Annotated in this window: 30 protein-coding genes (2 of these 30 cut by a window edge); 10 read left to right on the forward strand and 20 right to left on the reverse strand. The window is 38.3% G+C overall.

Annotated features, from left to right (window positions below; all coding sequences use genetic code 11):
- The 6 genes from GVN22_RS15230 to GVN22_RS15255 all read left to right on the forward strand — a co-directional run.
- Positions 1-1,220, forward strand: partial view of a two-component regulator propeller domain-containing protein gene (locus GVN22_RS15230; protein ID WP_166551865.1) — the final stretch only. It extends 2,908 nt beyond the left edge of the window; only the last 1,220 of its 4,128 coding nucleotides appear in the window; its start codon lies beyond the left edge, outside the window; its stop codon occupies positions 1,218-1,220.
- A gap of 184 nt (positions 1,221-1,404) precedes the next feature.
- Positions 1,405-4,539 carry a TonB-dependent receptor gene (locus tag GVN22_RS15235; RefSeq protein WP_205690914.1) on the forward strand — a complete coding sequence of 1,045 codons (3,135 nt, stop codon included), beginning with the start codon at positions 1,405-1,407 and terminating at the stop codon, positions 4,537-4,539.
- A gap of 18 nt (positions 4,540-4,557) precedes the next feature.
- Positions 4,558-6,243, forward strand: a complete 1,686-nt coding sequence (locus GVN22_RS15240; RefSeq protein ID WP_166551866.1) for a RagB/SusD family nutrient uptake outer membrane protein — start codon at positions 4,558-4,560, stop codon at positions 6,241-6,243.
- Between the two features lie 347 nt (positions 6,244-6,590).
- A complete protein-coding gene (locus tag GVN22_RS15245; RefSeq protein ID WP_166551867.1) occupies positions 6,591-7,619 on the forward strand; it encodes a cellulase family glycosylhydrolase in 1,029 nt (342 codons plus the stop codon).
- Positions 7,620-7,767: 148 nt separating this feature from the next.
- On the forward strand, positions 7,768-9,312 hold the full coding sequence (locus GVN22_RS15250; RefSeq protein WP_166551868.1) for a glycoside hydrolase: 1,545 nt from the start codon (positions 7,768-7,770) through the stop codon (positions 9,310-9,312).
- A 279-nt stretch (positions 9,313-9,591) separates the two neighbouring features.
- A complete protein-coding gene (locus GVN22_RS15255; protein WP_166551869.1) occupies positions 9,592-12,933 on the forward strand; it encodes a VCBS repeat-containing protein in 3,342 nt (1,113 codons plus the stop codon).
- A 60-nt stretch (positions 12,934-12,993) separates the two neighbouring features.
- Here the strand turns inward: GVN22_RS15255 and GVN22_RS15260 are convergent, their stop codons facing one another.
- The gene (locus GVN22_RS15260) at positions 12,994-16,101 is read right to left on the reverse strand and encodes a glycoside hydrolase family 2 TIM barrel-domain containing protein (protein ID WP_166551870.1); all 3,108 of its coding nucleotides are present in this window, start codon (positions 16,099-16,101) and stop codon (positions 12,994-12,996) included.
- 319 nt (positions 16,102-16,420) lie between these two features.
- Between GVN22_RS15260 and GVN22_RS15265 the strand changes: the two genes are divergently transcribed.
- Positions 16,421-16,765: a zinc ribbon domain-containing protein YjdM gene (locus tag GVN22_RS15265; protein ID WP_166551871.1), complete on the forward strand. Its 345-nt coding sequence runs from the start codon at positions 16,421-16,423 to the stop codon at positions 16,763-16,765.
- 464 nt (positions 16,766-17,229) lie between these two features.
- Complete coding sequence (locus GVN22_RS15270) at positions 17,230-18,138, forward strand: DUF1080 domain-containing protein (RefSeq protein ID WP_166551872.1); 909 nt, start codon at positions 17,230-17,232, stop codon at positions 18,136-18,138.
- Between the two features lie 193 nt (positions 18,139-18,331).
- Here the strand turns inward: GVN22_RS15270 and GVN22_RS15275 are convergent, their stop codons facing one another.
- The 7 genes from GVN22_RS15275 to GVN22_RS15305 form a co-directional block, all read right to left on the reverse strand.
- Entirely contained in the window at positions 18,332-19,771 is a 1,440-nt protein-coding gene (locus tag GVN22_RS15275; RefSeq protein WP_166551873.1) for an arylsulfatase, read from the reverse strand.
- Between the two features lie 48 nt (positions 19,772-19,819).
- The gene (locus GVN22_RS15280) at positions 19,820-22,549 is read right to left on the reverse strand and encodes a glycosyl hydrolase (protein ID WP_166551874.1); all 2,730 of its coding nucleotides are present in this window, start codon (positions 22,547-22,549) and stop codon (positions 19,820-19,822) included.
- 126 nt (positions 22,550-22,675) lie between these two features.
- Positions 22,676-24,157, reverse strand: a complete 1,482-nt coding sequence (locus GVN22_RS15285) for a RagB/SusD family nutrient uptake outer membrane protein (RefSeq protein ID WP_166551875.1) — start codon at positions 24,155-24,157, stop codon at positions 22,676-22,678.
- A gap of 49 nt (positions 24,158-24,206) precedes the next feature.
- Positions 24,207-27,479 (reverse strand): TonB-dependent receptor, encoded by a 3,273-nt coding sequence (locus GVN22_RS15290; protein WP_166551876.1) that lies wholly within the window; start codon positions 27,477-27,479, stop codon positions 24,207-24,209.
- A 447-nt stretch (positions 27,480-27,926) separates the two neighbouring features.
- On the reverse strand, positions 27,927-28,856 hold the full coding sequence (locus GVN22_RS15295) for a carbon-nitrogen hydrolase family protein (RefSeq protein WP_166551877.1): 930 nt from the start codon (positions 28,854-28,856) through the stop codon (positions 27,927-27,929).
- A gap of 217 nt (positions 28,857-29,073) precedes the next feature.
- The gene (locus GVN22_RS15300; RefSeq protein ID WP_166551878.1) at positions 29,074-29,703 is read right to left on the reverse strand and encodes a response regulator transcription factor; all 630 of its coding nucleotides are present in this window, start codon (positions 29,701-29,703) and stop codon (positions 29,074-29,076) included.
- A 3-nt stretch (positions 29,704-29,706) separates the two neighbouring features.
- Positions 29,707-31,422, reverse strand: a complete 1,716-nt coding sequence (locus GVN22_RS15305; protein ID WP_166551879.1) for an ATP-binding protein — start codon at positions 31,420-31,422, stop codon at positions 29,707-29,709.
- Positions 31,423-32,084: 662 nt separating this feature from the next.
- Between GVN22_RS15305 and GVN22_RS15310 the strand changes: the two genes are divergently transcribed.
- On the forward strand, positions 32,085-32,861 hold the full coding sequence (locus tag GVN22_RS15310) for a response regulator transcription factor (protein WP_166551880.1): 777 nt from the start codon (positions 32,085-32,087) through the stop codon (positions 32,859-32,861).
- Between the two features lie 100 nt (positions 32,862-32,961).
- Here the strand turns inward: GVN22_RS15310 and GVN22_RS15315 are convergent, their stop codons facing one another.
- From GVN22_RS15315 to GVN22_RS15330, 4 genes are all read right to left on the reverse strand, one after another.
- Positions 32,962-34,887, reverse strand: coding sequence for a sialate O-acetylesterase (locus GVN22_RS15315; protein ID WP_166551881.1), 1,926 nt, complete (start codon positions 34,885-34,887; stop codon positions 32,962-32,964).
- A 44-nt stretch (positions 34,888-34,931) separates the two neighbouring features.
- Positions 34,932-35,951, reverse strand: a complete 1,020-nt coding sequence (locus GVN22_RS15320) for a glycoside hydrolase family 43 protein (RefSeq protein ID WP_166551882.1) — start codon at positions 35,949-35,951, stop codon at positions 34,932-34,934.
- 156 nt (positions 35,952-36,107) lie between these two features.
- Positions 36,108-37,574: an MFS transporter gene (locus GVN22_RS15325; RefSeq protein ID WP_166551883.1), complete on the reverse strand. Its 1,467-nt coding sequence runs from the start codon at positions 37,572-37,574 to the stop codon at positions 36,108-36,110.
- A gap of 285 nt (positions 37,575-37,859) precedes the next feature.
- Complete coding sequence (locus GVN22_RS15330) at positions 37,860-40,346, reverse strand: glycosyl hydrolase 115 family protein (protein WP_166551884.1); 2,487 nt, start codon at positions 40,344-40,346, stop codon at positions 37,860-37,862.
- A 649-nt stretch (positions 40,347-40,995) separates the two neighbouring features.
- Here GVN22_RS15330 and GVN22_RS15335 point away from each other — a divergent pair.
- On the forward strand, positions 40,996-42,033 hold the full coding sequence (locus GVN22_RS15335; RefSeq protein ID WP_166551885.1) for a LacI family DNA-binding transcriptional regulator: 1,038 nt from the start codon (positions 40,996-40,998) through the stop codon (positions 42,031-42,033).
- A gap of 150 nt (positions 42,034-42,183) precedes the next feature.
- Here the strand turns inward: GVN22_RS15335 and GVN22_RS15340 are convergent, their stop codons facing one another.
- From GVN22_RS15340 to GVN22_RS15375, 8 genes are all read right to left on the reverse strand, one after another.
- Positions 42,184-45,000, reverse strand: coding sequence for a pitrilysin family protein (locus GVN22_RS15340; RefSeq protein WP_166551886.1), 2,817 nt, complete (start codon positions 44,998-45,000; stop codon positions 42,184-42,186).
- A gap of 10 nt (positions 45,001-45,010) precedes the next feature.
- Positions 45,011-47,053 (reverse strand): protein-disulfide reductase DsbD, encoded by a 2,043-nt coding sequence (locus GVN22_RS15345; RefSeq protein WP_166551887.1) that lies wholly within the window; start codon positions 47,051-47,053, stop codon positions 45,011-45,013.
- A gap of 55 nt (positions 47,054-47,108) precedes the next feature.
- Positions 47,109-48,179, reverse strand: a complete 1,071-nt coding sequence (locus GVN22_RS15350) for a PLP-dependent cysteine synthase family protein (RefSeq protein WP_166551888.1) — start codon at positions 48,177-48,179, stop codon at positions 47,109-47,111.
- A gap of 545 nt (positions 48,180-48,724) precedes the next feature.
- The gene (locus tag GVN22_RS15355; RefSeq protein ID WP_166551889.1) at positions 48,725-49,849 is read right to left on the reverse strand and encodes a TlpA disulfide reductase family protein; all 1,125 of its coding nucleotides are present in this window, start codon (positions 49,847-49,849) and stop codon (positions 48,725-48,727) included.
- Between the two features lie 195 nt (positions 49,850-50,044).
- Complete coding sequence (locus tag GVN22_RS15360) at positions 50,045-51,154, reverse strand: redoxin domain-containing protein (RefSeq protein ID WP_166551890.1); 1,110 nt, start codon at positions 51,152-51,154, stop codon at positions 50,045-50,047.
- Positions 51,155-51,405: 251 nt separating this feature from the next.
- The gene (locus tag GVN22_RS15365; RefSeq protein ID WP_166551891.1) at positions 51,406-52,779 is read right to left on the reverse strand and encodes a RagB/SusD family nutrient uptake outer membrane protein; all 1,374 of its coding nucleotides are present in this window, start codon (positions 52,777-52,779) and stop codon (positions 51,406-51,408) included.
- A gap of 11 nt (positions 52,780-52,790) precedes the next feature.
- The gene (locus GVN22_RS15370; RefSeq protein ID WP_166551892.1) at positions 52,791-56,159 is read right to left on the reverse strand and encodes a TonB-dependent receptor; all 3,369 of its coding nucleotides are present in this window, start codon (positions 56,157-56,159) and stop codon (positions 52,791-52,793) included.
- Between the two features lie 798 nt (positions 56,160-56,957).
- A protein-coding gene (locus GVN22_RS15375) for a FecR family protein (protein ID WP_166551893.1) crosses the window boundary here: on the reverse strand, positions 56,958-57,671 show its 3' portion. 303 nt of this gene lie beyond the right edge of the window; only the last 714 of its 1,017 coding nucleotides appear in the window; its start codon lies off the right edge, out of view — the gene reads right to left on this strand; its stop codon occupies positions 56,958-56,960.

Genomic DNA, 57,671 nt, shown 5'->3' on the forward strand with positions numbered 1-57,671 from the left:
CGCCAATGGACGGTGCTGTTTCTGTCAGCATAGAAGATACGCCTCGATATGTCAATTTTTATATCAAAGATAGCGGCAAAGGTATTGATGCAAGTGTTGGCGAAAAGCTTTTTGAGATGTTTTATCAAACCAAAAATACCCGTGCGGCGGGTTTTGGGATTGGTTTATTTTTGACAAAAACCTTTATCAAATATCATAAAGGAGACATTTCGTATTCAAGTAAGGAAGGTACAGGAACGACCTTCAAAATCAGTTTGCCAAAAGGATATGATCATTTGGATATAGACAGTATTGTCCTAGAATCAAAACCAGAATCAGCCTTACTGGATGAGTTAAAGGAGGAGAAAATTGAATCTAAACCACTTGTAAAACTCAATAATCAGGTCATCGTAGAGGAGCTTGTAGGTGAACAAAACACGATGGTCGTGATTGATGACAATGAACAAATCAGGGCATATCTCAAACAAATTTTTCAACCACAATTCAAAATCTATGATGCCGAAAATGGGCAACAAGGACTAGACTTAGTCAATGAAGTTTTGCCAGATATTGTGATTTGCGATATTATGATGCAAGGGCTTAATGGCATTGAAGTGTGTACCGAAATCAAGCAAAATAAACAACTCAATCATATCCCCGTAATATTGCTGACCGCCAGTACATCCTCTGAAGTAAAGCTCAAAGGCATTGAAGTCGGAGCTGATGATTATATCAGCAAACCTTTTGAAAAGGACATCTTGATTGCTCGAATTAATAGTATCCTGAAGAGTCGGATGGACTTGCAACAGTACTTTTTTAACGAAGTAACTTTACAAGCGCATAACCTAAAAATCTCTCCAGAATACAAACAGTTTTTGGATCAATGTATCACCATCGTTGAACGAAACCTGATGGATTCTGATTTTAATGTAAGTGTACTAGCTACCGAAATTGGGATGAGTTCGTCGAGTCTTTACAACCGTATCAAATCCATTTGTGCACAGTCGCCCAACAACTTTATTCGTTTTATCAGACTCCGTAAAGCAGCCGAAATATTAATTTCGACAGACTATACTGTTTCCGAAACAGCATATCAAGTGGGCATCAATGACAGCAAGTATTTTAGGGAGCAATTCAACAAACAATTTGGGATGAATCCTTCCGCTTATATCAAAAAATATCGTAAGCCTTTTCATAATCAGCATACATTTAACAAAGACGTTTTTCCGAAAAAAAGCTAAACTTACCCTCCATTTTTTCATAAAAAAGCCCTAAAATTTACCATTTTAGGGCTTTTTGTTTGATTACCCCCTACCATATAAGGATTTCCCCCCTCTCAAAATAACTCCATAATCCTAGTTTTGCTTCAAATATTTCAATGTCAAAAAGCACAAATTTTCCAATCAAACAATTTTCATTTAAAAGATGAGACAACCTTTATTCTCCCATTTCGAAAAGGACTTAGGAAAAACAGGCATCAAAAACCTGTTAAGTCCGAGTACCAAATTCTTATTATGCCTTATGATGATGCTTTCTACCTTTGCGACTTTGGCGCAAGACAGAAAGATAACAGGAACAATCCTTGATGAACAAGGAGCAGCACTTCCGGGTGCGAACATACAAGTAAAAGGCACTAGCAAAGGTGTATCAGCAGATGCGAATGGTAAATATTCTATCTCTGTTCCAGCCAATGCTTCTACCTTAGTATTTACTTTCATTGGTTATACTACACAAGAAGTAGAAATCAAAAATCAATCAGTTATTGACCTAAAATTGGTATCAGATACCAAGTCACTACAAGAGGTAGTAGTAGTAGGTTACGGTACTCAGAAAAAAGTAACCTTGACAGGTTCGGTATCGGATGTAAAAGGTAGTGAAATCGTGAAAAGCCCTCAGCCAAACTTATCAAACTCATTGGCAGGTCGTTTCTCTGGTTTTATTGCGAACAACCGTGGTGGTGAACCTGGTTATGACGGTTCGAGCTATACCATTCGTGGTTTGGCATCGACAGGAAACAACGACGTGCTTATCGTTGTGGATGGTATTCCAGGACAAATTGGCGGTTTGGAACGCCTAGACCCAAATGACATTGAAAGTATTTCGGTATTGAAAGATGCTTCGGCAGCTGTTTATGGTAGCCGTGCAGCCAATGGTGTAATCTTGGTAACAACTAAAAGAGGTACAACAGGCAAGCCGACTATCTCTTACAGCTTCAACCAAGGATTTAGTACGCCAACTCGCTTGCCAAAATTAGCAGATGCTCCTACGTATGCAACAATTTTGAATGAGATTGACTACTACAACAACCCAGCAGGTGGCATGAATCAGCACTATTCAGCAGCTGAAATCACGAAGTTTGCGAATGGTTCTGATCCATTGAATTACCCAAATACTAACTGGCAGAAAGAGGCTTTGCAAAGTGTTGCATTACAAAACCAACACAGTTTGACTGTAAACGGTGGTAACGAAAATACACGTTATTTCATGTCAATTGGTATGATCAATCAAGATGGTTTGTTGAAAAACGGTGCTACCAAATACAACCAATACAACTTCCGTTCGAATATTGACGCCAACATTACAAAGGATTTCAAAGTAAGTTTGTCTCTCTCGGGTCGTCAAGAAGACCGTCAGTATCCAATCAGTAGTGCAGGTAACACGTTCCGTTCGATTTATAGAGCTTATCCGACAGTAGTTGCAACTTATCCAAATGGATTGCCTTCGACAGGTGTTGAAAATAATAACCCTGTAGTATTAGGTACATCGTTAGGTGGTCTTAACAAAAACCCTACTACAGTATTTAACGGAATTTTGAGAGGTAGCTACAACTTACCTGTAAAAGGCTTAAGCGTAGACGGATTTTTGTCAATCGACAAATCGTATAACTTTTCGAAATCATTTAGCATCCCATACATCTTGTATTCGTACAACCGCAATACCAATGCGTATGACCAAGTGGTAACAGGTGGTTCGGCTGGTGCAGCAACTTTATCTGAAGCACAAACTAACTCGTCTTTACAAATCCAAAACATTAAGTTGAACTACAACTTAGCAACGGGTCGCCACAATGTAAACGCTTTTGTTGCATTTGAACAAAGTCAAAACCGTTCGGAGACTTTTGGTGCATCAAGATTGAATTACCCTACGCCATCAACGCCTGAACTTTCTCAAGGTGGTGCTGCGGCTACAGACAAAAACAACTACGGTAGTAGCTACAACTTTACAAGAAGAAGTTATATCTCAAGAGTTGCTTACAATTATAGCGAGAAATATTTGGCAGAATTGCAAATGCGTGTAGATGGTTCATCAACGTTCCCAGATGGTAAGCAATATGGTTTCTTCCCATCGTTCTCGGCAGGTTGGAGAATTTCAGAAGAGCCTTGGTTCAAAAACAAAGTTACAAGTGTTGATGACTTAAAATTACGTGCCTCTTACGGTACTTTGGGTAATGACAACGTAGGTCAGTTCCAGTATTACAACAACTACTCGTTCAATAACTCTTATGTAATCGGTGCTGATGTTATTCACTCTGGTATTGACTTGACAAAATTGGCTAATCCAAATATCACTTGGGAAGTTGCTAAGAAATTAGACATCGGTTTGAATGCGACTATCTTCAAGAAATTATCTGCTGAAGTTACTTATTTCCAACAAAATCGTTCAGACATTCTTGCAGCTCGTAATGCTTCTATCCCTGGAGTTTCAGGTATTGTAAACCCTTATGGTTCGGGTGCTTTAGTGCCAGATCAAAACATCGGTAAAGTGAGCAACGCTGGTATTGAAACTAGTGTAACGTACAACCACTCTGGAGCGTTCAGATATATGATTTCTGGAAACTTTACGTATGCAAAAAGTAAAATCGAATTTATCGATGAAGCTTCTGGCTTACCAGATTACCAACGTCAAACAGGTCGTCCTTTAAATACTTATTTGTTATACAGATCTCTTGGTATTTTCAGAAGTCAAGCAGATTTGGACAAATATCCACACTTGACAGGTGCTCGTTTGGGTGATTTGATTTTGGAAGATTATAACAAAGACGGCAAAATCACAGCAGATGACCAAGTTCGTTCTGACTACGGAAACATTCCACAAATGACTTTTGGTTTGGTATTCAATGCAGGTTACAAAAACTTTGACTTCTCATTAGTATTTGCAGGACAAGCGCAAGTTAGCCAATATGTATTACCAGAATCTGGTTCAATCGGTAACTTCTACAGTAGCTGGGCAGACAATCGTTGGAGTCCAACTAATCCAAATGGAACGTATCCACGTGTAGACACTCGTTCTTCTTCTTCAGTAAACGGTGGCTTATACCCAAGTACTTTCTGGTTGAACAACGCTTCATTTGTTCGTTTGAAAAACCTTGAATTCGGCTATACACTTCCAAACAAATTATTGAGCAAATTAAATATCAAACAATTAAGAGTTTATACTAACGCTTTCAACTTGTTGACATTTACAGGTGTGAAAGATTATGACCCAGAAGGAAACAGTTCAAGTGGACAATTCTACCCACAACAACGCATTATGAACCTTGGTGTCAATGTTAAGTTTTAATCTTTAATGTTTATTACAATGAAATCTAGAAAATCTATTGCTATATCTTCTTGTCTGTTTGCTGTGTTATTATCAACTGCTTCGTGTAATACGGATTTGCTTGATGTAGTACCAACAGACCGCGTTTCGGATAGTTCCATCCTTACCGATTCAACCCTTTTCGAATCTTACGTAATCAACCGTTACATGGGTGTACGCTTGACAGACAAAGAAGCAGAAGGTACTCCTCCAGGCTTTGGTCGTGGTTTTGAATATGCGATGTGGTCGTCTGTAACCGATGAGTCTATTTACAACAATGACGATAATACTTGGTTAATTCAAAGAGGTCAATTAGCTCCAGAAAACACAGGTATTGCTGGTACTATTTGGGGAAGAAGCTACCGTAGTATCCGTGAAATCAATTACGCTTTAGCGAATGTTCAGAAGGTAAACATGAGTGCAGGTATGAAAACTCGCTTGTCAGCTGAATTGCGTTTCTTGAGAGCATTCCGTTATCAGGACTTACTTCGTAACTACGGAGAGGTTGTATTGATGGGTGACAAAGTATATGAATTAGGAGAAGATTTCAGTAATTCTGCAATCTATACTCGTTCTTCTATCAAAGATGTTACAGCTTATATCTTAGCTGAACTTGATGCGGCAAGCAAAGACTTACCTACGGCAAATAACAACACAAATTGGAAATTAGGTCGTGCTACTAAAGGAGCAGCCTTAGCGCTTAAAGCTCGTATAGCATTGTATGCAGCAAGTCCATTGTACAATGCAGGTACTTGGCAAGCAGCAGCTAGCGCAGCCAAAGATATCATGAATATGGGTATGTATTCACTATACACTGGCGGTTATGATAAATTATTCTTAACTGCTGAAAACAACCCAGAAATCATCTTCGAACGTTTGTACACTCGTGGAGCTCGCCACGTGTGTTTAGAAATCTCAAACGCACCAAATGGTTTTGGTGGTTGGGGTGGTAACGTACCTTTGCAAAACTTTGTAGATGCGTACCAAATGAACAATGGTAAGTCTATCGATGATGCTTCTTCTGGTTACAACCCACAAGATCCATACAAAAACCGTGACCCTCGTTTTTACATGACGGTTTTGACTAACGATGCAGCTTACAGAGGCAATACTGTTCAAAGCTTTGTACCTGGCGGAAAAGATAGTAAAGATGGTCCATCTAACTGGAATACTTCAAAAACTGGCTATTACTTGAAAAAATACATGAACGATGCTTTGCCAATCGATAACCCTTGGGATATTGCTGGTACGCAACCATGGATTTACTTCAGATATGCTGAGATTTTGTTGAGTTACGCTGAAGCACAAAATGAGGCTGCTGGTCCAGACCAAAGCGTTTACGATGCCGTTAATGCTATCCGTAAAAGAACAGGCGTAAGTATGCCTGCACTTCCTACGGGCTTGTCACAAGCACAAATGCGTGATGCTATCCGTAAAGAACGTCAGGTTGAATTAGCTTTCGAAGAGCACCGTTATTATGATGTTCGTCGTTGGAAAATTGCCAATGTAACAGAAAATGTTCCTGCTTATGGTATGGATGTTACCAAAAACGGTTCTACCTATACTTACACACGTAAAGAAGCGTTGTCGGGCAGACATTTTGAAGATAAGCACTATTTCCTACCTATCCCACGTGCTGAAATCCTTGCTTCTGGTGGCAAATTGACACAGAATGCTGGATATTAATTTGAATTGAAAATGTGAGGATTTGAAGATTTGAAAATGATTTAATATCATCGATAATTTTCAAATCCTCTATTTTTATGTCTTGTAGAGTGCTTTAGGCCGTAAGCGATATGGCAACCTATTTTAAGCAAGGACAATGGTGTACAAAGGATTATAAAACCGTTTATTTCAGATATCGGATATTGGATTTCGGAGGTGTATGCCTCTATATTTTGTAAAAAATAAAGGTATTTTTCTATGTATCCGAAATCAGAAATCCCAAATCTGCAATTGGTTGAAATCCTTCGAACAGTACTAACTCACAATTCACAACTCATCACTCACAATTCCTGATATCTTCTAGTCCTATGAAAAATTTACTTTCCCTTATTCTTACCTCTGCCCTACTTTACTCTTGCTCTAAAGATTCAGTTGACACGCCAGTAATTCCGACAGACCCAGTGGTAAAAAATACAACGCCTGTGGGAGTAGATAGCATTGCAGGCGTCAATTGGGCTGATGCTCGTGATAACTTTGTCGATGGTTGGGTAATTCCCTCTGGACTTGAAGCAGGTGACGAATATGCAACTGTTTTTGCCAAATCAGAAGGCATTTTAACAGGTTTCCACAACCATATCAAAGGTCTCAATACGATTCGTTTGCCAATTAACCCTCCTTCTGTAAATGACATTTGGTGGTCACGCTACAAAGGTGCAATAGACAAGGCTATCAGTAAAAAAATACGTGTAGTCCTTTGCTGTTGGGAATCAGCTTCTGCCAAAAATGGTGTGATTGATAATAGTGCCGACTTTTGGCAAATGTGGACCGAGGTAGTACAGGACTATGGCAACAATCCTTATGTATATTTTGAAGTAATCAATGAACCGTATGGCTATTCTCTGCAAACCTTGAGCGATGTATATGCCGAGTTTCTCCAAAGATTTCCTACACTTTCTCGCAAACGCATTATTTTGTCAGGAACAGGCTATTCGGAGGACGTAACTGGAATCGGAGCCGATAGCAGATTTTCTGAATGTTTGTTGGCATTACATAATTATGCTTTCTGGACGAACCGCACCCTGACAGAGTGGGAGTCTGACTGGAGACGTAGAATGGGTTCTTATGCGAAAAGAACCATCGTATCAGAATTTGGAGTAGCCATGAGCACAGGCAAGGACTATATTGGTGGTACGCAATCCGATAATGAAATTGCCTATATGATTGCGTCTTCTAATGTTTTCAGAAACGATAAAGTCGCTAGTATCTATTGGCCAGGCTTGCGTGATGGTGATAGCTACAGTCTATTTTCAAGAGAAGGAACAGGCACCTCTATTACTCTAAAAATCATTAATCAATCAGGTATCAGTCGCCTCCGCTATGGTTGGGGGATTGAATAGTTATAATTGAGTGAGTTGGTGATTGAGTGAATGAGTGTTTTTTTTCTTTAAAACATTCAATGTAATCATCTGTAAAAAAACGCAACAATCGCTAATTCACCCCATTTCTAAAATACAATATCTGCTTAGTTACAAATATTTCAGCATTATGTCATCTAAAAATACTTTTCAAAATTCGTTCAAAAAATGGTTAGTAACTGGGGCTCTGGGTTTGGGGTTTTCCTCTTTTGCTCAAGTACAGCAACAGCCAATTCTAGTAAAATTAAATCCTCAAAAAACCTTTCAGACCATTGAACATTTCGGTGGTTCGGACGCTTGGGCAGCTCAGTTTGTCGGAAATTGGCCTGATGCCAAAAGGAAAGCAATTGCCAAACTTCTATTTAGCCAAAACTTTGACAAAAACGGTCAGCCAGAGGGAATTGGTATGTCTATTTGGCGTTTCAATGTCGGGGCTGGCAGTACCGAGCAAGGTAAAGAAAGTGGTATCAAAGACGAATGGCGCAGAGCTGAATCTTTTCTCAACAACGATGGTTCGTATAACTGGGAAAAACAGGCTGCTCAAATTTGGTTTTTGCAAGAAGCCAAAAAATATCATGTCGATAAATTTTTAGCATTCACTAACTCCCCTCCTGTTCAGTTTACCACCAATAGAAAAGCCTTTGCTACGGCTGGGAAACCCAATTTAGCTCCTGACCAATACGACAATTTTGCACAATTCTTAACGGAGGTTATTAAAGGAGTTAAACAAAAAACAGGCATTACATTCGATTACGTGAGCGCTACCAACGAACCTCAATGGGATTGGAGCGATGGTGGTCAGGAAGGAACACCTTTTGAAAATGAGCATATCGCAGGTATAAACAAAGCCCTCAGTAAAAAGCTTTTGGCAGCCAAATTACCTACCGAAATTTCTATTGCCGAAGCTGGCCAGCTCAATTATCTATATAGTCCATTCAACAAACCTGCACGTGGCTCTCAGGTGGAAGAATTTTTCCAGAAATCAGGAAAATATTACTTAGGAGATTTGTCTAATATAAACAAATCTATCGGCGGACATAGTTATTTTACCACCTCGCCTTACAAAGATGCTAGTCAGATGAGAAAACAGCTTGCCTCAACGGTATCTAAAGTTGAAGGTCTTCATTATTGGATGACTGAGTACTGTATTTTGGGTGATAATGCTGGCGAAATCGAAGGCAATGGCAAAGATGTAGGAATGAACTCGGCGTTATATGTTGCCAAAGTGATCCACAATGACCTTGTCAACGGTAATGCCTCCGCTTGGCACTGGTGGACTTCTATTTCTGCTTATAATTACAAAGATGGTTTGGTGTATATCGACAAAAACAAAACCGATGGCCAATATGAAGACAGTAAAATATTATGGGCATTTGGTAATTTTAGCCGCTTTGTAAGACCTGGCGCACAGCGTATTGAAGCAGATTTGGCACAAGAAGCCTCTGATAAACTATTGGTTTCGGCGTATAAAGATTTGAAAAGAAAGCAGTCTATTGTAGTGCTCGTCAACCACTCAAACGAAGCTCTTGCTATCAATTTGGATGGAATCAAGACAAAAATGATAGTAGCGTATCAAACGACTGAAAATGCGAATTTACAGCCTGTCAAAGTCAATAAATTGTCTAATATTAGTATCCCAGCTCGTTCGGTGGTAACATTACTTACTTCGATCTAAGCACTTCAAATTGGGTATTGGTGGCGAAATACGTTTTGCTATCAATACCTTTTTTTTTAAAAGAGAATTTCAATCTTTTGTTTTTAATTTATAAGTCTTAAAAATGAAAAGATTTGTATTTATTTTCATGAAATCCTGCTGTTTGAGCCGAAGGCGAGTTTAGGATTTCTTGACTTTCTTTTGTTACTTTTCTTGTGTCAAGACAAGAAAAGTAAGGTGTGGCTATGAGAAATTTTGTTTTTTCAACAAATGCCAAATAAAATTTTCAAACATACTCTTATGAAAAAACTTTTACCACTTCTTTTTCTTCCTTTTCTTTTTTCCTGTAAAAATTCTTCCAACAGTCCTCTTTTTCGATTAGTCAGCGCCGAAGAATCTGGGGTAAATTTCAACAATCTTGTTGAGGAAAACGAAGAGCTAAACTTGCTCAAATACCAATATATGTACAACGGAGGAGGCGTTGCCGTCGGCGATGTCAATGGCGATGGACTGGCTGATGTATATTTTTCGGGAAATATGGTTGAAAATAAATTGTATCTTAACAAAGGCAAACAAGGAAATAGTCCTTTTTCTTTTGAAGATATTACTGAAAAAGCAGGCGTAAAAGGTAGAAAAAAATGGAAAACTGGCGTGTCTATGATTGACATCAACGCCGACGGGAAACTAGATATTTATGTTTGTTATTCGGGACCAGGAACCGATGAAGAACGTAAAAATGAGCTATATATCAATAATGGACTCGTCAATGGCGTGCCTACTTTTACCGAATCAGCCGAAAAATACGGGTTAGAAGCCTCTGGAACTTACACCACTCAGGTCGCTTTCTTTGATATGGACAAAGATGGCGACCTTGACTGTTTTATGGCCAACCATGCAGATATGTTTTACAACGCCTTTTTCAATACTGAAAGATTAAGGAATACTCGTCACCCTAAATTTGGTAATCGATTATACCGAAATGATGAGGGGTATTTTCATGAAATAAGCGTCGAGGCAGGTGTTCATGGAAGCGGTTTAAACTTTGGGTTAAGCGTCTCAGTTGGTGACCTCAACCAAGACAATTGGCCAGATTTGTATGTTGCTAACGACTACAATGAGCAAGATTTTCTGTATATCAATCAACAAAATGGCACCTTCAAGGAAGTTCTCAAACAGAGTATGGGACATATCTCCAAAAACTCGATGGGTACGGGCATTGTGGATTTCAACAACGATGAACTAGCCGATATTGTAAGTTTGGATATGCTTCCCGAATCTAATTATCGTCAAAAGCTATTAAAAGGTCCTGACGAATATGATACCTATCAATTGCTGGTAGATAGTGGTTTTTACCACCAAAATACCCGCAATATGCTTCAAATCAATCAGGGATTATCCAACAAAGGTGTTCCTATTTTTAGTGAAGTGGGACAGATGGCAGGAATTTCCAACACCGACTGGTCGTGGAGTCCGCTAGCAGGTGATTTTGACAATGATGGTAGAAAAGATTTGCTCGTGACTAACGGCTTTTTACGAGATTTTACCAATATGGATTTTCTGAAATATACTTACCAAGAAGAAATCAATAAAGCGCAAAACTCAGGTCAGCAACTCAATACTTGGCAATTAATTCAACAAATGCCAAGTACCAAAACGAGTAATTACGTGTTCAGAAATATCAGTCAAAATCAGTTTGCTCAGTTTGAAGATGCCACAAAATCATGGGGCTTAGAAGAACCAACCGTTAGTACAGGAGCAGCGTATGCCGATTTAGACAATGATGGAGATTTGGATTTGATTATCAATAACACGAATCAGGTGGCACAAATTTATGAAAACCAACATTCTCCTGAACAATCGCATTTTCTCAAAATTCAATTAAAAGGCAACGTGCCTAATACCACAGGCATTGGCGCAAAGGTTGTTGTTAAAACCAAAGACCAAACCCAAATGCAAGAGCTCTATCCCGCTCAAGGATTCCAAAGTAGTGTGGAACCTATCTTACATTTTGGACTAGGGCAAAATACAAAAATTGAGTCAGTAGAGATATATTGGAGTTCTGGGAAAAAGAGTATTTTATCAAATCAGCAAGCTAATCAAACTTTGCAGGTAGCCGAAGCCACGGCACAAGAAGGTGTGTATCAATACCCTCAAACCGCTGCGCTTTTTGAAGATGTCACCCAACAATCTCAGTTTTCTTTTGAACATAAAGCCATCCCGTATGTCGATTTCAAACATCAGGCTCTTCTCCCTTATCAACTTTCAAAAGTGGGTCCATTTACCGCTACTGCCGATGTTAATGGTGACGGTTTAGAAGATGTTTTTGTCGGAGGTAATAGTCAACAAGGAGGTGTTTTGTTGATACAACAAGTCAATGGTACATTCAAACCTGCGTCTTCTCAGCCATGGCAACAACAAACCGTTTATCAGGATATGGGAATAACTTTTTTTGATGCTGACGGAGACCATGACCTCGATTTGTTTATTGCCCGAGGCAGTGCGGCATTTGGTGCAGTCCCAGAGGCTTCACAAGATGTCTTATTTATCAATGACGGAAAAGGGATATTTAGCCTGAGTATGAATGCACTTCCCAATATGCAAAGCAACGGAAGTTGCGTTTCGGCAGGTGATTTTGACAAAGATGGAGATATAGACTTATTCGTGGGTGGACGCTCTATTCCGAATCGGTACCCAGAAGCTGACCAAAGCTATTTACTCAAAAATGAGAGCAGAGGGAGTATCGTCAAATTTACACCTGTTCAGACAGAGTCTTTGGCATCATTAGGTATTGTAACCACCTCCGTATGGCATGACATCAATCAAGATGGCTGGATTGACCTAATCGTGGCTGGCGAGTTGATGCCTATTACTATTCTAGAAAATCAAAAAGGTAAACTCGTTGATAAAACCGAAGCCTATCACTTAGAAAAAAGTCATGGAATGTGGAGCAAAATTCAGTTGGAAGATATGGATAATGATGGTGATATGGATTTGATTGCTGGAAATGCTGGGCTAAATTCTCAGCTAAAAGCCAATGAACAAGAGCCTCTGACGATTACTTATGCAGATTTTGACCAAAACGAAACCATTGACCCTATGATTTGCTATTTCATTCAAGGCAAAAGCTATCCGATGGCATCGCTCGACGAAACGGCTACACAAATGCCATGGATAAGGAAGAAATTCTTAAAATATCATGATTATGCTCAAGCAGGTCTTTCAGATTTGTTTACCTCAGAACAACTTGATAAAGCTAAAACAAAGTCCGTTTATACCCTAGCGACAACCTATTTTGAAAATACAGGAAAAGGTATTTTCAAAGCTCAATCATTGCCGTCTTTTGCTCAAACTTCTTGGGTTTCGGGTATTAGTTCTGGTGATTTTAATAAAGATGGGAAAAAGGATATTTTGTTGACAGGTAACTTCCATCCTTGGCGAGTGCAGCTTGGCAAAATGGACGCCTCACATGGCGTATTACTGCTAGGAAATGGGAAAGGTAATTTTCAAGCTAGTAAGCCACAACAAACGGGGTTACTTTTTACAGGTGATATTCGAGATATGAAAGCTATTTTAATTCGGAATAAACCTAGTTTTATTTTTACTCGAAATCAAGATAAGGCAGGAATTGTTCAGTTGAAATAAGCACAAAAAATAGAGGCTAGGAACATCATTCCTAGCCTCTTTCTGTGTTACTCCAAATTACTAAAACAAACTAAGGATATAGCTATAGGTAAATTTCTTGTCTGTTAATCGGTATTCTTTATGCGGTAAAGCACCCCAACTATCATCTCCTCCAACACCTCTTTGCTTTAAGTCAATCTGCAAAGTATTCTCGTCACGAATCTTGATATCTGTCGGATGTTGTTGTTTTTTACTCAAACCTGGATCTAAATCTTCCGTTTTGAAAGGCAACAAACTAAAACTAATCGGTTGAACTCCTTCAATCATTAACCCTTTGCCTTGCTCATTGGCAATTTTAATCCAACGTGTATCTGTACGGTAGCCATGTTCTTGTGGACGAATATAATTCGATTCAACAGCTTTAACCACTGTATCAGCATACACACCTAAGAATGAAGCTAAATTTCTATCCTGATAGTTTTCCCAAGGTCCACGACCATAGTAGTTCAACAATTTATAATCTTGCTTCAAGTTCATGCGCATACCAAAACGAGGCATTTCAGGAAGGTTTCTGTCACCCAAATCTAAGCTTGCTGTAACTTTCACCGCTCCATCATTTAAAATTTGGTAAACAACGGTATAATTGGCATTAATACCAGTCAGCTGGTAATCCACTTGAATACTTAAGCCCTCTGCATTTTGCTCATCTACGGTTACTTTTGAGACCGATTTGTTAGCATGAGCATTTCTCCAAATTCCTAAACGATAAGGCATTTCGTTACCAAAATCATTATCTGTTGGAGCACGCCAGAAAAATGGCTCAGGTAAACCATTAATTGAAGTCGAACCATCTAATGCGCTGTATTTCTCCCAGTTACCCCATTGTGTATTGAAAGTACCTGTTACATTTTCGGTCTTGAATGTTAGACGATTATTTGTTTTTGAAATTTCCAAAGTCCCTGTTCTCGGACGATTTACTTGGAAATAATAGCTATTGTCAAAGCGTAATTGTTCACGCGCAATCTCGTGTCCCGCTGGCACTAATTCTGTAGCAGATTTTGTGTAGGCATATAATTCCAAAGCATATTCACCTCTATCCTTTTTCGCTGGCAAGTCAATTTTTATATCTTGGCTTTGTTTAGGCGCTAAGCTTACGTCAAAACTTCCTTCTGCTACAGATTTGCCGTCTTTAGTCAATACCCATTTGAAAGCGTAGTTATTAAGATTAGTAAAATCAAAAAGGTTTTCAACTTTGATTTCGCCAGTTTCAAGATTCTTTGCTGAGAAAATAATGCTTTGATACGATTTTTTCACTTCAAATAACCCTGGGTGTGGAGTGCGGTCTGAAGCAATCACACCGTTGGCACAGAAGTTTTCATCGTTTTGCAAATAATAGCCACCCAAGTCACCACCATAGGCATAGAACGGACGACCATCTGCTGTTTTAGTCAACATTCCTTGGTCAACCCAATCCCAAATAAACCCACCTTGCATGTGTTTTGAACTACGGATAATATCCCAATAACGTTGGAAATTACCACTACTATTTCCCATAGCATGCGCATACTCACACATGATATATGGACGAGTTTTGGTGTTATCATTCGCATATTTCAACATGTCCTCGATACGAGGATACATCGGACAAACAATATCTGTATTGGCGTTTTCACCTGCTTGCTCTGACTGTACAAAACGAGTATTATCTTTTGATTTTAACCATTTGTACGTTTCATAAAACACAGGGCCATTGCCACATTCGTTTCCAAGTGACCAAATAATCACAGAAGCATGATTTTTGTCTCGTTCGAACATTCGCTCGGTACGATCTTTGTGTGCATTTGCCCACAATGGAAGGTATGCAGGGTGTTTTGTCTTATCCCAGCTACCTTGCCACTCAGCACCCATACCATGCGTTTCGAGGTTTACTTCGTCTACAACATACAAACCATATTGGTCACATAATTCATACCAATAAGGGTCATTTGGATAGTGACTTGCACGAACAGCATTGATATTAAATTGCTTCATCAATTGAATATCTCTCAACATCAATTCACGGTTTGGTACGTGTCCTTCAACAGGATCATGCTCATGACGATTTACTCCATGTACATAAGTCGGAACCCCGTTGATTAATAACTGTGCATTTTTAATTTCTACTTTTCTGAAACCAACTTTATAGCTTGTTGTTCCCAATGATTTTCCTTGGGCATCGTTTACAGAAATAACACAAGTATAAAGGTTAGGATATTCAGCACTCCATTTCAATGGATTTTTAATCGTCGTTTTAAATGATACATTTTGTAAAGTATCCGTCGATTTTGCTACTTTCTGAAGTTGTGACCATACTGTCTTACCAGTTTTATCCAACAACTCTACATTGACAGAACCTGCTTCGATATTACTTCCTTTAAACTTTCTTAAAGACACCTCTGCACTCAACAAGCCGTCGGTGTATTTGGCATCCAAATCGCCCTTGATAAAGAAATCCCAAAGCGAGGTTTTAGGTAAAGCAGTTAAGAAAACATCGCGTTCGATACCTGAAATTCTAAAGAAATCTTGATCTTCTAAGTAGCTTCCATCGTGCCAGCGATACACTTGAACAGCAAGGGTGTTTTTCCCTTTTTGTAAAAACTGACTAATATTAAATTCCGCAGGAGATTTTGAGACTTTGGTCATGCCCACAAACTTGCCGTTGACATATATACGAGCATAACCCGTAATAGACCCAAAATGCAATAGGATTTCTCTTTCCGACCAGTTTTCAGGAACAGTAAATGATTTACGATATGTTCCTACAGGATTATCGCCACCGATGAAAGGGGGATTTTTAGGAAAAGGATAAACAATATTGGTATAAATAGCCGTACCAAATCCTTTACGTTCCCAGTTGGAAGGCACAGGAAGATTGCTCCACTGGCTATCGTCTAGATTTGGTTCGAAGTAATTGGTTGGTGCATCCGCAATTCGGTCGGCATACACAAACTTCCATGTACCATTTAAAGATTGATAAAAGGGGCTTGATTGTGGCTTTTTGGTCAAAGCAGTAGATTTATCTGCATAAAGGATAAAATCAGCATGTGCTTTTTCTTTACCAATATCAATCAATGCGGGGTTCTCCCAAGGGTTTTGTGCCAGCAAGCTTCCTTGGAGTAATGTTAGTAAAAGGATTAACTTTTTTCTCATATTGTTTAGACTTGAAAACAGGGACTATTTTTGGATAAATAGCAATATAAAATGAGTAATAATCTATACTGCAAAAGTACAATCCTCTAATTTAGGCAAAAGGGGGTAATTTGGTAATATATAAGGGGTAAAAAGGTATTTAAAAGTCTCATTCCAATAAGACAATAGCTGGGAGTATCTCTAGTTTTAGTTTAGGAAAATACATTTTATCCAATTCCCAATCGAAATTCGTACCTTTGCGCCCTATTAAGATGCAGGTATCTTCCACTACGATACCATCTTTGACAAATCAATTAATTTATAACTTAAAAACATTATCATGTCAGAATTTTCACCATGTCCAAAATGTAAATGTGAATACACATATCCTAGCGATAATCTGTTAGTTTGCCCAGAGTGCTTTTACGAATGGAATCCAGAAGAAGTAGAGACCGATGAGGTAAGTACAACTACCAAAGTTTTAGATTCAAATGGCAACGAGTTACAAGATGGCGATACTGTGGTTGTCATTAAAGACCTTCCAGTGAAAGGTGCTCCAAAACCAATTAAAGCAGGAACAAAAGTAAAAAATATTCGTCTAACCGACGGTGATCATAATATTGACTGTAAAATCGATGGCTTTGGTGCAATGGGACTTAAGTCGGAATTTGTGAGAAAAGCTTAATAAGGCACAAAGTAGCAGAGGTACATAGTAGCAAAGTGATTTAAAAACTCCACTCAGTATGTTGCTAGTTCAAGACTTTGTGTTGGACTTCTTTTTTTAACAGTTTTAAAACTGAAGTAATAACTAGTAAGAGACTTTGTCTGCTACTAGTTATTTTTTTCCCATGTCATAATTTATCATCTACTCAAAACTACGAAGTTGACTAGTTTAGGAATCTGCGAATATTAAAGCCTAGAGCTAAAATCAGGTAAAATTAACTTAATCAATTTTATAACATAGATATGCCTGTTTAGTAGGATTTTTTAGAAAACAGAGAAACTTCAAATAACAAATATACAATTAGCCAAAAACGTCTTCTAGCTTATTTTATCTATTTAGATTTAACACAAAGAGTATATTTGGAGATGAATCGACTTAATTCTCTGTATAAAGAGAATTACTTTTACCTACTAAACATCCCCCAAATGAAAAGACAACTCTATTTTACCGCTTCTCTCCTACTTATTACCTTTGGTATTTTTGCTCAAAAGAAAATCAATACAAAAGCTAATCAACAAGATTGGATTCGCCTTTTTAATGGAAAAAACCTAGATGGTTGGGACATCAAAATCGCAGGAGAAAACCTGAATGCTAATTACAAAAACACCTTTAGAGTCGAGGATGGGATGATGAGGGTGATGTATGATCAGTATGAGTCTTTCAATGATAAATTTGGTCATATTTATTACAAAAAACCTTACTCTTATTATGTGATTCGTTTTGAATATCGTTTTCAAGGCGACCAACTCAAAGGCGGGGCGTCGTGGAATGTGCGCAATAGTGGCATCATGTTACATTCTCAATCCGCCAAAAGTTTAACCCAAAATCAAAGTTTCCCAGTTTCTTTAGAGCTACAACTATTAGGAGGATTGGGCGGAAATACCACTCGTCATACGGGAAATCTTTGCACCCCAGGTACAGAAGTATATATGCAGAATAAAATCGTGACTGACCATTGTACGGATTCAGACTCGAAAACCTATCATGGTGACCAATGGGTAAAGGTGGAAGCGATTGTGTTAGGTGATTCAATCGTACATCATGTTATCGAAGGCGATACTGTATTGACTTATGAAAAACCACACATTGGTGGTGGGTTTGTAAGCGCTGATTATAACTGGGAAAAAGCAGGAATTGACCCAAAATCGGCAGAAGCTTGGATTAAGAAAGATGGTATGCTATTAAAAGAAGGTTATATCGCCATGCAGGCCGAAAGTCACGCGATTGATTTTAAAAATATCGAACTACTTGATTTAAAAGGCTGTATGGATAAAAAAGCTAAAAATTATAAGTCTTATTTTATCAAAGCGGATAACGCTAAGTGTAGGTATTAGAGGGAGTGGCAAAGGCAACAGGCACAGAGGCACAAAGTGATTGTTTCGGAAAAAGTGACACAGGCTACAGTCACAGAGGAAACGTGACTTGTTTACGTTTCCTCTGTTCTTCCCTCTACACTTTGTGCCTCTGTGCCTGTTCCCTACATACTTGTGTCTGTTCCCTCTACAACACCCCCTGTACCCTAACTCCCTACTGATTTCCCAACGGGAATAAAGCAGAACGAGTATGCGATTGGGTCATGAGTTTACCTAATTCTTGAGCCTTCTCTGGAAATTGTTGTGCTAGATTTTTTGCCTCCTCTGGGTCATTTTCTAAGTCGTATAGTTCTACTGGAGCATTCGGATTTTCAATTACATTAAATCGAATGGCTTTCCATTTTCCTTGTCTTACCGCTTGTTTACCACCTTGTTCATGAAACTCCCAATATAAAAAATCATGCTGAGGAGCCTTTCCTTTGCCTGTTAATACATTGGCAAATGAACGACCATCAATACCTTTTCTAGTTTTGACGCCAGCTAACTCAGCAAAAGTGGGTAGCAAATCCCAGAATGCACCAATATGGTTACTCACCGAATTAGGTTTTATTACTCCTTTCCAAGAAGCCACAAAAGGCTCACGAATACCTCCCTCGTACAAATCTCTTTTTACGCCTTTGTATGGACCGCTACTCTTAAAAAATTTAGGATCTGCGCCACCTTCTATGTGTGGACCATTATCGCTAGAGAAAATAATTAAGGTATTTTTGTCCAATCCCTGTGCTTTAAGTTGAGCAACTACCTGACCTACATACCAATCCAAGCGTGCTACCATCGCTGCAAAAGCTGCCCGTGGGTATTGTTGAGAGGCGTATCCACCACCTGTAGCATTTGGACCATAATCTTGTCCCTTGTAAGGTTTTTCTTGAAACTTATTTTTGTAGTATTGTAGCAAACTATCATCAGGAGCGATTAGCTCGGCATGAGGTAAAATATAGGGTAAAAACAAGAAGAAAGGCTGTTTTGAGGATTGTTCCTTGATAAAACCAATGGCTTTTTCTTGAATCAAATCTGGTGCATAAATCTTATTTTGAACCAAATTCTCATTCGCTTCCAAAACAACTTTTTGCCCATTGTTCCACAAATGATTGGGATAATAACGATGTGCCAAGGTTTGGCAATTGTATCCATAAAAGTAATCAAAACCTTGTTTGTTTGGGTCACCGACAGAACCAACAGGTCCCAAGCCCCATTTACCATAAGCAGCAGTGGTATAGCCAGCAGTCTTTAAGACTTCGGCCATTGTCACAACAGAATCAGCAATGGGCTCTTGTCCTTCTGGTAAAACGCCTTTATTACCACGGATATAGGTATGTCCTGTATGTAAACCTGAAAGCAATGCAGAACGTGATGGCGCACATACTGAAGTTCCAGCATAAAACTGATTAAACTTCATACCAGAAGCCGCCAGTTTATCCAAATTTGGCGTTTTAATTAGCTGTTGCCCGTTAAACCCTACATCGCCATAACCTAAATCGTCGGCGATAATGAGGACGATATTAGGTTTTGAGAGCGCTTTAGTTTTGGTTTGCGCATGGCTTTGTTCCATTTTCACAAAGCCTAAAAAGCTCACTAGAAGCAGTATTTTTTTCATATTTTGAGATAATGTTTTACAATGATAAATAAGACGAAATCAGTTTTCTTATCTCGTCTCAATAATTCTCACAGGGCCTTTTAAACCAGCATCCATTACTTTCCAATTTGAAGCATCAAAAGGTTTATAATGCGCATTGACAAAATTAATTTCATGATAATTACGCCAACTTATCTGATGCTGATCCATGTAGCGAATCCGATTTGCCATCAAATTGGCGACTTCTATTTCGATAACGTTAGTCCCATTTTTCAGATACTTACTGATATCTATTTGAAATGGAACCGACCACAAAATACCTACTTCTTGCTTGTTCACAAATACTTTAGCACTTTCAGCCACTTGCCCTAAGTCAAGTATATATCTAGAGGTACTTTTCTTCCATTCAAATTGAGTCGAATATAAGGCTGTTCCAGAAAAAAACTGTGCAGTAGTGTCGGTGGTATTCGTCCAAAAATCTAAGTTTCTAAGCGTACGATTCTGTGGAAGTATTGGTCCTCCCGTTTGAAATGCAAGCGACCATTGCTTTGTGGACAAATCTGTAGCTTTCCTTTCTTCTTCGTATTTCCATTTTTTTGCGCTGTCACTTAATTTATTCTGAACCAAGACAAATACACTTTCTCCTGATTTTAACTGAATTCGGATATTTACCCCTTTTATATTTTTTTGAAATGGGACATCGCCATATTTCCCAGTAAGGGCATCCAACAGCAAAACAGACTTTCCAACTTCATTGATTTTCACGACAGTATCTATATTTTTTTCGGTATGATTTACTAAAAAGTAATAAGTACCTTCCTCTGCTTTTCGCTTGATATATTGTAAGCCTGTCGCCACCAGCTCCTCTGTAACAACTGCATCTTTTGCCAGTAATTCTTCCATCGAATCAAGATTCGATATCTGTGCCCAACTTGAGATACCTTGGTTTATTTTCTTTAATACTGCTCGTCTTTCTTCAAGTTGATTGAGCCCATTGACATCTGCTGGTAATGATTCAAAGATAATTTTTGCCCCAGCAGTCGCCAGTTTTTGCAATGCTTCGAGGGTTTCTAAAGGCATATATTTGGTCTTAGGAACGATAATGACTTTGTAGGCAGAGGCATCGGTAGCAGTTTTGACCAGACCATTCTCAACTTTTGTTTGAAGAATTTGTTTATCAGAAATAAAATCAAAGCTATAGCCCTTTGTTTTTAGACGTTTAGCTATCTGATAAAACGGCGTTGGATATAACCAAGTATCTACCTCATGAACTCTTATCTGTTGAAGCACATCGCCTGTTTGATGCCAAATATCTTGGATTGGCGAATAAATCAACACATCGTTTGCTGGCTTACCCATTTGTAAAATCGATTGGCAACGAGTAATGTAAGAATTTAGCCCTGAAAGATGTGGCCAAAAAGTATTATTAGGAGAAAAGTTCACTCCTGCATAAAACATCCATCCGGGCCAATTAGCCTCCGCTGGTGAATAGGTTGTCCCATGAAAAAACACATGATTGACTCCCGCCAAAAAGAGTTGTTCAATCTCAGGTTTACATTGAGATAAAGAGGTTCGAAAATGTTCTGTGAGCCATGTAAACGCTTCGGCAGAAATAAGTTTTTTTCCCATCACATGTCCAGCCGAAGGTGCAAAACGCATCATCAGTGGCTCTGGGTGCACTTTTCGAATATCTGCGGTATCTCTTCGTAAGCCTTTTATGGGAAAATAGGTTGAGCCGAAAGTCTCACATTCGGGTATGTCTGCTTGTGCGTATAAGTCCAAAATATTGGCAGGAGAACCATGTGCTTGGTTTCTGACTTTTTTACCTTTTGCGTGCGCCCAATCCGTCCACGGTTTCATGAAGCCTTGTGTGAGCTGATAGTCCAAAGTGGCTTTAAAGTCTGATTTGACTCTAGAAACTTTTTCTGAAAGCTCATTACTCGCTAATTCTTGAAGGTAAAAACGCAGGTCATAGCCATTCAAATGCTGAAATTTCTGCAAAAAATCGGGCGTAAAATTTGCCTCGTAGACTTCATAGCTATCATTAAAAAATGAACGAACTTCAGGTACTTTCTTCCATGAATCATCAAAACGTTTGATATACTGTTGGAAGGCTTTTTCAGAAAAGTGATCCATGACCCACCCTTCTCCTCCAGGTGCAGCTCGCTTGACTTTTTGCCCTGTTTTCCCCATAAAAAGCGCATAAAGTGTCCATGTCCCCTTCTCAGGCGACCACGCTAAAGTACCATCTTTTTGCACAAAATCTGTCAAAATCAGTGTTTCTCCTGTATCTGCGTATGCGGTCAATACCTGTAAATATGCTCCTTTTTTGTGCTGTTGTGGTTGCTCTAGCTCAATGGTTATTTGTCTACTTTGTCCAGCTTGAATTTGATATTTTTGGATAAAAAACCTACTAGAAGCCAAATCTTGAGATATTTGTGGACCACCAAAAGGCCAACCTGTTCCCAAGTTGAGGTCAACACCCATTTCGTTTTGTTTTGCCAATAAAATACTCGTATTCAACGCTTTATTCCATTCAGGAGAAAGGTAATTGAGGTATCGAGACTCGTATCCTTTTACCCCGTAAATTGGTGTAATTTCAACACCACCCAATCCCGCCTTTGCATACGCACGTAAGCATATAGAAAGGTTACTGGAATCGACAGCACTGCCCATCCACCACAATCTTGTCCAAGGTTTTGTTTGACTCGAAATTATCGGCCAAGGCGATTGTTGGGCATTTGAAATTTGGATAGTCGTTAGATAAATAATCGCAATCCAAAGATATTTTTTCAGCATTATGTATTTGATTTCAATAATTTCCAAAAGACAAATTGAGGATTATAATACTTCCGTTTACTACAAAAGGCATATAACTTTTAAGAAAGTCATACACCTTTTATCTATAAATTGAAAGAGTAATTATCAATAATAACTTGGGTTTTGTTGATACAAACCTGCTTTTGTACCAAGCTCGACCGCTGGTACAGGATATATCAAATAGTCTGCAATAATTGGGTTGATGGTCGTAATGGCATCATTCTTTACCCATGCATTCATTTTGGAAATCGCTAATCCTGAGCGAACTAAATCATTCCAACGAAGACCTTCTCCCAAAAATTCTTTACGACGTTCTTCCAATAAAGTTTCCAACGTAACATTCGCTATGGCAGGTAATCCCACACGTGCTCTTACCTGATTGACTAGAGCATCCGCTTCTTTGCTTGGACCATTGCCAATTTTAATTAAAGCCTCCGCTTTCAATAACAAAATATCGGCATAGCGCTGTACAATAAAGTTGATTGGCCAATCTTTACCGCTTGTTCCTTTTTTCGAAATATCAATATATTTCTTGATAAAAGGCGAAGAATAAGTCGTTTGGATATTGAAAGTATAACGCCCATCAGAAGCGTTTGTCAAATAACTGCTGCGCAACTCCTTAGCTACACTAAAGTTGCTTGAACCGTAACCATTGCCATAAGAGTTAGATATACCTTGCCCTGTCCAGAATGCCACAGGGACTAAATGACTTGGAAAACCCGCACCATTGGAGCTACTCATAAACTGTACATCAAAGATTACCTCCTTATTATTCTCGTTATCGTATGCAAAAACTGAATTATAGGAAGACAGTAATTGAAATTGTTGGCTGGCTATAATTTCATTAAACAACGCCAAGGCTTTATCATTTTCGTTCGCATTCAGGCCAGCCCCTTCAATATTGTAGGTCGCTCCTGAGCGTGTTAAATACACCAAACCCAATAGCCCTTTTGCCGCATAAGAAGTCGCACGACCGATATTGGTACCTGTGTATGATGCTGGCAAATTTTGCGCTGCATATTCCAAATCAGAAATAATCAATTTATAAACCTCCGCAACACTACTTCTCGGTACGGTTTCCACCTCTGAAGCTGTCAAAGCTTTGTCAATCAACGGAACTTTTCCGAAAGTTCTTACTAATTGAAAATAGTAAAACGCACGAAGAAAACGTGTTTCAGCCGCAAATCGAGTTTTTAAGCTCGCATCAGTAATGACACTTCCTTTCGTTTCGAGCGCTTGTAAGACTGAGTTTGCATTGAAAATGCCGTTAAAGTTATCGTTCCAAGCCGTTTGTACAAATCCTGTGGTGGTAATATTTGGCGAAAAATCGTTGACTCCTTGCCAGTCACGGTTGCCATCATGAAGCGCATTGACGTTGTCACTGCGCATTTCACCAAGCCACAAAACCTGACTTGGATACGAGGTTAGTTTACTATAAACACCATTTACGGCTTGTGTAAAATCATTGGTATTAGTATAAAAACTTGCCGCAGTGGTACTAGACACAGGCTGCTGGTCTAGTTGGTCTTCGCAACTACTCAACAAAAGTGTTGTGACAGCAAGAATTGAATATATGGACTTTTTCATAAAATACATTTAAGGAAAGTTTGAATAAAATCTTCTAATTTCTCAAAAACTAGAACGAAAGGTTAATCCCAACCGATGCCGTTTTAGTCAAAGGCATCGAACCGTAATCCCCTGGAATTGGATAGCTACCATTGCCACTAACATTGGTATTTTGAGCCTCTGGATTGACACCTCCTTTGTATTGATCCCAGCCAAACCAGTTGAGCAACGAAGCATACACACGTGCAGAACTAAACACTTTTGATTTAATGACACTAGACAAATTATAGCCAAATGTAATATTCTGGATACGAATAAAATCAGTAGAATATACCCAGTCAGAAGTTACTTGTGGCAAAGTGTAGGTACTAGCAAGCTTTCCTCTTGGAGCATCATAATTCTGTTTTTCGACAGACCATCTATCTCTCCACACACCCAAGATATTCGCTGTTGTACTTCCACTAAAATCAGCCGCTCTACCAAAATAAGAAAGAATAGAACCACCAACCTGACCGTAAGTTTGAATACTTAAATCAAAATTTCCGTACTTGAATGTATTGGTAAAGCCCCAAGTGAATTTTGGACTTGGTTGTCCGTAAACAACACGGTCTTTCGCATCAATTACGCCATCGTTATTCGCATCCAAATATTTGGCATCACCAACCGTTTGATTCTTCAATTTTGCCACTTTAGGGTCATCCATATCCGCTTGTGTCAAAATGCCAACTGTTTTTGTCACATAATAACTAAACATAGGAAGCCCTGGCTGAAGGATATACGGAGGGTTACTTCCACTGTAAGCAGAAGAAATATAAATTGGCGAACCGTCTGCGTTCAATGAAATGACCTCGTTACGATTAAAGGCGATATTGGCAGAAGAACTCCATTGAAAAGTTGGAGTCACTATATTTCTGGTATTGAGGGCAATTTCGATACCTTCATTTTTAACTGAACCAATATTTTGTAAACTTGTCGTAAAACCACTAGCTGCCAAAACGGGCAAGTTTAACAACAAATCAGTACTTTTCTTCGTGTAGGCATCAAATGTTACACCAATTCTCTGTTTGAAAAATGAGGCATCAAAACCAATATCGTAGGTATTAGAGGTTTCCCATTTCAAATTTGGATTGGCTAAAGCAGCAGATACCTGTCCGCTTGCAACAGTTGGTGAATTTCCTCCAAAATTATAGGACGTTCCTGCCAAAGTTGGAATGGCACTGTAATTACCAATGTTGTTATTCCCAGCTTTCCCCCAGCTCAAACGAAGTTTCAAATCACTGATTACTGAAATATTTTTCAAAAACTCTTCTTGAGAAATTCTCCATCCCAAAGACGCAGATGGAAATGTTCCCCATTGGTTATTCGCTCCGAATTTTGAGGAAGCATCACGACGGATACTGGCAGTTGCCAAATACTTTCCTTGAAAATCATATTGTAAACGACCATAGTACGAAAACAAAGTATTGTTACTTTCAGCAGCCGAACCTGTCACTGTTACACCAGCAGAGTTTGGAATGGCATTGCTAATAGTATTTACCACATTGTTGGCAAATCCACCAGCAGTATTGATGGTAAATGTTTCATAATGCACCGAATTAAAAGACAAACCTGCTACCGCTGATACATTATGTATTTTATTAAACGTCTTGACATAACTCAATGTATTCTCATTGACAAAGTTTTGCTTCCGATAACCACTATACGAACCGCTGGCATTTTTCCCTGGATTGGTGATACGTTCGGCGGCACCACCTACAGCAACATAATCAGAAACATACTTTTTACTTTGCTGGTTTACATCATCGTAGTTGATAGAAACCTTGGCAAATAGGTTTGGAATGATCGTATATTCAGCATAAATCGAACTAAGGATACGTGTACTTTTGGTAAGACCGATGGAATTATTAAGAATTGCTACAGGGCTTACCAATCGTGGACTACTCCAATTGTAAGTAGAAAACTCACCCGCACCTGTATTCAAGCCTGCTGCCGATTCGACTACGGGCGAAATAATTGCCGCATTCATGATAGGACTATCTTTTCCATCACCTTGTGGGGTATTATTTTCTGAATAAGTTGGTGCTAGATTAATGCCAAATTTCAGTTTATTATTTGCCTTTGCTTCAATATTGGCACGTAAACCATAGCTTTTATAGCCAGAATTTAACAATATCGACTCCTGATTTAAGTAATTGCCAGAAAAGAAATAGCTCACATTTTCGGTACCACCTGTTGCAGACAATTGGTAGTTTTGAAAAGCTGCTTTTCTATAAATCTCATCTTGCCAATCCACATAAGTCAAACCGGGATGTCCCGCTTGCGACCATCGCTCATCAGGCATATAGGAGGTATTGTATTCCCCTGCTTTTAATCCTAAAATAGCACGACGTTGGTCGTTAGTTTGAGTGGCAGTACGACCCGTTCCAGAACGAACCCAGTTGGTATTTGCCACCTCTGTTGCCACCGACACCCATTCTTCAGGACTCAATATATCTAGTTTTTTAGCGGCTGTACTTACACCACCGTTAGCGCTCAAACTAATTTTTAGTTTTCCTGATTTACCTCTCTTAGTTATAATCAAAACCACCCCATTGGCTGCTCTCGAACCATAAATTGCACCAGCCGCCGCATCTTTCAAAACTTGTACACTTTCAATATCATTAGCGCTCAGATTGGCTAATGGACTATTGGAGATAGAGCCATCTGAACTTTGTCCAGAAATATCGAGTGGAAAACCATCCACGACATACAAAGGCTCAGAGCCAGCATTGATGGAGCCGTTACCACGAACAACGATGCTTAGTGGAGCACCTGGTAACCCACTTTGTTGACGTACTTGTACCCCTGCCATTTGTCCAATTAACGCCTGCTCGACTCTTGCAATTGGTTTTTCTTCTAGTCTTTTAGTATCAAAAGATGCCACTGAGCCTGTTATATCAGTAGCTTTTTGGGTACCATATCCGATTACAACAACCTCATCTAATGATTTTGCTTCAGAGACCAAGCGAATCGAAAGAGAAGTTTGGTTTCCTACTTTTAGTTCTTGCGCCTGAAAACCCAGAAATGAAAAGACCAAGGTAGCCTCCGCCGAAGAAACGGGTATAGAAAATTTACCCTCTTGATTAGTAGAGGTTCCTTTATTGGTATTCTTTACCAACACATTCACACCTGGGAGCAACTCTCCTTTTTCGTCCCTCACAACACCGCTTACATTTCGTATCGGATTAACACTTTTTTGTCCAAAAATTGGCATTGAGATTATATTTCCCAACAACAATAAGGCTACAATGAATTGGATTCTGAATAGGTTCAGAGAATCCTTACTTTGATATAACTTACACATCGTCTAGATCAGTTTTTACAATTTCCCCAACACAGTAGAACCTCAATACATTCATATTGAGTTATTTACAGCTCAAAAAGAGGTAATATCGCTAGCAGACACTACCCTTTTTTTAGTATGCTATCTGTGTGGATTTATTCAATGAGAATATGCGTCAATATGACACTTTTGAATAAACTCTATAATTTCTATAGGACAAACATAATTTATCTCAATAAGCTAGACCTAGAGATTTTAAAAAAAAGTATAAGAAAAGGAATTTCTTTGCGCTTATCGAATATAAAATAAGATTATTTATATACTATTTTAGCACAAAACCACCCATACTCTAGTAGAGTAGTGGTGTATAAAAATGTGAAGGGAACGACTAATACCGCTCCCTTGGAAGAATCGGAGATGACGAAGGATAGGTTTTTTAATCATAATGTAGAAGGGGTAAATTGTACGCTACACTACTCTCATTTCAGGCTGTTTATTAACCTTAAAATCAAAAACATCTGGTCTAGCGTAATGCCCGATTACATCAAAATCTAATTTGCTTTTTGCCAAAACCGAAAAGTCAAGTTCTGCTACTAAGAGTCCTTCTTGATGCCAAAGTGGACCAGCGAGCACCTCTCCCATTGGCGAAATGATTACGCTACCACCCGCACACATGACTTCGGGTTCGTCAATTAAATCTGCTTGGTATTCAACTGGATAATCTGATTTTTTGACATATTGATTGGCGGCTAATACAAAACATCGTCCTTCGAGTGCGATATGTTGCATGGTCGATTGCCACGATTCTCTGGAATCGGCGGTTGGAGCTAGGTATATCTCTACGCCTTGCTGGTACATCGCCATTCTTGCCAATGGCATATAGTTTTCCCAGCAAATGAGCCCACCAACTTTCCCAATATCGGTTTGAAGGGTGGTCAATGTACTTCCGTCACTTTCTGCCCAAATATATCTTTCCAAACCTGTTGGTTTTAACTTTCTATGCTTGCCAACGAGATTCCCCTTCTTGTCAAAATACCATAAAGCACAATGCAAAGAGCCTCCCACATTTTCTCGTTCTGTAACGCCCAAACCCACGAAAAGATTAGCCTCTGCGATTGCCTTACTTATTTTTTGGGTAAATTCTGAGTTTTCTTCTATGCTATTTTCCCAGTAATGTAACCACTGGTCACGACTTTTATCGGTACGGCGACCAACCATCGCATCATAACTCAAACCACGAGGATAGCATGGGATAAACGATTCTGGAAATAACAATAACTCACACCCTTGTTCGGCGCCCTTTTTTATCCATTCAATGACAAGTTCAACAGATTTTTCTATATCAAATAGAGATGGAGTTGCTTGTATCACCCCTACTTTTACTTTTTTATGAATCATATTTTTCATCTTAAGTTATCGTGCAAAATAGGATTAAATAACTTATTTTCCTTTGTAAAAGCTCCGTAGGAGCTGAAGCGTAATAGTGCCTTTTTTACATTAAGTATCAGATAAAATTATCAATAGTATATCTATGAACACTTTGTCTGTATTTTTTTGATTATGAGTGCCTTCAAATAACGAATATACTATTAACTAATAACGTACTTGTTGATTCCTATTTTTCTTCTAACTCAATAGTGTTCAAAAACTCATAAAATTCTTTTTTAGAATTGAATTTCAGTTTTTGATTGATATTCTTCCGATGAGTTTCTACTGTGTAATAACTTAAGCATAACTCTTGTGCCACTTGTTCGGAGGTATATCCTTTCTTCAGGGCTTTTAGAATTTCTACTTCTCGTTTAGTCAGTAATTTTTTCAAAGAAAAGAAATCTTTCTCAAAACTCGTTTTCTGTTCTTGCTTTACCTGAAACACATTTTCGCCCTTTATTATTTTTTCGAGTGACAAAAGGATTTCAGCCGAGGGACTTGTTTTCGATAAATATCCTTCAATTTCATAAGCCTTGAATGCCTCTATCTCACGGCGATCAGCATACATACTAATGACCACAATTTTGGAGCGATGCACTAAAGTTCTCAGCTGCTTTACTAGGGTCAATCCATCCAAAAAAGGCATATTATAGTCGACCAAAATAAGTTGGGGCAACAGCGTGTTACACTCATTATAGGCCTTGCGACTATCATAAATTTGGGCTAATATTTCATAATCACCAGATTCCTTGAGTATTAAACTTAATCCATCGTTAAATAAAGAATGGTCATCTACAATTACAACTTTCGTTTTCATAACTTACATCGTTTCAATAATAGTGGTTGTACCTGTTGAATTAGACTCAATATTGAATTTGAGATTAGAAATGGTCGCGCGCTTTTTCATATTCAGCAACCCTATTCCTTTCCCTTCTAAGCTGGTATCGAAACCGACACCATCATCTTCTACCACAAATCTAAATCCTTCTTCTTGTTCAAAAATTTGTAAGAATGCTTCCTGTGCCTTGGAATGCTTTATGACATTTAGTAAACATTCTTTCAAAATCATATAAATATTTTGTTGTGTTAAAGAGTCTAACTGATTGATTTTTCCCTCTGAGAAATCATGGTAATGGACCCTCACATTTGAAAACTCATTATATTGCTCAACAGTTCGTTCAATTTTGGTAGTTAAAGACAGGTTATCATCTTTTACCAAGGTGTGACTCATTAATCTAATCTCGTTGATGGCTTCCTCCAAAATTTTCTTGCTTGTTGAAACATCTATTTTCTCCTTATTCAAATAACCTAAAGCCGCAGCGAGTGTATTCCCTACTTGGTCATGCAACTGACGTCCAATATTTTCAACTTCATTTTTTCGAATAGTCTCTAAGTCGTCTTTGAGTATAACCATTTTCGACTCATGAATCTTTCGAAAAATCAAACTTTTTCTAAGCTGTTCAAAAGAAATGAAAGAAATCAAAATGATTACGACGAAAGGCGTAAAGTAATCGCTATTCAAGCTTAGACTTTCTTGGTTGATCAGGAAATAACTAGAAATGCTTTTTATCATCGTAGGTAAGATACCCAATAAACAAGCAATGAGATAATCAATTCTTTTTCCTCTAATAAATAACAGCGTTGCATGATAAATTGCCCATAGCGTATTTAATATGGTAAGCGGGAAAAGGCTATTGGTGATAATAAATAAAATAAGATTACAAGGTGGCAGAAAGTGCATAAGCATGACCGCCACATTAAGGACCACTAAAATCTTCGCCCCCAGAGTATATCTTTTACGGTTTATAGGTATTGCCTGTACTACTTCGTAAGCAAAAGGATGAAAAAACACATTTAAGCCCAACATCCAAAAAGAGCCAATATTCGAGGCATTCAAATTCAAAAATTCAGGAAAAGGAAACAGGTCATATAGATACCCAACAGTAAACATATTGGCATTTGCTGCCCCAATCATAATTCCCGCATATATCATTAATTTTTCCGAATAGAAAAAACCTAAAAGCAGAAGTATTACACTAAAAATGAAACAATAAATAACCTGAAATATAGATTTGAGATTTTGGACAATTGCATGTTCAAAAAATCGTGGTTTTCGATATAAATCTAGGCTAGTGATATGTAAACCGTAATTTCGAGTGGAGTGCAAAACCACTTTTGCGGTGTCATGTGCAGCTATTTCGATAGGGAATGAAAAAAAAACGTAAGGGTTTTTTCTCAGATACAAGGGTTTATTTCGTTGGAGTTTTTCTGATAAAACTAGCTTATTATTTTTGATAAAATAACATTCCAGTTCATCTACACGGGTATGTGATGCTTCAAGCACGAGCTCTATTCTTTGCGAAGACCGATTGACGATTTCCAGATACACTAAAGCATTTTTTTGCTGGTAAGCCTTACCCAACTCAATTAACTCATACTTATTGTTTCTGATAAACTGGTAAGTTCTTAAATTGAAATCCCGACTTGTGTCGAGAGGAGCATACTTTTTGGCAATATAGGTAAATTGATTAATCATTTGATGACTAAATCTTTCATCTATATCGACTGGCAATGATGAGTCAAGCCTAGTTCCCAATGAAATACAAAAGGAGACTAGAATTAAAGTATAAGTTTGAAGTATAATCAATAAAAATCGGTTTTGTTTCATATAATTAAACTAAAGAATCCAGCCAGTAAGAATTCAAAAAATACCTGTATTCAGGTATTTTAATTATTTCATTAGGAGGCGAAATTTGCAGTACACAACTTTATAATAGCGATTGGTCAACAAGTGAATATACCTGTTGGTTTTATCACAAGCCTTTCTCGAAATCTAGCACAGCATTCATTAACACACCCTCCAAGATATTGGAGTACTGAATACCTCCTGTACTAAGCATTGTTTTCTCAGGATTCTTAAAACGCAAATTGGATTTACCTCAACTATTTGAATTATCGAATAGTTGCAGGTAGTCTTTTGCATTATTTTGGTTAAACTACTTGGTCAGCTTATCACTACAAAAATTATTCCGTTAGCTACTTTCACTACTATTATTAGCTTTTTTTCTTACGAAATGACCGTTTAGTAAGTAACTCAAATTTGCATTTGTGGTTTCAACTTAATTATTTAATATACACACAAGCAGTTATGTAACAAATACTGATTGATAAGTAATATTTTACGCAAATTGATAGAACATGCCTACCCAACCTACCCATTTTGAACTATTTAAGCAACTTTGGCACTCAGGAAATCTGGAAGAAAAACCTGAAAAAGTCCAGCATTTTATGACCTTTCATCCACTGTTTCATGAAACACTACGTATGCAAGGCACTGCGCTAGCCGTACTAGACATCAATACGATGAAATATCCGCTCATTATAGGCGATGTACAGAAAGTTTGCGGTTGGTCCACTGAACACTTCTATGAAGTAGGAGTTCAAGGATATGTAGAACTCTACCCCGAAGAAGATCAAGCAGGCTTAATCCATATTTCCAGAGAAATTGGCAGTTATTCAGCTCAAATTTCACCCGAAAATATGAATCAGCTTAGGGTAATTTATGATTACAGAATGAAAGGAAATGATGGAAAAATCAGGCGAATTTGCCAAGAGAGTATGGCGCTGAGTGTTGATGAAACAGGTAAGATAACTTACTTTGTGGCTTTTGTTTCTGAAATCACTAACGTCAAACGCGATGGGAAACAGCATTTATTTCTTTCTGGAGATAAACAATCCAAACTTTTTGAAATAGATAGTAAAACCAACGAATGTACTCCATTAGAGTCGCTCAGTCAGCGAGAATTAGAAATCGCACAATTGATGGGACAAGGATATTTAAGTAAGGAAATTAGTGACAAGCTTTTCATTGCCAACAATACCGTAAATACTCATAGACAAAATATGCTTCGTAAAACTAATTTTTATGATGCCAATGAGCTCATTAATTTTCTGAGAGTGTATAGAATAATCTAAAAGCATTAACATCAGTCATTCTGAATTTAGTGATTTTTAATAAAGTTCATCACTAAATTCAAGATGACTCAAGCATCTGAGATGGACAACTAAGATCCTCCTAATTATCCGTCCTAAACGGCGAGGCTGGTAACCCTTCTGCGTTTACTAAATTTGGATTGATAGGATTATCAGACCAAGCGTATCTCACAAATTTGGGATTTGAAACACCTTCAGCCCAAACAATTATTTTGTTTCCTTCTATTTTAGACTTTGCCCATACAAATTTCTTGTCCGCTCCTGCAATCGCTAAATCTCCAATTGGTTCGCCGTCCTTCGTTTTTAATCCACTCCCAATGTTATCAAAAGTTAAGATAATCTGTTGATCTTTTATTTCTGAAGAAAGTAAACTCGGTCCAGAATGAATAACATTTTCATGATACGCCAGTTTCAAAGCTGATAACGCTAGTCGTTCTCCCACATCCTTTTTATTATCTGGATGAATATCGTTCCATTCGCCAAGGTCGATGGCAACGGTCATTGCGGTATTCGGTACAGATAGGGCTTTGGCTTGTGACTCTCTTAATACTGCCCAGCTACTTTCGGAAGGCAAATAATCATAATCCATGAAGCCAGGCAATTGTACATACAAAAATGGCAATGAAGTATTATTCCATTTTTGACGCCAATCTTTGATTAAGGCTGGTAATAACTGTGCATATTCTTCTGGCTTTCCTGCATTACTTTCGCCTTGATACCAACAAATTCCCTTTATCGGGTAAGGGATAGCGTGGGCAACCATCGCATTATATAGCGCAGTTGGTTGGTTTTGCAAATTAATTGATGAAATAGCATTTGGATTGAATTGCCTTTTAAATACTGCCCCAACTTTATATTGCCAAGTTCCTTTCAAATCAATGGTATCTTTCTCAGAAAAAATACAATAAGGTTTATCAGGTACAAAACCGCCTTTTCCGCCATTATTTGTCACCCGAACAACAAAGGTATTAACCCCTTCTTTCAAAATATCCGATGCTACTGCATATCTCCGTTGAGGATACATATAACCTGTCGAGCCCACTCTTTTTCCATTGATATACAATTCATCTGCGTCGACAATTCTTCCTAAAAATACCTTGGCCTTTTTCCCAATCATCGAAGCTGGGATATTTACCTCTTTTCTATACCAAACGATACCATCTAGATTTCGAATACCTTGGTCTTCCCAATACCCTGGGACATTGATATTTTTCCAGTTCTTAGGTACATAAGTGGTTTCGTACCATTTACCCATCATACCTTCATCGCTTGGTTGTGGCAACGAGCGACTATATTCCAGACTTTTGCGATTGGTTTCGTTGATACGAGCAGTATCTTTATTCTTGTTTACCAATTCTTTAATATGGGGAATTTCGGGCAAACCCTCTTCACTAATCCACGCTTCAATTGGCGTCCCTCCAACACTTGCATTGATGATGCCAATAGGAATTTGATATTTCTGATGAAGCTTTTTTGCGAAAAAATACGCTACTGCCGAAAACGGTCTTACCTCCTCGCCTACGGCCTTTTTCCATTGACCCGAAGGAATATCTTCTTGCGCCGAAAGAGTATTGGTTAAGGTTGGTACCCAAAATTGTCTGATTTGTGGGAAATTTGCCTCCGCAATTTCCTTGGCATAGGTTACATCATGAATATTGAGCTGATGCACCATATTACTTTGACCACTACAAAACCAAACATCGCCGATTAAAACGTCATTGATGGTAATTTTAGTTTTAGCATCACTCACCTCCATCTGATAAGGTCCACCCGCCTCAAAAGCTGGTAATATCAATTGCCAATTACCAGACTTAGAAGCAACTGTTTTGTATGTTTTATTCTGAAACTTTACTTGAATCTTTGCTCCTTCATTGTCCCAACCCCAAAGTTTAAGTGGCGATTGTCTTTGCAAAATCATACCGTCACTTACCAATTTGGGTAAGCGTAATTGAGCATTTATTTTTAAGTAAAAACTCACAAAAAATAGTAGAAAATAGACTCTTTTCATAGTAAATAAAGCGATAGAGACGCCGAATAGACGTCTCTAGTAAGTTAAATATGATACGGTTCTATTAGTTGAATCAACCCATTTTCATCGTAATGAATCTCTGTCATTTTGATACTTCTTAAATGCGTTACTCCTTTTGACAGGGTAGAATCATGATAAAATAAATACCATTTCCCTTCGTATTCGCAAATAGAATGGTGTGTTGTCCAACCAATTACAGGATTCATGATGCGCCCTGCATAGGTGAATGGACCATAAGGGTTATCGCCAATGCCATAACACAAGAAATGCGTATCGCCAGTCGAATAGGAGAAATAGTATTTTCCTTGATATTTGTGTACCCAACTTGCTTCAAAAAATCTTCGGTCGTTGTCGCCAGCTAACAGTTTTTCACCGTTTTCGTCCAAGATAAAAATCTCCTGAACTTCTTCAGCAAACTCCAACATATCGTCAGTCAATTTGGCAACTCTTGGACCTAAAGCAATTTCGTCGGCTGTAGGTTCGAGGTTTTCTGGGCTAAAAGTGTTATTGCGGTAAGACTGCAATTGCCCTCCCCAAATACCGCCGAAATACATATAGGCTGCGCCATCCTCATCAACAAAAACAGCTGGGTCAATCGAATAGCTATTTTTGATAGGTTCGGGTTGTGCGACAAATGGTCCAACAGGAGAATCGCTTACGGCTACTCCAATCTGGAAAATATCCTCTTGATTTTTGGCTGGGAAATATAGGTAATACTTCCCGTCTTTCTCTGCTGCATCGGGTGCCCACATTTGCTTTTTTGCCCAAGGCACATCATTTACGTGCAACGCAATGCCATTGTCTACGGCATCTGCATCAGAGTTTTCCAAAGAAATTACATGGTAATCTTCCATGGCAAAATGGCTTCCTAAGTCATCAAATGGAATGCCTGCTTCAATATCGTGTGATGGATAAATATAAATCTTCCCGTTGAACACATGCGCCGAAGGGTCGGCAGTATAAATATGCTTTACTAAAGGTTGTGAGATTGCTTTTGAATCTATCGTATCAAAATCGATATGATCTATTGGTTTTTCTGGCATGACAATAATTTTTTAATAAAATGGTATTCATTAGCTCTAGGCTATAAGCCGTAGGCATTAGGCAAAAAGTTTCTCTTACTAAATGAGAAATACTTTTCAACTTATAGCCTAGAGCTTAAAGCGGGTAAAATTTATTTTAATTTTGCCTACTAACACTTACTTTCTTCTTTCCTTCAAATCTGCTTCAATCGTTAACTCCATGGTTTTATCAATCATATATCCCAATAGCAAAGTTGCTCCCACGATAAATAATCCCCCTGGAATTACACTTACGAGTAATTTTATTCCATTGATAGCACTCGCTGTCTGCTGCTGCGCATCGGCATTATAGCCAAAAATACTAAGCATCCAAGTTGATATAGCACCACCCACACTCAAACCAACTTTTAACCCAAAAATCATGGCAGAGAAAATAATGGCTGTTGCACGACGGTTATTTTTCCATTCGCTGTAATCAGCTACATCGGCAATCATAGCCCATAATAATGGAATAGTTACGCCATACAATAAACCATGTAAAGTTTGAATCATAAATACTGCTGATACAGATTCGTTGGATAACACATAAATGGATAACAAGCAAAGTGCTGAAAGACATAAGAACATGGCAAAAATATTACGTTTGCCAAATCTGTCAGCCAGTGGTTTTGAGAAGAAGATACCCACAATCATCGCAATCGTACTAGAAGCATTGATAATACTTGAGGTTGCATAGGGTGCGCTATTGGATTGGCTAAATTCTGAGAAAGCCTCCGCTCCAAAAATTTCACTCAACTGTTTAATCCAAGAAGGAAAACCTACCGTTTCTAAAAATGCCACCTGACTACTTTCGGTAAGGTAATATCTAAAAAAGTAGATATTCATTCCACCTTTCAATGCTAAAGTAATGAATACCAATACCGTAAGCACCAACATGATAATCCAAGGACGGTTGTTAAGTAAATCTTTTAAATCTTCGGCTATTGGCGTTTTTTGCGTTACGGCAGGCACAATTCTTTCTTTAGTAGTAAAGAATGTTACTAAAAAACAAAGGACACCTGTGATAGCAAAAATCAACATTACTTTTTCAAAACCTACAGCTTTGTCGCCATGTCCAACCGCAATTGCTGCAGGAAGCAAAATCACTTGTATAATGAATTGTGCCAACATTACTGCTACAAAACGATAAGAAGAAAGACTATTACGCTCTTTCATATCGCCTGTCATTACACCACTCAAAGCTGAATAGGGCAAATTGTTAGCTGAATAGATAACCACCAAAAAAATATAGGTAATAAGTGCATATAAAAACTTACCTGAATCGCCTAAATCTGGAGTTGAGAAAGCTAACAATGCCATTATTCCAAATGGAATAGCTGTCCATAATACCCAAGGGCGAAATTTTCCCCAACGGGTAACGGTTCGGTCAGCAATGGCGCCCATTGCCAAATTGAATATCGCACCTACGATACCGCCTGTTAGCATAACCAAACTGGCTTTGGATGCGGGTATTTTGTAAATATCCGTGTAAAAAAAGGCTAAAAAGGCCATTAAGGTCTGGAAAATCAAATTGGCTGCTAAATCTCCAAGACTGTATCCTATTTTTTCAAGAACAGATAGTTTTTCTGATGGTTGTTGGTTCATAGTTAAATAAGTTTGTTTTTCGGGGAACTGGTTGTTGCACAGAGGCACAGAGGCACAGAGGCACAGAGGCACAGAGGCACAGAGGCACAGAGTGAAATTTATTTCTTTTTGAGATGGTTCATCTTAATCATCTAATTTTCAATTATTTATTTACAATTCGTAATTGATTGAAATTATTTTACACCTAGTTCGAGACTCTGTCTCGGACTGGATTTTGCTTCAGTTTTTAAACTGTTTTAATGACTAAGTCCAAGACTAAGTCTTGAACTAGGAAAGTGTTAACCATCAATTTCCTAAATAGGTCTTTGGTGTGTTTCCAAAGTTTAGGGTAATTTTTTGTAAAATTACGCCTGAGCTAATCATCCAATATTTGATAGTATGTTTTCCTACTTTTGTGATTATATGCTTGGTCGTTTTGGTATTAATATTATCCGCCGCCCATTGATTCCAGATACCTTTATCACTTGTTTTATCTTCTTTGTTAAGACTAACAATTTGGGGTGTCTCATCATCTATTGAAATCGCATATTGAAGTCCTTCTTCCGTTGCATGAAAATTTAACGTTGGAGAGAAATAGGCTTTTACAATTGCTTCTCCTGCTTGTTTAGTTTCTATCTCATATTCCACATGAGGAGAATTAGCACTCAAACTTTGGGTAGTTGCTGTTACGGGAAAAGTCGTAATAGCGGAACCTGTACGACCATGGTCAGGCAAAACTTTCCACGTAATCTCTTTTGTATTCATCAATTTTGAAAAACGATCTGCCTCCAAAGCAATTCCTGTATTTGTCCTTATACTATTCTCTAAGGGCTTTTCTGGCAAAGCTTCATTCGAATTCAGATACTTAACCTCTGGCATTTTTTGTTTTTCGGGCTGTTGCCAATAGGTATATCCTATATGTGTTTGACTCATCAAATGATTCCATTTACCCTGATTCAATTGATGATATTCGTTGGTAATCAATGAATCTTTGGCAAATAGTTCTTTTACCTTATCGGCATATTGGTTTGCTTTAATGGATTTTTCGGCAAATGCTTTTTTATTTAATGCTACCTGAAAATACATTTCGTATAAATTGGCACAAGCTTTAATCGGGTGCAAAACCAATTGAAAATAAGCATCCTGATATGGTTGAGGAAGTTTACTCTTCACAATCTCCGCACGTGACAGCAAATGTTGATATTCCTGATTTACACTTGCCCATTCACCAGTTTCCAATGAATAGGTTTTATCGTCCAACAATTCTGGTTTACGACGGGCATTATACTTGGTATATAATCTCAAAAGTTCCGCAATTTCTTGAGCATATTCTTGACCAAACTGTTGACTAGCCCAGTTTTTGGCGTATTTAGTCAAGTCATTTTCCTGTATTTTTTCAGGATTCCAAGCATAGTCCAAAAAGAATGAAATAGGATACTCCATTGGTTTTAGGTCACCTACGTTCACTATCCATATATTTTTCGCTTGATGTTCCCAAGCTAAATGCATCTGCTCCCAAATACGAGGGAGGGCATTGGTGTTCAACCACTTATAATTGCGTGGTCCACCTACATAGTCAAAATGGTAATAAATGCCATAGCCACCTTTTCTGGGTGCATCGATCAATTTGGGTAGTTTCCGTAAATTCCCCCAGTTGTCATCACAAAATAGCAATGTCACATCATCGGGGACTCTCATACCTTTATCATAATACTCCTGAACCTCTTTATAAATAGCCCAAAGCTGTGGCGTTTCTTGCGCAGGTTTTCCAGTTGCCTCTGCAATGATGTTACGCTGGTCTGCCACGATTTTTTCTAACAAAGCCGTAGCCGTTTCTCTCGACATAGGTTCGTCTCCATCACCTCGCATGCCTATGCTCACAATTTTCTCATTCCAAGCACGCTTCATTCCTTCCTTCCAAAATGTTCTAAGTTTCTCAGCATTCGCTTCATAATTCCATGCTCCTGAGCCAAATCTTCGCCATTCGTCGTGTGCACGCATCAATGGCTCATGGTGTGAAGTTCCGATAACTATTCCATACTTATCTGCCGTTTTGATATTCAGAGAGTCATCGGCATAAAAAGCATTTCCCCACATGGCCGTCCAGATATAATTGGCTTTCAAACGTAGTAGAAGTTCAAATACTTTTTCATAAAAATGATGATTAAATCCTCCGAACTTTTCTTTCGCCCATCCCGAAAGTGCAGGTGCTTCGTCATTCAAGAAAATACCTCTATATTTTACCTTTGGGGCATCTGTCTGAATAAATTGTGTTTTGAAATACAGTTCCTTTTTCTTCACCACAGGTACATCCGCCCACCAATTCCAAGGCGAAATACCCAGTTGCTTTGACAGTTCAAAAACAGCATACGCCACGCCACGACGGTCATTTCCTGCCAATACCAGCGCATTCGCTATTCCCGTTTGTGGGTTTTGTATCGTCTGAATCAAACTTCCCTCCCATTGCTGTGAAATCAAATGAGGCTTCAGCGATTTCTTTGCCATAAGCGCTTTAAGAAAGGTAGAATTATCAAAAGTACCAATGATAATCACATTGGTTTTGATGCCTTTAAAATCCGAAATGATTTCAAGTTTTTTACCTGTAACCGCTTCAATATCTTTTTGTAACAAAGAAGCAGAGGTTTTTACTAAATCCGTTTCTGAATTATCGACATATATAACCGATTGCGTTAGTGGAAAACCAGATTTTGGCACAAACATATTTTGCGCAAAACTCAACTGAGTGAACAAACACAAACTTATTCCCAAAAGCCATTTCACCATATTTGACATAATGATAGATTTAAAATTCAATACTTTTCACCATTAGAGACTCCGTAGATTTTCGTTGGTAAACCAAATCGTCGAAACATTCGGTAGATATACTTTGGAGCCATGGATAGCTCGCTGCCAACATATCTTCAAAGTCATAAATTTAAGTTTAGAAAATAATTCTTGATTGATTTTGTAGAGGACATTGATAAAACTTCGATTTTCAAAATTGTACAAAACCAACGATTGCAAAATTAAATAAAAACGATAAAAATACAACCGATTGCATAAATTTTTAAATTTAAACATTCTCTTGATTTTTTACTAAAAAAGTATGAAAATTGAGAAACATTAAAAGAATACTACTATTTATTCCTACAAAAACCAAATTACAAGCAACCTTAATTTGCACTATTTTAAGGCCATATTCATAAGAATATTAGGCAAAAACAAATAAAAAACGAAAATTAATGCAATCGGATACATTTTATATATAACATTAGGATCATTATTTCAACAATACACATAACTCACTTATAATCAGAATCTTATAATAAAAATATTATTATCTAGCTCGGATATCTATTCTCAAAATCGGGTAGAATGGCTTATCCTGAGTCCTCCATATAGAAAAGATTTTTTTTAGTATTTTTACGCAAACGTTTGCGATATGAAGAACACAAAGAAAGAAACAACCATATACGATATTGCCCAAAAATTGAACATTTCATCGGCGACGGTTAGTCGTGGATTGCAAGATCATCCAGCGATTAAAAAGGAGACTCGAAAGAAAATTTTGGAGACAGCCATCGAATTGGGATACCGCAGAAATATTATTGCTAGTAATCTTCGCAGACAAAAAACCAATACGATTGGCGTGATTGTACACGAACTAAATAGCAACTTTATCACTTCGGTATTGGCAGGAATTGAAAAGATCACCACTGAAGCTGGATACGATTTGATTATTGCGCACTCGTATGAGAGTTATGAAAAGGAGGTTGCCAATGCTACAAACCTTTTTCACAAACGAGTAGATGGATTAATTGCTTCATTGGCACTCAACACGACTAATCTTAACCATTATAAACAATATCACGACAAACATATTCCTGTTATCTTTTTTGACCGTGTCGAAGAGCGTTCGGATAGCGCCAAAGTGATCATTGATAATTATAAATGTGGCTATCAAGCAACTAAACATTTGATAGAACAGGGTTGTAAAAACATTATGCTGGTAACCGCCAGTTTAACACGCAACGTTTACCAACAACGTTATAAAGGTTATCGAGATGCGCTTGACGAAGCGGGTTTACCGTTTTCAGAAAGTAATGTTTTGATTAAAGATTTGAGTGAACAATGCGGAGTCGAAGCAGCAGAGTATATCTTACAAATGAATCCTCGTCCTGATGGAGCATTTATTACTAATGATTTTTCGGCAGCAGTGTGTATGAAAACGCTTAAGGAAAATGGCGTTAATATTCCAGAAGATATTGCGATTGTTGGCTTTAATAATGATGCCGTCGGCAAAATTATAGAACCACAACTTACCACAATAGATTACCCAGGTATAGACATGGGGGAAATAGCCGCAAAAAGCTTGATTGAGCAATTGGCAGGAGACACCAAAATTAATCAAATCAGTACCTTAGTCGTTCGTTCAGAATTAATTGTGAGAGGTTCATCCTTGAAACAAAAAAATACATAGCGAATTAATTCTTGGCTAACGATATCATTTCTATCGAATTAGTTACCAAGACAGCGTCCATAGAAATTATTCAAGGCATAAAAAAAAGCTACACTATATCATAGCAGTAGCTTTTTGCTTCATCTAACTTAACTAAATTACCTTTAAAATTTACTTGTCTAATTCAACGATAGGATAGCCTAATTTTTCTAAATTAGGTTTTAAGCTTTTTTTATCACCCACCACCACAATAATCATGTTGTTGTAGGGTAAGTATTTTTTGGCAAGGGTATCAATCTCCGAAGCAGACAAGGTGGCTAATAATTGCTTTCTTTTTTCTGCAAAATCCCCCAATTCTTCAAACTCCAATGCCAACCCTAAAAAGGAAGCTTTTTGTGCCTGTGTCTCATATTTAAGTGCATCGCTTTGACCGATAGATTTTTTGGTAAAAGCCAATTCTTCTTCCATGATACCTTTGTCGGCATATTGCTTAATCTCTTTGATAAACTCAACAATTGAACTATCGGTTGCCGTTGCTTTTACACTAGCTTGTGCGGTAAAATTGCTGGCGATTCTAGAATTACCAAAGCCCGAACGCGCACCATAAGTGTATCCTTTTTCCTCACGTAGATTCAAATTGATACGGCTGTTAAATGCTCCACCCAAAACATAATTCATTACCTCAGCAGCATAATAGGTTCCTACGGGTGTGTAAGCAAAGTCTGTGAGATAACCTATGCGAATTTCGGATTGAGGAGCTTTCTCTTTGTCGACCAAATACAAAGTAGGCTTCAAGGTATTAGGCTTTGGAGCAATCTTTGGCAAATTGAGATTTTTTGCCTTCCAGTTTTCCAAAAACTGTAATTTGGGTAAAATGTCCTTTTCTGTCATATCTCCAACCACAACCAAACTCGTTACGTTTGGAGCAAAATATTGCTGATAAAGTGCCTTAACATCCTCTAACGTGACATTTTTCACCGTTTCAACTGTTCCACTTAAAGGATATGACTGGATACTTTCGGAGCCGAACAAAATTTTACTGTAAGCTTTATCGGCAATAGCTGCGGGCTGAGTACTTTGATTCGCAATGCCTTCTAATTGTTGTTTTTTCAAACGCTCAAAATCCTCTGGAGCAAATTTGGGTTCAAACATTTTTTCTTGCAAGATGGCTAAGGTTTCATCGAGATTCTTGGTCAAGGAACTCACTTGGACATAAATCGCCTCAGCACCTGCATTGAACGACACCGAACTTCCTAATTTTCTCAACATGCCATCCAATTGTTCAGCAGTATGTTTTTGAGTAGCTTCGTTCATCATCGCCACCGCCAACGGTACAACTCCAACTTTAGACAAATCCGTTGCGGAAATGGTATGTCCTCCTTTGATAGAAAACGATAGTGTTACCGAAGGAATCTCATTGGAATAACTACCAATAACTTTGATTCCATTAGACAATTTTTCTTTCCAAAATGCAGGAATCTTTAAAGTTGGATTTGCACCAGCTTCAGGTTTTTTGCTTCTGTCAAACGTATCTTTTGCTTTTACATATTTCAAGCCTTTGTATCCATAATCGGGTGCTTGATACTTTTCATGAGAAGCTGTGTAATTATCTGGTGCCGCTATCAGCTCTTTTTTTCCTTTAGGGTAAACACTTAAAATAACTCCATATTTACCTTTCAAATATTGCTGATATACTCTCAAAACATCCTCTTTTGTCACCGCCAAAACAGCCTTATGTTCTTTGGTTAGCAAATTGGCATCGCCTCCCAGCATCTGGCAATGGGCTAATTGTGAAGCTTTTCCTGACACACTCGAAAGTGATTTTACAACATTTGACTCATATCTTGCTTTAAATTGTTTTAAATCGTCATCTGTTACCCCTCTTTTTTCAAACTCTTCAAGGGTTTGTCTGACCATCTGTTCAAGTTGGCTCAAAGGGGTGTTTGGCAAGCCAAGCACGGTCATGGTAAACTCCCCTGATAATTCAGAAGTAGAGTTATACACACCAGCTTGTATGCCTTTTTGTGCTTTTACAAAATTTTTGTAAAATAAAGAAGTCGCTCCTCCGCCTAAAATCTCCGCTAAAACATCCAATGCGGGCTCGTCTTTGTGAAAAGATGGTACTGTCGGAAATACCATTTGCAACATCGGAAAACGAATATTGTCTTCATAGCTCACATATCTATCTTTGTTGATAGAAAATGGCGCTAATACGGTTGGCGATACCGCAGGACCTTTGGGAATAGAGCCAAAGTATTTTTCTACTAATTTGATTACCTCTTTCGGATTTACATCTCCTCCAATCGTCAGAGTAGCATTGTTTGGTCCGTACCAACGAAGGAAGAAGTTCTTTAAATCACTCACTTCTACCCTATTGAGGTCTTCAACGTAGCCGATTGTAAGCCAAGAATAAGGATGTCCATAAGGATACAGTGTACGTGCAACATACTCCGCACCAGCCGCATAAGGTCGATTGTCGTAGTTTTGTCCTTTTTCGTTTTTGACGGTCGCACGCTGTACTTCAAACTTTTGTTGAGTAACAGCATCCAACAAAAAGCCCATTCTGTCGGCTTCTAACCACAAAGCTCTTTCAAGCTGGTTGCTTGGAATGGTTTCAAAATAATTGGTTCGGTCACGATTAGTGGTACCGTTCATCGTTCCGCCAGCTTCGGTGACTAATTTAAAATGCTCCTCATCTTTGACATGGTCAGAACCTTGAAACATCATGTGTTCAAAGAAGTGAGCAAAACCAGATTTTCCGATTTCCTCTCTCGCAGAACCCACATGATAAGTAACATCTACATGGACTATTGGATCTGAATGGTCTTCATGGATAATTAAAGTCAATCCATTCGGGAGTTTGTATTTCTCGTATGGAATCACCATCTCATTGCCTTTCTTTATAACCTTTTCTACGAGTTTGGTTTGGGCAATAGTTATCTGACTACTTGCAAAAGCAAATAGTGCTAAAACGATGTGTTTTTTCATTGGACTAATATTATTTTTTAAAAGCTTTTAAACCACTTTCTAGAAAAGATAAAAAGTTGTTTTCGTCATAATTGGCACCTTGAGGTTTTACCAATGTCTGCCCTTCGTTGTCTAGCAAGACATAATAAGGTTGAGAATTAGTATTGAACTGCTTCGCCTGCATTTCGCTCCATTTTTTACCAATAGTCGTAATTTGTTTTTGGCTGTAAGTAGAAAAATACTGCTCAGACTTCGCCAATTCGGTTTTGTCATCCACATATAACTGAATAATCACATAGTCATTTTGTAGACGGTTCAGTACCGAAGGTTTTGACCAGACTGTTGCCTCCATTTTGCGACAGTTGACGCAGGCATGACCCGTAAAATCTATCATAACAGGCTTATGATTGGCTTTTGCATACGCCATTCCTTCCTCATAATCGAAGAAAGTGTCAAGATTGAGTGGCGCATGAAAAATTTCACCATATTTTCGAACTGGATGTTGGCTCATTTGTGGATTACCTGCACCAATTTTTTGTGTATATAAATCAAAGTCTTGGGTATGCTGTGGTGGCAAAAATGCGGCAATCGAGTCAAGTGGCGCACCCCACAAACCTGGCACCATATAAACCGTGAATGCTAGAGAAATAATAGCCAAAAATAGGCGTGGCACTGATAAATACGCCACTGGAGAATCATGGGAAAATTGGATTTTGCCCAAAAGATAAAGCGTCAATAAAGCAAAAATAGCAATCCATAGTGTCAGAAATATTTCACGGTCGAACCATTGCCAATGATAGGCTAAGTCTACATTTGACAAAAATTTCAAGGCTAAGGCTATCTCCAAAAAGCCTAAGACAATTTTGACAGAATTTAACCATCCCCCTGATTTAGGCAAAGCGTTCATCCATGCTGGAAACATCGCAAACAAGGTAAACGGCAATGCCAAAGCCAAGGCAAACCCAAACATTCCGATGGCTGGCCCTAATAATTGTCCCATCGTGGCTGCTTGTACTAATAGTGTTCCAATGATAGGTCCTGTACATGAAAATGAAACTAAAGCTAGTGTCGTTGCCATAAAGAAAATACCTAGATAGCCTCCTTTATCAGCACCTTTATCTGAAGCGTTGAGCCATGATGCTGGTAACATGATTTCGAATGCTCCAAAAAAGGAAGCTGCAAAAACAATCAACATCACAAAAAATACAAGGTTAAAGATTCCATTGGTAGATAAATCATTTAAGGCATCTGCACCAAAAAATACAGTGATCAATAATCCCAAGGCAACATATATCACAATAATTGACAGACCATAAACCAATGATTTGGTAATGCCATTTGATTTTGAACTAGCTTGTTTGGTAAAAAAACTTACCGTCATAGGCAGCATCGGAAAAATACAAGGCATCAACAAAGCAGCAAAACCACCTAATAAACCTGCTAAAAAGGTTAACCACAAGGCTTGTTGCTCTTGTTTGGGAGGCGTTGTTGCTGGACTGCTTTGTACCTTACTGGCTGTATCTACACTGGCAACTGGAAGAGTCTCAACCTTTGCTTCTTGAATAACGGTATCTTTTTGAGGAGTTGGGACAAGACTCGTGTCTTTCTTCGTACTTTTTTCTTCCTCTACTTTCACAGGAATCGAAAACTCCAACTCATCGGGAGGAAGACATTGGGTGTCGTCACACACCATAAACTCCACCGAACCTTTGACGGTCGTCGTTGTACTTTTGACCTTAATCTTTTGAGAAAACTTCGCTGATTTTTCGAACCACAATAGGTCCATTCCAAAAGTTTGGTCAAACGCTTTTACTACTTTACTATCTTCCGAAACCCCACCTATCAGTTCAAAATCTGGCGAAGGAGTTAATTTGAACTTTGTGGGCACAGGACCACCCTCTGCAATGTGTTGTGAGTAAATATGCCAATGCTTATCGATGGTGGCGATGAAGGTCAACTGAACCTCCTTGTTAAACAAAGAAGTAGCTTTAAATGACCATTTTACGGGCTTTTTGATTTGCGCCTCAGCTACTATCGCTAGGCAGAGCAGGAACAAGGTGAAGATTTTTTTCATTGTGTATAAAGGTTTATCAATGAACGATTTAGTGATTTTTTTTCAGAAAAGCTAGTTAACCCATTCGTGGAGAAGGAAATGCCAGCCTACTGATAGGGCGAAAGTTGACAAACTCTATTTCGGGTGACAAGTATCCATCTTTCACGGGTTCTTCACGCATCAAATCTGTGCTCAAATACTTTTTGTTATCATCACAAAGAATCGTTACTACCCTTGCCTCCTCTCCTAACTCTTCTTGCACCTTAATAGCGCCGATTAAGTTAGCACCCGACGATATACCTACCGCCAAACCAAGTTGGCGAGCTAGCTTTTGCGCCAAAATAATCGAGTCGCCATCACTAGCCTGAACGGGTGCATCTAGTTCATCGAATCGAATAATGTCAGGAATAAACTCATCCGAAATTCCTTGAATACGGTGTGAGCCAATTTTGCGTCCAACCGAAAGAGTTGGTGACTCGGCAGGTTCGAGAGGATGTACTTTGATATGCTTATTTCGAGATTTTAGATACCTACCCACTCCCATGACGGTACCTCCAGTACCTACACCCGCCACAAAGGCATCGGGCGATACATCTATGCTTTGCAATTGTAACCAAATCTCTTTCCCTGTGGTCATTTGGTGGGCATCTGCATTGTATGTATTAGCAAATTGCCTTGGTAAAAACACCGAATCGTTCAAGGCTGCCATTTTTTCAGAAAGTCGAATACTGCCCAAAAATCCTCCTTCTTCTTTGGAAATCAAGGTAATTTCTGCTCCAAAACTGGCAATAATATCCATACGCTCTTTACTCAGCCAATCTGGCATAATGATTTGTACGGGATGTCCCAGACTTCGACCAATGGCACAAAATGAAATACCTGTACTACCGCTTGTGGCTTCTACAATAATGTCGTCAGGGTTGATTTTGCCTTCCTCATAAGATTTTTGCAGGATATACAAAGCCATTCGGTCTTTGATACTTCCTGTGAGATTGTATTGTTCACATTTTACATACAAAGAGCGTTTTTGTCCTTTGTAGGTATAAAAAATCTCCAGCATGGGGGTATTGCCCACCAAATGCCAAAGGTGATTAAATTTTTCTTGTAAATCCTTACTAATAGCAGGATTGATTGTTGATGGAAGCATAATTCAAAAAGGTAATGAGAAGAATAGTTGCAATGGGGTAAATAGAAAGAAGTTATTAGTTAATTGTATATTAGTTATAAAATAACTTTCATTTTCAGACAAGTACAATCAAAAAATACTTCAAATACATTGTTAATTTAATCTTTCCTAATGAAGCTGTTTAAACTTTTCAAAAGCAGTTTTATTGATTAATTCTTCGTCTTACTTTTTGTCTTAATACAAAAAGTAACAAAAAAATCAAGAATTTATAAACTCGCTGCGCTCAAACAGTATAAATTCATTGCTGACGCATGCAATTTTACGAAAGTTTAAACAGTCTCAATACTTAAAATTAACTCATCGAAAATGATAGTCTATATTAATCAATCTTAAACCGTAGCAACAGGACAATGAATAAACTTCTCAAATGTGTTATTCATCTGATTTTAGAGGATTAATTGTCAGGTTCGTCCAATCAAGCACCTGTTGCATACGGTTTGAGAAAAAGGATAAAGTATTGCACATAAACCCTAAATTCATGACTTTCAACACTTTACTTTTTTCATTTACTCTTTCACTAACTCTGCTAGTTTTTTCTCTAAATCCTCACCACGAAGGTTTTTAGCGATAATTTTACCGTTTTTGTCTAGCAAAAAGTTCATTGGTACTGCTGCTACTGCATACATTTTAGCTGCCTCATTTTGCCAACCTTTTAGGTCAGAAACATGAATCCATGTGAGTTTATCAGCATCAATTGCTTTCATCCAATTGGCTTTTTTATCGTCCAAAGAAACCCCCACAATTTCAAAGTTTTTATCACGGTATTGATTATACGCCTTCACAACATTCGGGTTCTCTTTGCGACATGGTCCACACCAGCTTGCCCAGAAATCTACCAATACATATTTACCTTTAAGGGACGCTAAATTGAAGGCTTTACCTGTTGAATCTGCCATAGTAAACACAGGTGCCATACGACCCACATCTACTTTGGCGGCTTTGTCCAAAAAGGTTTTTACTTCTTGTCCGTAAAAGGAATCCTTCGCATTTTTAGCTAAATAATTAAAATATTCTTTGGCTTTTTCCTCTGAACCTGGTCTTGTAAAATAGCTATAAATAATAAAAGGACTAATCAAAGAAGTGGGGCGAGTAGTAATATATTGCTTACAAACACTGTCAGCGTAACTTTCACCTTGACGGAAGAGTTTGCTAGCTTTTTCTCTAATAGCCAAACTATCAGGCGTTTTGTTTTGTCTTGTTTCCCAAAACATTTTATCAGCCTTACCCATTAATGCATGAGCGCCTTCCATTTGTTTACGGTGAATCATCCAATCTTCATGAATTTTTGATCCTTTTACCGTGGCTTTACCAATAGAGTCTTTTTGGGCAACAACCGTAATCTTTCCACTTTGAACAAAAATTCGAGCACTCTCTTTTTTAGGAACTAGATATAGATTGTAAATCGCAGGGTGTTTGATTTCTCCTTGAAAGGTAAAAGTTCCATCTGGGCTAATCAATGAATCTATGTCAAAGCCTTTCCCGTTGTAAGTAGACAAATACACTTTCTCGTTTTTAAGACCCGAGATTTTGCCTGAAATATGGTATTTTTCGGTAGCTACAGCTTTTTTTTGCGCAAAAAGCCCTGTGACAGCGAGCATGCTGATGCTCATTGCCAATACTATTTTTTTCATAAAAGAATTGGTTAAACTTTGAAAATGATGAATTATGAGTTGTGAGTTAGTAGTGTACGAAGGATTTCAAACAATTTCAGATTTGGGATATTGGATTTCGGAAATATAGAAGCTTACACTTCCGAAATCCAATATCCCAAATAAACAGTTTCAACACACCTACCTAATAGTATTGCCCCAACTTCATAATTTTGTCTATTTAATAAAATGATCTAATGCTTTTTTGAGCTCTTCGCCTCTCAAATTTTTGGCAATAATTTTGCCCCTTTTATCTAGCAAAAAGTTAGTAGGAATCGCCGAGATTAAATAGCGTTTAGCCACTTCTCCTTCCATCCCGTTTCCATCGCAAACCTGTGTCCATAGGAGCGAATCCGTCTCTATGGCCTTTGTCCAACTCTTTATGTTATCGTCAATCGAAACGCCAATAATCTCAAAATCCTTTTCTTTAAACGCTTGATACATTTGTACCAAATTGGGGTTTTCTTGGCGACAAGGTCCGCACCAACTAGCCCAAAAGTCAATGAGTACAAACTTTCCTTGCAACGACAATAATTGGAATGGATTTCCGTTTACATCCCGTATCGTAATTTCAGGGGCTATTTTGCCAACACTCACTTTTTCATTTTCGAACAAATAAGATTGAATCGTTTTTCCATAAAATGATTTCTTCACAACATCTGTCAAAACCTCAAAACTCTCACGGGCTTTTGCTTCCTGATTTGCCTGCATGAACCTAGACTTGATAACCATCGAACTTACGATCGAATTGGGATGAGATTTTACAAATTCGGTAGTCACGCTGTCATAAAAAGATTCCACTTCTGTAAAAATGGCATATATCTTTCTTTGCTTTTCGGTGGATGTCAGCGTATTATCTGACTCCACTGCGCTGACTCCTTTGGCAAATTTTCGTCCCAGTTTTATCTGTTCTTGATAAATATCCATGTCATCATTGGCACTTGAACCCTGTATCTGTGCATGTTCCAAATCGCCTGCTTTTGCGGTTACCAGCATATTCCCAGCCTGTACTACTATTTTTCGTTCGTCCGTCATGGGACTGAGATATAGTGTAAAAGTTTGAGGATATGCCAATTTTCCCTGAAAGCGAAAACTTCCATCTTGTGAGAAAACAGAGTCAATGATTTCCTTTTCGTGGAAATAGCTTTTTAAAAAGACTTTACGTTTTTTAAGCCCTGCTATTTTACCACTAATCTGATACTTTGGGGTTTGTTCATGTTGTTTCTGTCCCAAAACGGTTGAACTGACCCAAAGTAGCCACAACAAAGCATTTCCAAAATTTTTCATAAAACCTATTCTTGTTTCAAAAAGGAAATTACAAAACATCTCTGAAACAAGAATAGGTATCATGGAATATTAGTGCAGAATTGTGAGTTAGACCTATTTGAAAGGTTTCAAACAATTGCGGATTTAGGATTGCTGATTGCGGAAATATTGAAAATACCTTCAATTGGGTAAAAAAGTAGGTTATACTTCCGCAATCCAACATCCGATATCCGAAATGGATATACTACTAGCTCACAATTCTCCTTTAACACTTAATACCCTGGGTTTTGAGTAAGGTTTTTGTTGGCAGCACGCTGGTTTTCTGGAATAGGGTACAATACTGCGGTCGATTTCCATGTATTTTTTCTAATTCCTCCCAAAACAGCATCGGCACGACCTGTACGTTTCAAATCAAGCCAACGATGCCCCCATTCACCAAATAATTCTAGCTTTCTCTCTTTTTCAATTGCCAATAACAATTGATCTTTGGTAATAGTACTCGTCAATGCGGCTAATCCTGCTCTTTTACGAATAATATCTACGTCAGCTTTTGCTTCAGCGATTTTACCTTGTTGCGCTTTAGCCTCCGCATCAATTAAATACAATTCTGCAAAACGCAAACCTACGTTGTATTCATTTCCTGTACCTGTTCTTACTTTGTACTTATTGATAAAGTAATATTTTACGCCACCAACAGTTGTAATGCCTGTCCAGTTAGTTTTTCTTAAATCGACATCCTCAAAAGACTTATACAAAGTATCTACTAAAGTAAAAGCTGGAATCACACCAGAAGCAGCCAAGAAATTGCCTCCGAAAGTTGATACTCCTGAAGCATTAGCCTGTTGCCAAATAATTTCGTTACTCGTATTCACAAATACATCTGCCAAAGCTGGCAATGTATAGGCTTGCGAACTAATTACCGAGGTAGCGCTAGTTTCTGCATTTGCCCAGTCTTTTGTGTACAAATACGCTCTTGCCAGCAAAGTCGAAGCGGCATATTTATTGGCTCTAGCCTTAAACGTTCCAGCATAAGTAGCAGGAAGTTGTGCTTGCGCTTCCTTCAAATCGGTAATGATTTGTTTCCAAACATCAGCCGCAGGCGTTCTAGGCAAAGTCGCATTCGTAGCATAATCTGCGTCAGGAGTTAATGGCATTGGCACATCTCCAAACAAATTGACTAGGTAAAAATAAGTCAAAGCACGAACAAACTTTGCTTCTCCCAACAATTGGTCTTTCAAGGATGGCGTCAACGTTTGAGATTGATTCAATCCGTAAATTGCATTATTGGTATTTTTGATTTGTTGATAAGCAATATACCAAATTGAGTTTTCTACCAGAGAATTGGTATTGGTTAAAGCATTTTTTTCAAATTCATCATAAGACGCATTCACGGTATTGTACTGAATATCATCTGCTGATAAGCCTGGGTAAAAAGTGCTTGCCTGCACAAAGCTTGTCATGTTACCGATTGAATACAAACCTAGTACTGCACTGGTAGCTGTGGCATCGGCTTTGAAAACATCCTGCGATACCACTTGTGTCGGTGGCGCACCCAAATCGACAAACGACTCGCATGAGCTAAATAAAGTCGAAATAGCGATGGCTGATGCCCAAAATCCACTTTTAAATTTATGTATATTAATCATAGTAAATTCAATTAAAATGAGCAGTTAATTCCTAACATGATGGTTCTAAGTGGAGGCAATACTTGCCCAATTGTTCCTGTTCCCAAACCAGATGGGCCACCCGAAACTTGTGTTTCTGTATCCAAAATGTATTTGTTTTTTGACCAAGTAAATAAGTTTTGTCCTTGAACAAACACACGACAGTTGGTCATACCAATAGCTTTGGCGATTTGACTCGGAAACTGGTATGAAACACTCGCAGAACGCATTTTCAAATAAGAAGCATCTCCCCAAAAAGCATCCGACGAACTAAAGAAATTGTAAGAGTTGGCAATAGCAGTTCCAGCAGTAGCAGATGCACCTGGAATAGTAGTAATGTCTCCTTCTTGTTTCCAAATATTCAAATACGAAGCATTTTGGTTAGTCAACGCCCCTGGTCTTGTATTGATGATATTGGTTTGTCCGAAACGATGGTTGAATTGGAAGAAAATATCAAATTGGAATCCTTTGTACGATACCGAGTTACCCAAACCTCCATAATATGGGGTTCCGATTTTGGCTACATATCTGTCGTTAAAATCAACTACACCGTCTTTATTGATGTCTTCGTACTGAGCTGCTCCCGTTTTAGGGTCAACACCTAAATAGTGTAATACTCTGGTAAAGTTGATAGGCTGACCAATAATATATGAGCTACTCGAAAAAGTATTTTCCAAACCATCAAATTTCAACAATTTGTTTTGTGGTAAAGTAATATTGAAAGTAGTTGTCCATTTCCAATCACCACGAGAGATATTGGTCGTATTTACTTCAAATTCCCAACCGCTATTTTCAATCAACGCTGGTAAGTTAGCTTGAATAGCATTATAACCACTTTGCGTTGGTAGTCTCAAATAAGCAATTTGATTTCCAGAACGGTTGTTGTAATATTCTGCGGTAAACAAAACTTTATCTTTCAAGAAGCCTAATTCTAAAGCTGCTTCAAACTTTTTAGTTGTTTCCCATTGAATATCTGCGTTTGGTAAGGTTGTTGGCACCAACGAAGGATTACTCAAATAAGTAGTCGAAGTACTATACAAAGGCAAATACAAATAGTTAGAAATTTGGTCGTTACCATTTGTACCATAACTCGCACGTAATTTACCAAAGCTCAAAGCTGGGATACTTTTAGCAAAATCTTCTTGTGAGAATACCCAAGCAGCACCCAAAGCACCAAAGTTACCAAAGCGATTATTTGGTCCAAAACGAGAAGAACCATCACGACGGAAGGTAGCATTGACAAAATATTTGCCTTGCCAATCATAATTTACACGTCCAAAAATTGCATTGTACTTGTACTCAACAATGTTGTTGTAGTTTACCGTCACTAATCCAGCGCCCGAAAGGGTATTCAACAACGCCTCTGTACTATAGTTAGTGGCAGTTAACGAAAACCCATTTGAGGTATTATGTTGCCAGCTTGCACCCACTACTGCCAAAAGTTTGCCTTTGCCGATTTCTTTCACATACTCCGCTGTAGGTTCAATAATATAGTTTTGAGCCTTATTGTCCGCAAAGTTTAAAGTACTGGTTGGGTTCGACGATGGGTTCAACACCGAGGCTGGCGTCAAGTTTTTCTGCTCTAAATCAGTAATTGTATATCCAAAGTTTGCCTTTAAGTTTAAGCCTTTTGTAACATTATAACGAACGGTTGCATTACTAATCAAATTAGACGTGTTAGCATTGTTCTGACGCATCAAAGTTGAGAGTGGATTGGTGAAGTTGTTCGACCAAAACATCTTTCCATTGGCGTCGTACAAAGGTAAATTCGGAGGAAGGTTATACACCGAAGTCAAATCGCTTTGAGGCAAATTTGTTTTATCTTTCGAATAACTTAATGCTAAGGTAAAATTCAATTTCTTATTTCTGGTACTATGGTCGAGATTCAATCTACTTGAAAATCTTGTGCTTGAGTAATCACCAGGGAAAATCGTAGTTTCGTTGCGGTATCCCAAATTGAACATAAATTTGGTAAAAGCATCACCACCAGACAATGACGTTTGTACATCATTGACTTTACCAGTACCTCCCAAGAAATACTTTTGCCAGTCGGTAGTTTTGGTTCTGTCCCACACTGTCAAGTCTGGGGCATTACTGGTATTGGGCGTAACACCGTCGTTTTTGAATGCCTGTGTTCTGAGGTCATAATATTGATCAGGGCTCAACATCGGAATAAAGCGGTTCAATTCTGTAAAACCAGTTGAAGCATTTACATCAAATTTTGTTTTACCAGATTGACCTCTTTTAGTCGTAATCAACACCACACCGTTCGCTCCACGAGAACCATAAATAGCCGTTGCATCGGCATCTTTCAAAATATCAATTCGCTCAATATCGTTGGGATTAATCATGCTAAATGGACTAATACCGCCATTAGCACCTGAAATACCGAAGGCATTGAGGTTATCAGTTGCGGGGCTACCACCATTAAAGTTGGTAAACGGAACACCATCAATCACGTACAAAGGAATTGTTCCTGATGACAATGACCCCTGACCACGAATTTGAATTTGGACAGCACTCCCTGGTAAACCATTATTTTGAGCAATCTGAGCACCAGCGATACGACCTGGCAAAGCAGCTAATACGTTTGATACTGGCTGTTTACCGATTTCTGCCGAAGTAATCGACGTCACCGAACCAGTATTGATTCTTTTTGAAGAAGTACCATAGCCAATAACCACTACCTCGTCTAGTGAACGAAGTGCTTGTTTCAACGAAACTTTGATATTGGTCGCGTTTCCAACGGTAACACTATACGATTCGTAGCCTACGTAGGTAAATAGTAGCACATAGCCTTTTTTCGCCATGACTCTAAATCTACCTTTTTCGTCAGTAATTGTTCCAAAAGGCGTGCCTTTGGCTGTCACCGAAACCCCAATAAGGGGCTCACCAGATTCCGCAGCGACCACGGTTCCTGTAACTTCCTCTCCTTGGCTACTTTCGGCTTGGGCGTTGGGTAAACCGTTTGCCTTTAAAAGATTCAAATTGTTGTCTACTACCTTCGACAAAATAATCATGCGATTGTCTTGTACCGAAAATTTGATACCTAAAGGCTTTAAAAGTACCTCCAAAGCACTCCCTAAAGTTTCTTTTGAAGAGTTAATAGATACAATTTGATTGATATTGATTTGGCTACTGCTATATACAAACTTTACTTTCGCTTCTTTCTCTAGTTGCGTTAAAGCAGCCTTTAATTTCACGTTCTCTACCTTGACGGCAATATTCTGATTTAGAACACCTTGTGCAAGATTTACATGGGCGTGAATAATTCCTGTGAACACCATAATTATGATGACCTGACACATCGTAAACCGCATAATTCGAAGGATTAATTCTTTGATTCGATAATTTTCTGTCATACCTTTGATTGGGTTTTATTCTTTTTTGAAATGGAGGGATAAGACAATATTTTCTCGCCACCGCTGCCGAGCGGTGTGACGAAACAAATAAACTCGAGGGCAAGAGTGCTGGAACCACTCTTGTCTTTTTTTATGCTTGGATTTTTTTCATTTGACGTTTTGGCTTTAAGGGTTGACGAATTAGTTAAGGATATTTAATTTTTAGAGTGATAAAAATTTTAGTGCTGAATTGTGATTGTAAATTTTTAATTATTAGCATTTTACATTAAAATCAAATACAATCTTATTTTGCACTAATTCATTCAGAAAGAATCTCTTTCAGATCAAAAACGATGACTCTTTCTATTTATCTAACTTCTCATGTCGACTACTGGAACTAGTCTAAATGATTGATTATTCTTTATTAAAATATTCTGTAGTTGAATGTTATTTGTTAATGGTATATCTGTTATTGGAGCGTGTTTTAAAAAAACATTAAGCATTTGTCGAAAAAACAAAATTTCCCTTCGCCACTCCTTACTTTTCTTCACTAGGCGTGCCCGTCTAACACAAGAAAAGTAACCGCGCGGCGGCCGCAAAAGAAAGTCAAGAAATCCTAATCGGAGTGGCGACCCACCTCGCCTACGGCTCAAACAATAGGATTTCATTAAACCAAATACAACATTTTAATGACTTATAAAATTTAAACATATTCTAAGAAGCCCCTCATATTCAAAAAACTTTTATAACTTTTTCAATCATACAGATTGTTTTATTCACAAACCAAAAATCCTTGTCACCATCTCAAAACTCAACAATTTACCTGCACCCTTCTGCTTTCAAAAAAACTTTATTCCCCTCAATCACATAACTTCCATTCATAATTTGACAAAGAATCGTCATGGTTTTATCCAAAGATTGGTCTGTAAAATCTGCGGTGATTAAACAGTTTCCTATCGTATTGTTGGTAAGTTCGAAATCTACATCAAACTTGGTTGAGATTTTTTCTAATACATCCGACATACGAGCATCTTCAAAACTCATATTATACTCAGTATTAAGCAAATAAGACGCAGTGTTTTCTGCTGTTGCTGCTTTAATCTCCTTTTCTTGTGGCATACAAATGGCCTTTTCTGACGGAAGTACCAAAATATGCTTACTACCGTTTGCCAACGAAACTGCCACTTTTCCCGTAAATACTACCACTTCGACGTGGTTGCCTATTGGTCGGATATTAAAACTTGTCCCCAACACCTTGGTATTCATGCCATTGGAGTGAACGACAAAAGGATGACTTGCATCTTTGGCAACCTCAAATAGCGCCTCTCCAATCAAACTTACTTCACGAGTAGCATTCACAAAATGCTCAGGGTATGTCAATGAACTGTTCCCCTTTAACCAAATAATACTGCCATCTTCCAATATCACCTTTTTAGTTTTTCCAACCGAAAAGGCTTGAAAAGTTTCATTCTTTAAATCAAACGTATCATAACCCATTGGGCTCAAAGCAAACACACCGCCCATTACCAATAG

The organism is Cellulophaga sp. BC115SP, assembly GCF_009905545.1.
Lineage (GTDB): Bacteria > Bacteroidota > Bacteroidia > Cytophagales > Spirosomataceae > Flectobacillus > Flectobacillus rivi.

Bases quoted from the DNA above. Each gene is read 5' to 3' on its own strand.
- GVN22_RS15315 (WP_166551881.1), bottom strand. From the start codon at position 34,887: ATGAAAAGAGTCTATTTTCTACTATTTTTTGTGAGTTTTTACTTAAAA.
- GVN22_RS15290 (WP_166551876.1), bottom strand. From the start codon at position 27,479: ATGTGTAAGTTATATCAAAGTAAGGATTCTCTGAACCTATTCAGAATC.
- GVN22_RS15360 (WP_166551890.1), bottom strand. From the start codon at position 51,154: ATGAAAAATTTTGGAAATGCTTTGTTGTGGCTACTTTGGGTCAGTTCA.
- GVN22_RS15280 (WP_166551874.1), bottom strand. From the start codon at position 22,549: ATGCTGAAAAAATATCTTTGGATTGCGATTATTTATCTAACGACTATC.
- GVN22_RS15255 (WP_166551869.1), top strand. From the start codon at position 9,592: ATGAAAAAACTTTTACCACTTCTTTTTCTTCCTTTTCTTTTTTCCTGT.
- GVN22_RS15300 (WP_166551878.1), bottom strand. From the start codon at position 29,703: ATGAAAACGAAAGTTGTAATTGTAGATGACCATTCTTTATTTAACGAT.
- GVN22_RS15330 (WP_166551884.1), bottom strand. From the start codon at position 40,346: ATGTCAAATATGGTGAAATGGCTTTTGGGAATAAGTTTGTGTTTGTTC.
- GVN22_RS15265 (WP_166551871.1), top strand. From the start codon at position 16,421: ATGTCAGAATTTTCACCATGTCCAAAATGTAAATGTGAATACACATAT.
- GVN22_RS15365 (WP_166551891.1), bottom strand. From the start codon at position 52,779: ATGATTAATATACATAAATTTAAAAGTGGATTTTGGGCATCAGCCATC.
- GVN22_RS15345 (WP_166551887.1), bottom strand. From the start codon at position 47,053: ATGAAAAAAATCTTCACCTTGTTCCTGCTCTGCCTAGCGATAGTAGCT.
- GVN22_RS15325 (WP_166551883.1), bottom strand. From the start codon at position 37,574: ATGAACCAACAACCATCAGAAAAACTATCTGTTCTTGAAAAAATAGGA.
- GVN22_RS15240 (WP_166551866.1), top strand. From the start codon at position 4,558: ATGAAATCTAGAAAATCTATTGCTATATCTTCTTGTCTGTTTGCTGTG.
- GVN22_RS15305 (WP_166551879.1), bottom strand. From the start codon at position 31,422: ATGATTAATCAATTTACCTATATTGCCAAAAAGTATGCTCCTCTCGAC.
- GVN22_RS15310 (WP_166551880.1), top strand. From the start codon at position 32,085: ATGCCTACCCAACCTACCCATTTTGAACTATTTAAGCAACTTTGGCAC.
- GVN22_RS15340 (WP_166551886.1), bottom strand. From the start codon at position 45,000: ATGAAAAAACACATCGTTTTAGCACTATTTGCTTTTGCAAGTAGTCAG.
- GVN22_RS15245 (WP_166551867.1), top strand. From the start codon at position 6,591: ATGAAAAATTTACTTTCCCTTATTCTTACCTCTGCCCTACTTTACTCT.
- GVN22_RS15350 (WP_166551888.1), bottom strand. From the start codon at position 48,179: ATGCTTCCATCAACAATCAATCCTGCTATTAGTAAGGATTTACAAGAA.
- GVN22_RS15270 (WP_166551872.1), top strand. From the start codon at position 17,230: ATGAAAAGACAACTCTATTTTACCGCTTCTCTCCTACTTATTACCTTT.
- GVN22_RS15285 (WP_166551875.1), bottom strand. From the start codon at position 24,157: ATGAAAAAGTCCATATATTCAATTCTTGCTGTCACAACACTTTTGTTG.
- GVN22_RS15295 (WP_166551877.1), bottom strand. From the start codon at position 28,856: ATGATTCATAAAAAAGTAAAAGTAGGGGTGATACAAGCAACTCCATCT.
- GVN22_RS15370 (WP_166551892.1), bottom strand. From the start codon at position 56,159: ATGACAGAAAATTATCGAATCAAAGAATTAATCCTTCGAATTATGCGG.
- GVN22_RS15260 (WP_166551870.1), bottom strand. From the start codon at position 16,101: ATGAGAAAAAAGTTAATCCTTTTACTAACATTACTCCAAGGAAGCTTG.
- GVN22_RS15275 (WP_166551873.1), bottom strand. From the start codon at position 19,771: ATGAAAAAAATACTGCTTCTAGTGAGCTTTTTAGGCTTTGTGAAAATG.
- GVN22_RS15320 (WP_166551882.1), bottom strand. From the start codon at position 35,951: ATGCCAGAAAAACCAATAGATCATATCGATTTTGATACGATAGATTCA.
- GVN22_RS15355 (WP_166551889.1), bottom strand. From the start codon at position 49,849: ATGAAAAAAATAGTATTGGCAATGAGCATCAGCATGCTCGCTGTCACA.
- GVN22_RS15235 (WP_205690914.1), top strand. From the start codon at position 1,405: ATGAGACAACCTTTATTCTCCCATTTCGAAAAGGACTTAGGAAAAACA.
- GVN22_RS15335 (WP_166551885.1), top strand. From the start codon at position 40,996: ATGAAGAACACAAAGAAAGAAACAACCATATACGATATTGCCCAAAAA.
- GVN22_RS15250 (WP_166551868.1), top strand. From the start codon at position 7,768: ATGTCATCTAAAAATACTTTTCAAAATTCGTTCAAAAAATGGTTAGTA.